Source organism: Arthrobacter sp. CMU6, assembly GCF_059090205.1.
Map to the genome: position 1 here is coordinate 55,774 of NZ_JBNHFL010000017.1, position 55,766 is coordinate 111,539.

53 protein-coding genes and 1 pseudogene (2 of these 54 only partly in view) are annotated in these 55,766 nt (G+C 67.2%); 33 read left to right on the forward strand and 21 right to left on the reverse strand.

Annotated elements, in window-relative coordinates; translation table 11 throughout:
* On the reverse strand, positions 1-1,037 hold the 5' portion of the coding sequence (locus AC5RWD_RS13365; RefSeq protein WP_494020466.1) for an MFS transporter. Its footprint begins 574 nt before the window's first position; the window shows 1,037 of its 1,611 coding nt (coding positions 1-1,037); it begins with the start codon at positions 1,035-1,037; its stop codon lies beyond the left edge, outside the window.
* 452 nt (positions 1,038-1,489) lie between these two features.
* On the opposite strand from AC5RWD_RS13365, the gene AC5RWD_RS13370 reads away from it, so the two are divergent.
* Together AC5RWD_RS13370 and AC5RWD_RS13375 are read left to right on the forward strand one after the other, a co-directional pair.
* A complete protein-coding gene (locus tag AC5RWD_RS13370) occupies positions 1,490-1,996 on the forward strand; it encodes a hypothetical protein (protein ID WP_494020467.1) in 507 nt (168 codons plus the stop codon).
* 326 nt (positions 1,997-2,322) lie between these two features.
* On the forward strand, positions 2,323-2,583 hold the full coding sequence (locus tag AC5RWD_RS13375) for a hypothetical protein (protein ID WP_494020468.1): 261 nt from the start codon (positions 2,323-2,325) through the stop codon (positions 2,581-2,583).
* Positions 2,584-2,664: 81 nt separating this feature from the next.
* Here AC5RWD_RS13375 and AC5RWD_RS13380 read toward each other — a convergent pair whose 3' ends face one another.
* On the reverse strand, positions 2,665-5,229 hold the full coding sequence (locus AC5RWD_RS13380; RefSeq protein WP_494020469.1) for an ATP-dependent DNA ligase: 2,565 nt from the start codon (positions 5,227-5,229) through the stop codon (positions 2,665-2,667).
* 40 nt (positions 5,230-5,269) lie between these two features.
* On the opposite strand from AC5RWD_RS13380, the gene ku reads away from it, so the two are divergent.
* Positions 5,270-6,457, forward strand: coding sequence for a non-homologous end joining protein Ku (ku, locus tag AC5RWD_RS13385; RefSeq protein ID WP_494020470.1), 1,188 nt, complete (start codon positions 5,270-5,272; stop codon positions 6,455-6,457).
* A gap of 40 nt (positions 6,458-6,497) precedes the next feature.
* On the opposite strand, the gene AC5RWD_RS13390 is transcribed toward ku, so the two are convergent.
* The 7 genes from AC5RWD_RS13390 to AC5RWD_RS13420 all read right to left on the reverse strand — a co-directional run bounded on the left by AC5RWD_RS13390 (position 6,498) and on the right by AC5RWD_RS13420 (position 12,243).
* Positions 6,498-6,764, reverse strand: a complete 267-nt coding sequence (locus tag AC5RWD_RS13390; protein ID WP_494020471.1) for a DUF7218 family protein — start codon at positions 6,762-6,764, stop codon at positions 6,498-6,500.
* Positions 6,765-6,816: 52 nt separating this feature from the next.
* Positions 6,817-7,296, reverse strand: coding sequence for an SRPBCC family protein (locus AC5RWD_RS13395; protein WP_494020472.1), 480 nt, complete (start codon positions 7,294-7,296; stop codon positions 6,817-6,819).
* Positions 7,297-7,551: 255 nt separating this feature from the next.
* Positions 7,552-7,830 (reverse strand): HPr family phosphocarrier protein, encoded by a 279-nt coding sequence (locus tag AC5RWD_RS13400; RefSeq protein ID WP_494020473.1) that lies wholly within the window; start codon positions 7,828-7,830, stop codon positions 7,552-7,554.
* 51 nt (positions 7,831-7,881) lie between these two features.
* On the reverse strand, positions 7,882-9,939 hold the full coding sequence (locus AC5RWD_RS13405; protein ID WP_494020474.1) for a PTS fructose transporter subunit IIABC: 2,058 nt from the start codon (positions 9,937-9,939) through the stop codon (positions 7,882-7,884).
* 2 nt (positions 9,940-9,941) lie between these two features.
* Complete coding sequence (locus AC5RWD_RS13410) at positions 9,942-10,946, reverse strand: 1-phosphofructokinase family hexose kinase (RefSeq protein ID WP_494020475.1); 1,005 nt, start codon at positions 10,944-10,946, stop codon at positions 9,942-9,944.
* Positions 10,943-11,758, reverse strand: coding sequence for a DeoR/GlpR family DNA-binding transcription regulator (locus AC5RWD_RS13415; protein ID WP_494020476.1), 816 nt, complete (start codon positions 11,756-11,758; stop codon positions 10,943-10,945). The genes AC5RWD_RS13410 and AC5RWD_RS13415 overlap by 4 nt, the downstream gene beginning before the upstream one ends.
* Before the next feature lie 227 nt (positions 11,759-11,985).
* Positions 11,986-12,243 (reverse strand): DUF6458 family protein, encoded by a 258-nt coding sequence (locus tag AC5RWD_RS13420; RefSeq protein WP_494020477.1) that lies wholly within the window; start codon positions 12,241-12,243, stop codon positions 11,986-11,988.
* A gap of 167 nt (positions 12,244-12,410) precedes the next feature.
* On the opposite strand from AC5RWD_RS13420, the gene AC5RWD_RS13425 reads away from it, so the two are divergent.
* The 3 genes from AC5RWD_RS13425 to AC5RWD_RS13435 all read left to right on the forward strand — a co-directional run bounded on the left by AC5RWD_RS13425 (position 12,411) and on the right by AC5RWD_RS13435 (position 16,814).
* On the forward strand, positions 12,411-13,028 hold the full coding sequence (locus AC5RWD_RS13425; RefSeq protein WP_494020478.1) for an alpha/beta hydrolase: 618 nt from the start codon (positions 12,411-12,413) through the stop codon (positions 13,026-13,028).
* A 587-nt stretch (positions 13,029-13,615) separates the two neighbouring features.
* Positions 13,616-14,362, forward strand: a complete 747-nt coding sequence (locus AC5RWD_RS13430; protein WP_494020479.1) for an HAD family hydrolase — start codon at positions 13,616-13,618, stop codon at positions 14,360-14,362.
* A gap of 85 nt (positions 14,363-14,447) precedes the next feature.
* Positions 14,448-16,814, forward strand: a complete 2,367-nt coding sequence (locus AC5RWD_RS13435) for a glycoside hydrolase family 65 protein (protein WP_494020480.1) — start codon at positions 14,448-14,450, stop codon at positions 16,812-16,814.
* 11 nt (positions 16,815-16,825) lie between these two features.
* Here AC5RWD_RS13435 and AC5RWD_RS13440 read toward each other — a convergent pair whose 3' ends face one another.
* On the reverse strand, positions 16,826-18,184 hold the full coding sequence (locus tag AC5RWD_RS13440) for an MFS transporter (RefSeq protein WP_494020481.1): 1,359 nt from the start codon (positions 18,182-18,184) through the stop codon (positions 16,826-16,828).
* A 61-nt stretch (positions 18,185-18,245) separates the two neighbouring features.
* On the opposite strand from AC5RWD_RS13440, the gene AC5RWD_RS13445 reads away from it, so the two are divergent.
* The 3 genes from AC5RWD_RS13445 (at position 18,246) to AC5RWD_RS13455 (ending at position 20,546) form a co-directional block, all read left to right on the forward strand.
* A complete protein-coding gene (locus AC5RWD_RS13445) occupies positions 18,246-18,836 on the forward strand; it encodes a hypothetical protein (RefSeq protein WP_494020482.1) in 591 nt (196 codons plus the stop codon).
* A gap of 131 nt (positions 18,837-18,967) precedes the next feature.
* Positions 18,968-19,813, forward strand: a complete 846-nt coding sequence (locus AC5RWD_RS13450; protein WP_494020522.1) for a hypothetical protein — start codon at positions 18,968-18,970, stop codon at positions 19,811-19,813.
* A complete protein-coding gene (locus tag AC5RWD_RS13455; RefSeq protein ID WP_494020483.1) occupies positions 19,797-20,546 on the forward strand; it encodes a LamB/YcsF family protein in 750 nt (249 codons plus the stop codon). The genes AC5RWD_RS13450 and AC5RWD_RS13455 overlap by 17 nt, the downstream gene beginning before the upstream one ends.
* Positions 20,547-20,625: 79 nt before the next feature.
* Here the strand turns inward: AC5RWD_RS13455 and AC5RWD_RS13460 are convergent, their stop codons facing one another.
* Positions 20,626-21,996 (reverse strand): DUF445 domain-containing protein, encoded by a 1,371-nt coding sequence (locus AC5RWD_RS13460; protein ID WP_494020484.1) that lies wholly within the window; start codon positions 21,994-21,996, stop codon positions 20,626-20,628.
* A 50-nt stretch (positions 21,997-22,046) separates the two neighbouring features.
* Here AC5RWD_RS13460 and AC5RWD_RS13465 point away from each other — a divergent pair, with 50 nt between their 5' ends.
* The 4 genes from AC5RWD_RS13465 to AC5RWD_RS13480 all read left to right on the forward strand — a co-directional run bounded on the left by AC5RWD_RS13465 (position 22,047) and on the right by AC5RWD_RS13480 (position 24,875).
* On the forward strand, positions 22,047-22,976 hold the full coding sequence (locus AC5RWD_RS13465; protein ID WP_494020485.1) for a glycerophosphodiester phosphodiesterase: 930 nt from the start codon (positions 22,047-22,049) through the stop codon (positions 22,974-22,976).
* Positions 22,977-22,988: 12 nt separating this feature from the next.
* Positions 22,989-23,783 carry an AzlC family ABC transporter permease gene (locus AC5RWD_RS13470; RefSeq protein WP_494020486.1) on the forward strand — a complete coding sequence of 265 codons (795 nt, stop codon included), beginning with the start codon at positions 22,989-22,991 and terminating at the stop codon, positions 23,781-23,783.
* Positions 23,780-24,091, forward strand: coding sequence for an AzlD domain-containing protein (locus AC5RWD_RS13475; RefSeq protein WP_494020487.1), 312 nt, complete (start codon positions 23,780-23,782; stop codon positions 24,089-24,091). The genes AC5RWD_RS13470 and AC5RWD_RS13475 overlap by 4 nt, the downstream gene beginning before the upstream one ends.
* A gap of 106 nt (positions 24,092-24,197) precedes the next feature.
* Positions 24,198-24,875, forward strand: a complete 678-nt coding sequence (locus AC5RWD_RS13480) for an SIS domain-containing protein (protein WP_494020488.1) — start codon at positions 24,198-24,200, stop codon at positions 24,873-24,875.
* A gap of 54 nt (positions 24,876-24,929) precedes the next feature.
* Here AC5RWD_RS13480 and AC5RWD_RS13485 read toward each other — a convergent pair whose 3' ends face one another.
* Together AC5RWD_RS13485 and AC5RWD_RS13490 are read right to left on the reverse strand one after the other, a co-directional pair.
* A complete protein-coding gene (locus AC5RWD_RS13485; protein ID WP_494020489.1) occupies positions 24,930-25,127 on the reverse strand; it encodes a hypothetical protein in 198 nt (65 codons plus the stop codon).
* Between the two features lie 204 nt (positions 25,128-25,331).
* Positions 25,332-25,952: a TetR/AcrR family transcriptional regulator gene (locus AC5RWD_RS13490; RefSeq protein ID WP_494020490.1), complete on the reverse strand. Its 621-nt coding sequence runs from the start codon at positions 25,950-25,952 to the stop codon at positions 25,332-25,334.
* Between the two features lie 112 nt (positions 25,953-26,064).
* Here AC5RWD_RS13490 and AC5RWD_RS13495 point away from each other — a divergent pair, with 112 nt between their 5' ends.
* Together AC5RWD_RS13495 and AC5RWD_RS13500 are read left to right on the forward strand one after the other, a co-directional pair.
* Complete coding sequence (locus tag AC5RWD_RS13495; RefSeq protein ID WP_494020491.1) at positions 26,065-26,397, forward strand: thiamine-binding protein; 333 nt, start codon at positions 26,065-26,067, stop codon at positions 26,395-26,397.
* A 57-nt stretch (positions 26,398-26,454) separates the two neighbouring features.
* Positions 26,455-27,132 (forward strand): O-methyltransferase, encoded by a 678-nt coding sequence (locus AC5RWD_RS13500; protein ID WP_494020492.1) that lies wholly within the window; start codon positions 26,455-26,457, stop codon positions 27,130-27,132.
* 140 nt (positions 27,133-27,272) lie between these two features.
* Here the strand turns inward: AC5RWD_RS13500 and AC5RWD_RS13505 are convergent, their stop codons facing one another.
* The gene (locus AC5RWD_RS13505; RefSeq protein WP_494020493.1) at positions 27,273-29,438 is read right to left on the reverse strand and encodes an FG-GAP-like repeat-containing protein; all 2,166 of its coding nucleotides are present in this window, start codon (positions 29,436-29,438) and stop codon (positions 27,273-27,275) included.
* 362 nt (positions 29,439-29,800) lie between these two features.
* Here AC5RWD_RS13505 and AC5RWD_RS13510 point away from each other — a divergent pair, with 362 nt between their 5' ends.
* From AC5RWD_RS13510 to AC5RWD_RS13530, 5 genes and pseudogenes are all read left to right on the forward strand, one after another.
* Positions 29,801-31,405, forward strand: coding sequence for a multicopper oxidase family protein (locus AC5RWD_RS13510; RefSeq protein WP_494020494.1), 1,605 nt, complete (start codon positions 29,801-29,803; stop codon positions 31,403-31,405).
* Positions 31,406-31,518: 113 nt separating this feature from the next.
* Positions 31,519-31,968 carry a signal peptidase I gene (gene lepB / locus AC5RWD_RS13515; RefSeq protein WP_494020495.1) on the forward strand — a complete coding sequence of 150 codons (450 nt, stop codon included), beginning with the start codon at positions 31,519-31,521 and terminating at the stop codon, positions 31,966-31,968.
* Between the two features lie 120 nt (positions 31,969-32,088).
* Positions 32,089-32,568: a Dps family protein gene (locus AC5RWD_RS13520; RefSeq protein ID WP_494020496.1), complete on the forward strand. Its 480-nt coding sequence runs from the start codon at positions 32,089-32,091 to the stop codon at positions 32,566-32,568.
* A 117-nt stretch (positions 32,569-32,685) separates the two neighbouring features.
* Positions 32,686-34,026, forward strand: a complete 1,341-nt coding sequence (locus AC5RWD_RS13525; RefSeq protein ID WP_494020497.1) for a hypothetical protein — start codon at positions 32,686-32,688, stop codon at positions 34,024-34,026.
* Positions 34,020-35,155: pseudogene (locus AC5RWD_RS13530) on the forward strand (SAM-dependent methyltransferase); the annotation flags it as partial. The gene AC5RWD_RS13525 and the pseudogene AC5RWD_RS13530, both read left to right, overlap by 7 nt.
* 517 nt (positions 35,156-35,672) lie before the next feature.
* Here the strand turns inward: AC5RWD_RS13530 and AC5RWD_RS13535 are convergent.
* Together AC5RWD_RS13535 and AC5RWD_RS13540 are read right to left on the reverse strand one after the other, a co-directional pair.
* Positions 35,673-36,848, reverse strand: a complete 1,176-nt coding sequence (locus AC5RWD_RS13535) for a YihY/virulence factor BrkB family protein (protein ID WP_494020498.1) — start codon at positions 36,846-36,848, stop codon at positions 35,673-35,675.
* 133 nt (positions 36,849-36,981) lie between these two features.
* Positions 36,982-37,275 (reverse strand): hypothetical protein, encoded by a 294-nt coding sequence (locus AC5RWD_RS13540; RefSeq protein WP_494020499.1) that lies wholly within the window; start codon positions 37,273-37,275, stop codon positions 36,982-36,984.
* 205 nt (positions 37,276-37,480) lie between these two features.
* On the opposite strand from AC5RWD_RS13540, the gene AC5RWD_RS13545 reads away from it, so the two are divergent.
* Positions 37,481-37,999: a hypothetical protein gene (locus tag AC5RWD_RS13545; RefSeq protein WP_494020500.1), complete on the forward strand. Its 519-nt coding sequence runs from the start codon at positions 37,481-37,483 to the stop codon at positions 37,997-37,999.
* 44 nt (positions 38,000-38,043) lie between these two features.
* Here the strand turns inward: AC5RWD_RS13545 and AC5RWD_RS13550 are convergent, their stop codons facing one another.
* Positions 38,044-39,108, reverse strand: coding sequence for an NAD-dependent epimerase/dehydratase family protein (locus AC5RWD_RS13550; protein WP_494020501.1), 1,065 nt, complete (start codon positions 39,106-39,108; stop codon positions 38,044-38,046).
* 182 nt (positions 39,109-39,290) lie between these two features.
* Here AC5RWD_RS13550 and AC5RWD_RS13555 point away from each other — a divergent pair, with 182 nt between their 5' ends.
* Positions 39,291-40,280, forward strand: coding sequence for a sigma-70 family RNA polymerase sigma factor (locus AC5RWD_RS13555; RefSeq protein ID WP_494020502.1), 990 nt, complete (start codon positions 39,291-39,293; stop codon positions 40,278-40,280).
* Here the strand turns inward: AC5RWD_RS13555 and AC5RWD_RS13560 are convergent.
* On the reverse strand, positions 40,175-41,119 hold the full coding sequence (locus tag AC5RWD_RS13560) for a glycosyltransferase family 9 protein (RefSeq protein WP_494020503.1): 945 nt from the start codon (positions 41,117-41,119) through the stop codon (positions 40,175-40,177). The two genes, AC5RWD_RS13555 and AC5RWD_RS13560, sit on opposite strands and share 106 nt — an antisense overlap.
* 134 nt (positions 41,120-41,253) lie before the next feature.
* Here AC5RWD_RS13560 and AC5RWD_RS13565 point away from each other — a divergent pair, with 134 nt between their 5' ends.
* Genes AC5RWD_RS13565 through AC5RWD_RS13595 form a run of 7 tightly spaced genes read left to right on the forward strand, consistent with a single transcriptional unit; the run spans position 41,254 to position 48,085 of the window.
* Complete coding sequence (locus AC5RWD_RS13565) at positions 41,254-41,835, forward strand: D-glycero-alpha-D-manno-heptose-1,7-bisphosphate 7-phosphatase (protein ID WP_494020504.1); 582 nt, start codon at positions 41,254-41,256, stop codon at positions 41,833-41,835.
* Entirely contained in the window at positions 41,832-42,908 is a 1,077-nt protein-coding gene (locus tag AC5RWD_RS13570) for a glycosyltransferase family 9 protein (RefSeq protein ID WP_494020505.1), read from the forward strand. The genes AC5RWD_RS13565 and AC5RWD_RS13570 overlap by 4 nt, the downstream gene beginning before the upstream one ends.
* Positions 42,905-44,014 (forward strand): glycosyltransferase, encoded by a 1,110-nt coding sequence (locus tag AC5RWD_RS13575; protein ID WP_494020506.1) that lies wholly within the window; start codon positions 42,905-42,907, stop codon positions 44,012-44,014. The genes AC5RWD_RS13570 and AC5RWD_RS13575 overlap by 4 nt, the downstream gene beginning before the upstream one ends.
* Positions 44,011-45,264: a glycosyltransferase gene (locus tag AC5RWD_RS13580; RefSeq protein WP_494020507.1), complete on the forward strand. Its 1,254-nt coding sequence runs from the start codon at positions 44,011-44,013 to the stop codon at positions 45,262-45,264. Before AC5RWD_RS13575 ends, AC5RWD_RS13580 begins: the two co-directional genes overlap by 4 nt.
* Positions 45,261-45,980, forward strand: a complete 720-nt coding sequence (locus tag AC5RWD_RS13585) for a D-sedoheptulose-7-phosphate isomerase (protein ID WP_494020508.1) — start codon at positions 45,261-45,263, stop codon at positions 45,978-45,980. The genes AC5RWD_RS13580 and AC5RWD_RS13585 overlap by 4 nt, the downstream gene beginning before the upstream one ends.
* A complete protein-coding gene (locus AC5RWD_RS13590) occupies positions 45,977-47,338 on the forward strand; it encodes a PfkB family carbohydrate kinase (protein ID WP_494020509.1) in 1,362 nt (453 codons plus the stop codon). The genes AC5RWD_RS13585 and AC5RWD_RS13590 overlap by 4 nt, the downstream gene beginning before the upstream one ends.
* 45 nt (positions 47,339-47,383) lie before the next feature.
* The gene (locus AC5RWD_RS13595) at positions 47,384-48,085 is read left to right on the forward strand and encodes an SDR family oxidoreductase (RefSeq protein WP_494020510.1); all 702 of its coding nucleotides are present in this window, start codon (positions 47,384-47,386) and stop codon (positions 48,083-48,085) included.
* Here AC5RWD_RS13595 and AC5RWD_RS13600 read toward each other — a convergent pair.
* Positions 48,051-49,265, reverse strand: coding sequence for a glycosyltransferase family 9 protein (locus tag AC5RWD_RS13600; protein ID WP_494020511.1), 1,215 nt, complete (start codon positions 49,263-49,265; stop codon positions 48,051-48,053). The genes AC5RWD_RS13595 and AC5RWD_RS13600 overlap by 35 nt on opposite strands.
* Positions 49,266-49,665: 400 nt before the next feature.
* Between AC5RWD_RS13600 and AC5RWD_RS13605 the strand changes: the two genes are divergently transcribed.
* From AC5RWD_RS13605 to AC5RWD_RS13615, 3 genes are all read left to right on the forward strand, one after another.
* A complete protein-coding gene (locus AC5RWD_RS13605; RefSeq protein ID WP_494020512.1) occupies positions 49,666-51,084 on the forward strand; it encodes an aldehyde dehydrogenase family protein in 1,419 nt (472 codons plus the stop codon).
* Positions 51,085-51,179: 95 nt separating this feature from the next.
* The gene (rfaE2, locus tag AC5RWD_RS13610; protein WP_494020523.1) at positions 51,180-52,712 is read left to right on the forward strand and encodes a D-glycero-beta-D-manno-heptose 1-phosphate adenylyltransferase; all 1,533 of its coding nucleotides are present in this window, start codon (positions 51,180-51,182) and stop codon (positions 52,710-52,712) included.
* A gap of 212 nt (positions 52,713-52,924) precedes the next feature.
* On the forward strand, positions 52,925-53,848 hold the full coding sequence (locus tag AC5RWD_RS13615; protein WP_494020524.1) for a spermidine synthase: 924 nt from the start codon (positions 52,925-52,927) through the stop codon (positions 53,846-53,848).
* On the opposite strand, the gene AC5RWD_RS13620 is transcribed toward AC5RWD_RS13615, so the two are convergent.
* Positions 53,834-54,751, reverse strand: a complete 918-nt coding sequence (locus AC5RWD_RS13620; protein WP_494020513.1) for a LysR family transcriptional regulator — start codon at positions 54,749-54,751, stop codon at positions 53,834-53,836. The two genes, AC5RWD_RS13615 and AC5RWD_RS13620, sit on opposite strands and share 15 nt — an antisense overlap.
* A 152-nt stretch (positions 54,752-54,903) precedes the next feature.
* On the opposite strand from AC5RWD_RS13620, the gene AC5RWD_RS13625 reads away from it, so the two are divergent.
* A complete protein-coding gene (locus tag AC5RWD_RS13625; RefSeq protein ID WP_494020514.1) occupies positions 54,904-55,653 on the forward strand; it encodes a 3-hydroxybutyrate dehydrogenase in 750 nt (249 codons plus the stop codon).
* Between the two features lie 49 nt (positions 55,654-55,702).
* Here the strand turns inward: AC5RWD_RS13625 and AC5RWD_RS13630 are convergent, their stop codons facing one another.
* A protein-coding gene (locus AC5RWD_RS13630) for a LysE family translocator (RefSeq protein ID WP_494020515.1) crosses the window boundary here: on the reverse strand, positions 55,703-55,766 show its end. Its footprint extends 572 nt past the window's final position; 64 of the gene's 636 nt are visible here — the last part of the coding sequence; its start codon lies beyond the right edge, outside the window; the stop codon is at positions 55,703-55,705.

A 55,766-nucleotide genomic window follows, 5' to 3' on the forward strand; every position in this document is an offset into this window, starting at 1 on the left:
GTCAGCGGAATGCAAAGGCTCATGACCACGAGCACCGGGATGGTGAGCAGCGTGCCGTGGACGGGGTCGTAGCCCTTGGAATCGGTGAGGTAGGTGGGCATGTAGGACGTCAGCGCGTAGCCGGCGGTGTTGGCCGCTGCCACGAGGATCATGGCCACGACGATCGAGCGCCAGTAAGCCTTAACGATCCCTACCGGGCCCTTTGCTGCAGCGTCATCACCGGCGGCAGCATCCTTGGCGAGTTCCTCCTGGGCGTCCAGGGTGGCCTGGAACTGGGGCGACTCCTCAATCTTGCTCCGGAAGTACACGGCAATCAGGCCCAGGGGACCCGCGATCAGGAACGGCAGGCGCCATCCCCAGTCCTCCATGGCAGCCTGGCCAAGCATCAGCTGCAGCACGGACACCAGCGCCGCGCCCAGGGCGAAGCCGAGGTAGCTGCCCATGTCCAGGAAGCTGGCGAAGAAGCCACGGCGCTTGTCGGGCGAGTACTCGCTCACAAACGTGGTGGCGCCGGCGTATTCGCCGCCGGTGGAGAAGCCCTGCACGAGCTTGAGCACCACCAGGAGGGCCGCTGCCCACATGCCAATCTGCGCGTAGCCGGGCAGCAGGCCCACGGCGAAGGTGCTGGCCGCCATTAGCATCAGCGTGGCCGCGAGGACCTTCTGGCGGCCGATCTTGTCACCAAGCCAGCCAAACACGACGCCGCCGAGCGGACGGGCGATGAAGGTGGCAGCGAACGTGCCCAGGAGGAACAGCGTCTGCACGCTCTTGTCTGCTTCCGGCAGGAACACGGGCCCCATCGTGGTGATGAGATAGCCGAACACGCCGACGTCGTACCACTCCATGGTGTTGCCCACGATTGTGCCGCCGAGGGCCTTCTTGAGCATGGGCTGGTCGACGACGTTTACGTCGGATACCTTGAGCCGGCGCCGCGCGAGCAGCTTTGGTTTCTTCGCACTTTGGGGTGCGGCCTGGTTGGTTCCGCTGGCGTTCCTGGCGCCTGCTGAAGAGTCGGTCGTGCTTCGGTCTGTGGGCATTTGGGCAACTCCTGTGGAGGTCATTTGCTTGCGACTTATAGCTGCCCCGCTCCGGGCAGGCCTTCAATTTTACGGGATTTCCATGGCTTTCGAGAGTTTGGTGCCGTATGATCACCCGGTTTCGGGCGCCAAACGGCGCTGAAGTCAGAGTTGTTTTGGGCGATCTGACCCCGCCATCCCGCGGATTTTCCGCGTCGCCTGCGATCGTTACCAAACCTTTTTCCGGAGCAGGGCTTTTCAGGCCCAATCTTGAGCCGATTCCGGCCTGCCGGGCGGGTGAAACTGTCTCCGACTGTTGCTGATCGAACCGTTGCTGATTGAACCGTTCAACCGCCCTGCTCGTCTGATTGGGTAGGGCCGGACGCAGGACCCGGGACTTTGGACCGGGGCAGCCGGGACTGAGCGTTCATAACTTCCAGACAGTTCAATAACTTCCAGACGGGGTGTTCGCCATGGACTACGAGATCAGCGGTCTGCCGATGCATGTGTTGCTCGTCCACGCCACGGTGGTCTTCGTTCCGCTGGCGGCGCTTTGCACCCTGCTCAGCCTTCTCTGGCCCACGGCGCGGCGGCGTTTGGGGATCGTCACGCCGCTGATTGCACTCCTGGCGCTGGTCCTGGTGCCTGTTACCGTTGCTGCCGGTGCGTGGCTCCTGGACCGTGTTGATTCCACTCCGCGGATCACTGCCCATATGCAGCTTGCCGGGACGCTCCTGCCCTGGGTGGTGGGCGTCTTCCTCGTGGCCCTGGGCCAGTGGTTGTGGTTCCGCTACGGCACAACGCAGGCAGAGGGCATGCGGCGGCGAATGGGCACCGCCGGGTCCCGCATCGCGGGGATTGTCGCCGTGGTGGTGGCGCTCGTGCTCTGCGGCGGCGCAGTAACCGCCGTGGCGCTGATCGGGGAATCAGGGTCCAGGGCGGTATGGGAAGGATCCTTCCGGACCGGGGCCGAGGACTGAAGAAGTCTCTTCCCGGACGGCGTGATTCTGCCTAAGGTGGACCCATGGGAACACTGATCTTCGAGTAATGGACGCGCCAGGGCGGCCCACAGTCGACGGTTAACCAGTTCAAGGACGGTTGACCAGTTACAGATTGCCAGTCCGCTGTTTGACCAGTCGCTTTTGGCCGCTGTGCCCGGCATTCGCCGAATAAACTCCGCCTGTTCAGGGTTTCCGGCCTCGCAGTGCTTTGTGGCTGGGGCAGGGCTTCCTTGCTATCCGGTGCCGGCGGAATCACGGATCTAATATGGGGAACACTTTCATTTCATCGCGGAAAGGAAGAACAAATGGCCGACTCCTACAACGGAAGCAGCATCAAGCCGGAGGTCGCTGCGCATCTGGCGGAATCGATGGACACGCCGCCGCTGCCCACTCCCGAGACTCTGGCCGTGACTGCGGCAATGGGCGGGGCGAAGCAGTGGCCGGACGGCAACGGCAAACGGCGCCACCCCAAGGAACACGGCGCAGTCCCCGGCCGCCTTGGACAGGGCGCTGCCGTGACGGCAATTCACCGGACCAGCCGTCCGCAGATGCCGCACTCATCCTGACCGGCTGAAATTCGTATACAGCCTGGCGATGCCCAGTTGTGGGTGTCGCCAGGCTGTTCTCTTTGGCTGGCAGGGCTGTTTTCATGCCCGTGGGGATTCCATCACTACTTCCGCCGGCTCCTTGTCCAGCCGCCAGCCGCGCCAGACCGGGTGGCGGAGCTTGCCGCTCCCGGTCCACTCACCGAAGGTCACCTCACCCACCAGTGCCGGGTCCACCCAGCGCGCGTCCGCCGCGTCTGCCGAGGGAACGTCGCCAAACGGCGAGGTCTTCCGCGCCATCCCCTCCATCTTTTTCCGCAGTTCCTCCAGTTCGCGCATGCTGAAGCCGCTTCCCACGCGGCCCACATACCGCAACGTCTTGCCCTCTGGAACGCCCACCAGGAGGGAGCCCACGGTGTTGGACCTATCACCCCTGCCGGGACGCCAGCCTCCCACCACCACTTCCTGGGTCTTCTCGATCTTGAGCTTGATCCACGTGTGGGTCCGCTGCCCGCTCACGTAGCGGCTGTCCGCCCGCTTGGCCATCACGCCTTCCAGGCCCAGCTCGCGGGCGCTTTCCAGAATGTGTTCCACCCTGTCGTCCAGTGTCTCCGACAGTTCCACCGGGCACTCGCCGGGCTCGAAGAAGCCAGCGAGGCGTTCGCGCCGTTTCCGCAGGGAAAGCCTGCGCAGGTCGTCGCCGCCGTCGGCCAGCAGGTCGAAGAGCATCATCCGGACCGGGATGGCGGCGCGGGCCCGTTTCACGTCGCCCGGTTTGGTCAGTTTCATCCTCCCCTGCAGCAGCCCGAAGTCGGGCCTGCCGGAAGGCCCGACGGCGATTATCTCGCCGTCCGCGATGAAGTCCTGTGGCGGCCAGCAGCCCCTGTCCGTGAATTCGGGATAGCTGGCCGACATGTCGTTGCCGTTGCGGCTCAGGAGCCTGATCCGGTCGCCGTCCGCCACCACGAGCGCACGGATTCCATCCCACTTGAGTTCAAATAGCCAGTCGCTGCCGTGCAGGTCCGCCGTGGTGCCCGCCGAGGCAAGCATTGGGGCCGGGTCCTCCTGGAGGGTGTCCCTTCGGGGGGCCGCTGGCCTGGAAGCCGCCTTGCGGGCCGGGCTCGCCGGTTCCTTGGGGCTGACCGGCTTCTTCCGGGCACCCGGAACCCTGTCCATCAGGTGGATGAGCCATTGTGACTCTTCGCCGTGACCCCTTCCGGTATGGATCAGGGCGAACCTCTTGCTGCCGCCAAGCCCGCCGCCTTCACGGCCTGTCAGCGTGGCAATGACTTCCTTGCCGTTGACCCATTTTTCGAGCTCGTAGACGCCTTTGTCCCAGATGCTCACACTGCCCGCACCGTACTCGCCCTTGGGGATGTCGCCTTCAAAATCGGCATAGTCCATGGGGTGGTCTTCGGTCTGTACCGCCAGATGGTTCTTGTCCCCTGACTCCGGCACGCCCTTTGGCAGCGCCCAGGAGACAAGCACGCCCTCATGCTCCAGCCGGAAGTCATAGTGGAGCCGGCTGGCGTGGTGCTCCTGGATGACGAAGATCTCCTTGCCCGCCTGCGCCGGCAGGCCGTTGGCCTTTGCCGCGTGGTGCTCCTCCGCCGTGAACGGCTCCGGCGTCTTGCCTTGGTCGCGCAGGGACCGGTACTTGTTCAGCCGGGGATCCGCGTGCCCGCCGCCGCGCGGTCCGGCTGTTTTTGGCGGCTCGGGGGATGCGTGGCTCTTGCCGGCATGGGCAGAGTCAGCGTGGCCGGCGCCGTGGTGGCCGGTGCCGGCACTGATCGGCGCGAAGGGGTCCTTGCCGGCTGCCACCCGGCGCATGACCTCCTCATAGTCCAGGTGCTTGAGCGACGGCGAGTTCAGCTCCCGCCAGGTGCGCGGAGCGGCCACGGTGGGGTGCAGGCGCCCGCGGAGCGAATATGGAACGATCGTGGTCTTCGCGGCGTTGTTCTGGCTCCAGTCCACCAGGACCTTTCCCGTCCTGAGGGTTTTCTTCATGTCACTGACGGCCAGGTCCGGGTGGTCGGACTCCAGCGCCCGGGCCAGTTCACGGGCGAAAGCCGACACCTCATCCGAGGTCTGCGTGCCGTCCAGCACCGCGTACAGGTGGATCCCCTTGCTGCCGCTGGTGACCGGAACAGGGTCAAGCCCCACGTCCTGCAGGATGGTCCGGGCCAGCTTGGCCACCTCCACGCATTCGGGCAGCCCTGCACCCTCCCCGGGATCGAGGTCCAGGACCAAACGGTCGGGAGGCAGGGCACTGCCGTGGGAGTCCACCGTCCACTGCGGCACGTGGATCTCCAGCGAGGCGATCTGCGCCAGCCAGGTGAGGGTGGCCGGATCATTGACCAGCGGATAGTAGATGGTGTTGCTCTTGTGCGTGATGGCGGCTCGGGGTACCCAACCCGGGGCCGACTCGTCCAGGTTCTTCTGGAAAAACATCTCGCCGGGCTGCGCTTCGGTTCCTACCCCGTGCACCCACCTCTTGCGGGTTGCCGGGCGGCTTCGGGCGGCGGGGATCAGCACCGGCGCCACAGCGGCGTAGTAGGCGATGACGTCCGCCTTGGTGGTCCCGGTGGCGGGATACATGACTTTGTCGAGGTTGGTCAGGGTCAGTTCGCGGCCGCCGACGCGCACGCGTTCCTTACCGCCGGCCATGGGGCTTCACCTCCGGCGTTGTGTGCTGTTGACTTGTCCCATGAGAGCCATCTGGAAAGGCGCCATTGCGTTCGGGCTGGTCAATGTCCCGGTGAAGGTCTACAGCGCCACGGAGGACCACGACATCAGCCTCCATCAAGTGCACAACGCCGACGGCGGAAGGATCCGCTACCAGCGCCGCTGTGAGGTCTGCAGCGAGATCGTCGACTACTCCGACATAGAGAAGGCCTACGAGGACGACGGCCGGACGGTGATCCTCACCAAGGAGGAACTCAAGTCCATCCCCGCGGAGAACAGCCACGAAATCGAAGTGGTGCAGTTCGTCCCCTCCGACCAGCTCGACCCCATTATGTTCGAGAAGAGCTATTACCTGGAGCCGGATTCCAAGTCGCCCAAGGCCTACATGCTGCTGCGCAGGGCCCTGGAGGACACCGAGCGCGTGGCTGTGGTGCAGTTCGCGCTGCGGGACAAGACCCGGCTGGGTGCTTTGCGGATCCGGGACGACGTCCTGATGCTGCAGGCGCTGCTGTGGGCGGATGAAGTCCGGGAAGCCTCGTTCCCTGCCCTTGACACGTCCATCCGCATCTCCGCGCAGGAGCGGGAGATGTCCGCCGCGCTGGTGGAGTCCATGGCCTCCGACTTCGAGCCCGAGCAGTTCACCGACGACTACCAGGCACAGCTCCGGCAGCTCATCGAAGCAAAGCTGGAAAAGGGCGACGCGCTGGACACGGAAGAGACGTTCGGTGCCGAGGCCGAGGGTGGCGCCGGAGAAGTGATCGACCTGATGGAGGCCCTGAAGCGCAGCCTCGACAAGAAGCGCGGGGGAGGGGCGGCCGCCCGGGAGTCCTCCGAAGACGAGTCCTCCGAAGACGGGTCGTCCGAGGACGAGCCGTCCGGGCCAGCCAAGCGCGGCGGCCGCAGCACCGGCAGGAGCCGGAGCACAACCGCCAAAAAGGACGCCGGAGATTCTGACGCCGAGACTGCCAAGAGCGGTACTGCCGGGACCCGCAGCAAGGCTGCCGGCGGCGCTAAGACGGGCACCGCGTCCAAGACCGGCACTGCTGCCAAAACCGGCACGGCGTCGAAGACAAGCACCGGTGCCAAGACCGGCGCCGGTTCCAAAACCGGCACGGCGTCGAAGACAAGCACCGCCTCGAAGACCGGTACTGCTGCCAAGTCCACGGCCAAGACCGCGTCCACGGCTAAGACCGCGCGGAAGGGCGCCTGAAGGGGTGGGCTCCCCGCGGCGCGGCTGCACCCGCACCCGCTTAGGAATTCCTGAGCGCGGAGATGAGTTCGCTCTTTTTCTTGCCTGAATACCCTTTGAGGCCGATGTCCTTGGCTTTTGCCTTCAGCTGGTCAACGGTCCAGTCCTCATAGTCGCCGGATTTGCCCCCCTTGCGGCCCACCTCGGAGCGTCCCTTCTTGGCTGCCGCGTTGGAGACACGGGCTGCCTTCTGCTTCGAGGCCCCCTCGTCGCGGAGCTTTTCGTAGAGTCCGGGATCTTTCACGCTGGGGTTTTTCTTCTCTGGCATGGCTACCTCCGTGTGGAACGATCGGCCGTAAGGAACCGATCGGTGTATCAGGTCAGTGGGCTCCTGGCGGATCCACTTCGCCACGGTCCACCGCGGCCCGCCAGGCGCCAGTCTCAATGCCCCTGGATTCGATGAACTCCTTGAACCGCACCAGGTCCGAGGACACCTGCTGCTCATCAACGTGGGCGGCGGCTCCGGCCCTCTCCAGCAGGCTCTCCGGCTCCCATTCGAGTTCCACGTTCACGCGGCACAGGTCCTCGCCCAGATCCTCGAACGTGACCCTGCCCGCGTTGCGGGGCTTGTCCTTGCTGACCCAGGCGATGCACCGGTCCGGCGTCTGCTCCAGGATCTGTGCGTCGTATTCTCGCTTGACGCCCGCCACGCTGGTGCGGAAATGGAGGGAGGTTTCGTCGATCTGCTCCACGGACTCGACGCCCTTCATGAAGCGGGGAAACGATTCGAACTGTGTCCACTGGTTGTAGGCCGTGCTGACGGGTACCTCAACGTCCACGCTTTCATGCAAGGTTTCCACTTTGTCATCCTCCTTCAGCCCGGCAGTTCCGCCGATCATTCGAATGGCTGGCCGCAGTTCCAAGCTAGTGGGGCGCAGAATCAAAAAGCAAGAAACTACTAAGTTTGCTTACTTAGTTGGAATAGCCGCTGATCAGGTGCGATACCCGCCACGGTCCTGAACCAACGTCAAACCATCCGGAAACCACAACGGCCGGCTCCGCGGCAGTGCCCTGACGGGAGCTGCTGCGGAGGCCGGCCGAAAAGCGTGGGGTGCCTACTCGGCGTCGTGATCCGTTTCCAGGATCTGGACCAGTCGCTCCAGGGCAGCGTCGGCGCCATCACCCTCGGCCCGCAGCACCACAACGTCGCCGTGGGATGCGCCAAGGCTCATGAGCGAAAGGATGCTGGCGGCGTCCAGGGCCTCGTCGGCGGGCTCCCCTTCGCGGGCGATGGTGATGTCGAGGTCAAACTCGCCGGCGGCTTCGGCGAAGATGGCGGCGGGACGGGCATGCAGGCCTACGCGGCTGGCGACTGTTGCGGTACGTTCGGACATTTCTGCTCCTTGCAATTGCGGTATGGGTTTGGATGCTGGAGGACAGCGGGATCAGACAGTTACAGGGACGGTCTCCACCGTATCAACGGCCTTGCGGGCAGCCCAGCGTTTGAGGGCCACCACGATGAGCGCCGTAACCACGGTTCCGGCCAGGATGGACACGACGAACATCAGCACGTTGCCGATGGCGAAGAATACGAAGATGCCGCCGTGGGGTGCCTGTGACGTGACGCCGAAGGCCATGGTGAGCGCGCCGGTGAGAGCGCCACCAACCATGCTGGCGGGGATGACGCGGAGGGGGTCAGCCGCCGCGAACGGAATGGCACCCTCGGAGATGAAGGAGGCGCCCAGCAACCAGGCAGCCTTGCCGTTTTCACGCTCGGCCAGGCTGAAGAGTTTCTTGTCCAGGACCGTGGCCAGGGCCATCGCCAACGGCGGCACCATGCCGGCGGCCATCACGGTGGCCATGATCTGCCAGGGGGCCTGGTTGGTGGCGCTGCCGGCACCGAGGCCTGCTACGGCGAAGGCGTAGGCCACCTTGTTGACGGGACCGCCGAGGTCGAAACACATCATGAGGCCCAGGATGATGCCCAGAACGATGGCCGAGGCGCCGGACATGCCGGAGAGCCAGCCATTCAGGCCGACAGTGATGGCGGCAATCGGTCCGCCGAGGAACAGGAACATGGCGCCGGAAGCGACGATGGAGGCCAGCAGCGGAATGATGACGACGGGCATGAGGCCACGGAGCCAGCGCGGCACTGACCATGTACCGATCAGGTGGGCGATGTAGCCGGCGAGCAGGCCGCCGACGATGCCGCCAAGGAAGCCGGCGCCCATGAAGCCGGAAACGGCACCCGCAACGAAGCCCGGTGCAATGCCGGGGCGGTCGGCGATTGCGTAGGCAATGTAGCCGGCCAGGGCGGGAACCAGGAAGCCCATGGACAGGGCGCCGATCTTGAAGAAGACCGTTCCGAGGTACAGGGCCAGGTTGCCGTCGGGAAGGTTAAGCAGGGAGTTGTTGGCCAGGATGTCGTTGGCCTTGGTGCCCAGGGCGATGTCGAAACCGGCCAGCAGGAAGCCCAGCGCGATCAGCAGGCCGCCACCTGCTACGAACGGGATCATGTAGCTCACGCCGGTGAGCAGTGCCCTCTTCAGCTTCTGGCCGATGTGCTCGCCCTTTTCGGCAGCTTCCTGCTCGGCCTGCTCCTCGGCACCAAAGTGCGGAACACGGCGGGCATGCGGGTTGTCCGCGGCCTCGAGGGCTTCCTGGACCATTTTGGCGGGCTCGTCGATGCCGCGCTTGACCGGGGCGTTGATGACGGGCTTGCCGGCAAAACGCTCCTTGCCGCGCACGTCCACGTCGACGGCGAAAATCACGGCGTCGGCAGCGGCGATGACTGCCGGGTCCAGCGGCTTGGCGCCGGAGGAGCCCTGGGTTTCGACCTGCAGGTCCACGCCCACTTCCTTGGCAGCGGCCACGAGGGAGTCCGCGGCCATGTAGGTGTGCGCGATGCCGGTGGGGCAGGCCGTGACGGCGACGAGCCGCTTCGGTCCGCCGGAAGCAGCGCCACCGGAAGCGGCACTGGAAGTAGCGGCACCGGCAGCAGTGGCGCCGGCAGCTGCCGGGACCGGGGCTTCGGGTGCGGCAGCGGCCGGCTTGTCCGCCAGGGCGTTGTCCACGAGCTCCACGATTTCTTCCCGGGACGTGGCCGCACGGAGCGAGGCGGTGAAGTCCTTCTTGATGAGCGAGCGGGCGAGCTTGGACAGCAGCTTTAGGTGCTCCTGGTCGGCGCCGGCCGGTGCAGCGATGAAGAAGATGAGGTCGGCGCGGCCGTCCTTGGCGCCGAAGTCGACGGGCTGGGACAGGCGTGCCATGGCGAGGGTAGGTTCGGTCACGGCGACCGAGCGGCAGTGCGGGATGGCGATGCCGCCGGGAACGCCGGTGGCGGTCTTCTGCTCGCGGGCGAAGGCATCGGTGAAGAGGCCTTCAACTTCGCTGGCACGTCCGTTGGCGGCAACACGGCCGGCCAGGTGCCGGATCACGTCCTCGGGCGAATTGCCCAGGTTCTGGTCAAGCTCGACCAGGTCCGCGGTGATGAGCTGAGTCACTGTCAATCCTTCCGGAGGGCCGTGATGGTTACGGCGTCGGGGGTTGTTTGGTGGACTGCCGGGACGGTGGAGCCCGGCAGGGAAGCGGCGGCGGCGCCATGCGCCACAGCCTGGCGGAGGCAGTCAGCCGGGGCGGCGCCCTGGCTGGCGGCCAGCAGATAGCCGGCCAGCGACGAGTCACCGGCGCCGACCGTACTTACTGCGGTGACCGGCGGGTGCGTGGCCAGCCACGCGCCGTCGGCCGTCACGAGGACAGCGCCCTTTGAACCGAGCGTTGCCAACACGGCCCCCACACCGGAACGCACGACGGCGGCAGCTGCCGCCGCGGCAGCATACGGATCCGCTTCGAGTTCCTCAGCCGTGCTTGCCAAGGAAAATCCTGCTGCTGCGGCCAGTTCGGCCAGCTCCTCGGCATTGGGTTTGAGCAGGTCCGGTTTTCCGGAAACTGTTGCTGTTGCCGGTGCGTCGCCGGCGACGGCCGCTGCCAGCGGAGCGCCGGAGGAATCGACGGCAATCATTGGAACGCCGGCCCCGGCGTCGGCATTGCGCAGCCGCCGGGTGACCGTGGCGTAGAAGTCAGCCGGGACGCCGGGCGGAAGCGAGCCCGCAAGGACCACCCAGCTGGCTCCGCGTGAACGTTCCAGGAGCAGGCTGATCAGCGCCTCCTGAACGTCCTCGGTGAGGGCCGGGCCGGGTTCGTTGATCTTGGTGGTCACACCGCCCGGCTCCGTTAGCGCCACGTTGGTGCGCAGCGGCTCGTGGATGGCCAGCGACGCGAATGGCACACCCTCCTCCCGCAGGCCGGCCAGCACGGGATCGGATTCCGCGCCGGGCAGCACCGCAAGTGTCTCGAGGCCGGAGGTTACGAGGGCACGGGAAACATTGACGCCCTTGCCGCCGGATTCCTGGCGGACGGAAATGGCGCGCTGCACCTCGCCCCGCTCGAGCGGGCCGGGAAGCGCCACCGTCCGGTCCAGGCTTGGGTTGGCTGTGAGGGTGACAATCATGCGACTACCACCTCCACGCCGGCCTCGGCGAGGGCCGCGGCTAGTTCCGGGTGCGGTGTGCGGTCAGTGATCACGGTATCCAGATCTTTCAACGAGGCGAACTGGACGAGCGTTTCCGCATCCAGCTTGGACGAATCGGCCAGCACCACGATGCGGCGTGCCGAATGGACGAAGGCAGCCTTGACGGCGGCCTCCTCAGAATCTGGTGTGCTGAGGCCGAAGCTCGCATGGATGCCGTTGGTCCCCACAAAAGCGATGTCCGGACGCAGCTTGCCGGCGGCCTCCACCGTGCCCTGGCCCACCGCGGCCTGCGTGAGTCCGCGGACCCGGCCGCCAAGAATCTGCAGGGCGATGCCCGGGGTGCTGGCAAGCTTGGCGGCGATGGGAATGGCGTGCGTGATGACCAGGAGTTCCTGGGCCGCATCGGCCGATTTGGCCGGTTTGGCCGGGGCTGACGCGCCGCGGCGGGCGAGGAGGTCGGCGAGGACTTCGGTGGTGGAGCCGGCGTCGAGGAGGATGCTGCTGGAGGGGCCCTTCGGAAGGAAACCGAGGGCGGCCTCGGCGATGCGAAGCTTCTGCGCCTGCCGCTGGATGGTCCGCTCGAGGATGCTCTCCTCGGTGGTGCTGAAACGGTCCGCGGATACGGCACCGCCGTGGACGCGGCGCACCGTGCCTGCCGACTCCAGGGCGGCGAGGTCCCGGCGGACGGTCTCGGTGGTGATGCGGAAGCGCTCGGCGAGGTCGGTCACGCTGGCACGGCCGCTGGCTGCAACGAGCCCTGCGATCTGCTGCTGGCGCTCCTCGGCAAACACATACCCTCCATTGCGTAGCTACTGCTGCAGCGCGTACTCGCTGCTCCGACTGGTCCCTTCGCCGATCCGTGACCGCTGTCACAAATCTGCAAGTACTTGACTTTATCTTCGTTCGTGTTGGTTTGTCAACGAAAAACAACAGAAAACCAAAATGGCCGGACCGGACCCGAAGGTCCTGTCCGGCCATGCCGCTGGCTTCACTGCCGTCCGTTCGTTATCCTGCCGGACTAGAGGCCGCCGTCGCGGCTTTCATTGCGGGTGATCCTCTCACCAGTGTTGGGGTCAACAACCGAACGGGTTTCGCTGATGCGGCGGCTCCTGCCGGGGGAGGCCATGACGAGTGAGGCGATGAGGCCGATGACGCCGACGGCCATCAGGATGTAGCCGATCAGCGTCTGATCCACGTTGGGGATGAGGCCCGGCGTGATGGCCCAGGCAAGGATGGCGCCCAGGGCGATGAGGAAGATGGCGGAACCGATTCTCATGACTTGCTCCTTGCGTTGGCGGACTTCTCGCGTCTTGGATCGTATGGTCGTGCGTCATTTGCTAAGCATGCTGTCTAGCGTCAGGCTACATCCGGGTAACCCGCGTTTCAATCAAATGCGCAGGTCAGGGCCGGGCGGCTTTTTCGGGGACTCGCTAGGCTGATCGGATGGAGACTGTTGTATGGTCCAAGCCGGAGGAGGAGCGCCCCGGTACCCCGCTGCTGGTGATGATGCACGGCTACGGCACGGATGAGTCCCGGATGGTCAACCTCTTCGACTATCTCCCCGCGGAATTCACCTGCGCTGCCCTCCGGGCGCCCATGCCCATCGCGAACGGCTACGGCTGGTTCCTGCTGGACTATTTCCTGACTAACGACTTTGCAGACGTCATTTCGGCCGCCAATTCCGTTTTTTCCTGGATCGACTCGGCCAGGACGCTCCACACCAGCGTGAGCCTGCTGGGCTATTCGCAGGGGATGGCCATGGCGAGCACGCTCCTGCGTTTGCGGCCGAAGGACTTCCCGGCGGTGGTGGGGCTTTCCGGGTTCGTCCTGGACAATGACCTGCTGGCGCTCAGCGAGTCCTTTGAGGAGCGGCCCCCCTTCTTCTGGGGGAGGGACAAGGCTGACCTTGTGATTAACGGGGAAGCGACGGCCTATACGGAGGAGTGGCTGCACACTCATACCCGGCTCACGGCGCGGACGTATCCCGGCATGGGCCACGCCATGTCCAAGGCCGAGATGGTGGACGTCAGCGCATTCCTGCGGCACTATGTCCTCGGCTAATCCAGATTCTGGCTGACGTGAGATTAACAACAGTTGCAGGGTAAATCTGCAAGCGCTTACACTCTTCTTCGGCCGGGACCCGGCCGGCAGGCGTCCGCTCGGCGGCGGGCGGCTGGCAGTGCACCACTCATGAGTGTTCGAAAGGGCAGGACCGCGCCATGCATCCTTGCGCCACCCATCCCGCGCGGACGTTCCGCTGGCTTGCCCTGAACCGCCGACCCGTTCATCATGGACGTAGGCAAAAAACAGGACGCCCGCGCATGGGCGCCTTCTGCCTGGCCCGCAGCGCCGCGGTGCAAGTGGCGGAGCGGCGCGAATTCACGCGCCGGACATAATCCGGCCGGTAGGTAACCGAACCGGCCGCGCAAGCAGTGGGATGCCGTTGTTTGCGGCCAGGGCAACGCAGCCCGGTCCGCAGGAAACGCCGGCCTGTCCCTTAAGCTGCAGAATCACCGTATCGTGCCTCCGGTCTGTGGCGCCCGGAGCGCAGATTCTGCAGGCGCACCGCATCCTCTGGTCACCGGCGACCACGTTCCAGGTAATTCCCAACACATTGCTGTCCGACCCCCCGAAAGACGGAACAAAGCATGACCAAAACCCTGAATACCAGCACTGGCAGCCGGCCGAACAGCTGGACCGGCGCCGCCGCCATCCTTTTTGATTTGGACGGCGTGCTCACGCCCACGGCCGTGGTCCACGAGCGAGCCTGGCAGGAGCTGTTCGACGGCTACCTCGAAACCGTTCCCGAAAAGGACGGGTACCGGGAGAGCGACTACTTCGACCACATCGACGGCAAGCCCAGGTTTGACGGCGTCCGGGACTTCCTGACGTCCCGCGGCATCACACTGCCGGAGGGCCCCGCCGACGATGATCCGGACAACGTCACGGTCCAAGGCCTGGGCAACCGGAAGAACCGGATCTTCAACGACATCGTTAGCTCCGGGGTGGAGCCCTTCGCGGGATCGGTGCGTTTCCTGGAGGCCGTGCTGGACCGCGGACTGAAGGTCGCCGTCGTCTCCTCCTCCCGGAACGCGCCGTCGGTGCTGCGCGCGGCGGGGCTGGCGGACCGTTTCCCGGTGGTCGTGGACGGCATCGTGGCCGCTGAGGAGGGTCTGCCCGGCAAACCCGACCCGGCGACCTACGAGTACGCCGCCCGGCTCCTGGACCTGCCCAGCGAGCAGTGCGTGGTCGTGGAGGATGCCGTTTCCGGCGTGCAGGCGGGCAACGCCGGCAGTTTCCACTCCGTCATCGGCGTGGACCGCGGCGCCGGGCGGCAAACGCTGCTCGACGCCGGCGCCACCCTTGTGGTCAACGACCTCGAGGAACTCCTCTAGTACCGCGGCTCCCGTACACCGGCCGGGCCCGGCAGGCCCGACAGATCTTCCAGCAACACATTCAACCGCCTAAGGAACGCCAATCATGGCACTCATCAACGCTGACCGCGTCCGCTTCCCCAATGATCCCTGGAAGCTCGTGGAGACGAGCCACGCCCCCGGCGACGCCGGTACGCTCGAGACGCTCTTTGCCCTCGGCAACGGACACCTGGGTCTCCGCGGCGCCCACTGGGCGTCAGCCGATGCCGAACTGCCCGGCAGCTTTATCAACGGCTTCCACGAGATCTGGGACATCAAGCATGCCGAGAATGCCTACGGCTTCGCGCGCACGGGCCAGCGCATCCTCTACATTCCGGACGCCAACAACTTCTCGGTCATCATCGACGGGGAAATGCTCAGCCTTGCCGAATCGACAGTGCTGGACTACCGCCGGTCCGTTGATTTCGCCACCGGCATCTACGAGTGCACTATCACGTGGCAGTGCCGTTCCGGCGCCACGGTGACCACGGTGGAGCGCCGGGCCGTTGGCTTCGAGACCCGCGGCAGCCTTGGCATCTCGCTGGAGGTTTCGGCCGACCGGGCAATCTCGGCGGACGTCACATCGTCCGTTATCAACCGGCAGGACCAGCCGGTTGAGGACCATTCGGCCCACGACCCGCGCCGGGCAGGCCGGCACGCCGGGCGTGTCCTGCTGCCCCTCAGGATGGAGGGCGGCGACGGGTCGCTGCGCCTGTCCTGGGAAGCGGCGGAGTCGAAGCAGCGGGTGGGAATCGCCGTCGACCACTGGACGTCAGCAGGCCACCAGCCGTTCGATACCCTCGTGGACCAGGACGACAGCAGCGTCCGCTATGTTTTGGCGATTCCCGCCGGGGAGCCGTTCCGGCTCGAAAAGAGCGTCAGCTACGCCGTGGCCCGCGGTACCCGGGCCGGCCTGCCCGGCGTCGCGGATGCCGAGCTCGGAGAGGACCCGGCCGAGGCAGCAGAAGCGGGACTGAAGCCGGTGGGTGACGTCTTCGCCGAAAGCGAGGCGCACTACCGCGACTACTGGGCCACCGCTGACATCGTGGTGGGCGGGCAACCGGAGCTTCAGCAGGCCATCCGCTGGAACCTGTTCCAGCTTGCCCAGGCCACGGCCAGGGCCGGCGTCGCCGGAATCCCGGCAAAGGGTGTCACCGGTTCCGGTTACGACGGGCACTACTTCTGGGACCAGGAGGTCTACCTCCTGCCGTACATGACATACTCAAACCCCGACGGCGCGCGCCAGGTTTTGGAGTTCCGTCACGAGATGCTCCCCGACGCCAAGATCAGGGCCAAGGAACTCAGCGTAGACGGTGCGCTGTTCCCCTGGCGGACCATCAACGGCCTCGAAGCGAGCGCCTACTATGCTGCCGGCACGGCGCAGTTCCACATTGCCGCCGCCATTGCCTTCGCCACCAACAGGTACGTCTGGGCCAGCGGGGACTCCGACTTCCGGGCCGGCATGGGTGCCGATCTGCTGATCGAAACCGCCCGCATGTGGGCATCCTTGGGCTTCTTCGGCAAGGACGGCCAGTTCCACATCCACGGCGTGACGGGGCCGGACGAGTACACCGCGGTGGTGAATGACAATCTCTACACGAACGTCATGGCCCGGTTTAACCTGCGGGCCGCCGCCGCGCTGGACCACCCGGCGGTCGAGGACGCCGAGCGGGAGCTGTGGGAAGCCGCGGCGGAGCGGATCCAGCTGCCCTTCGACGAGCACTTCCAGGTGTACTCGCAGGACAACGACTTCATGACGCTTGAGCCGTGGGACTGGACAACGCCGCGCTCCAAGTACCCGCTGCTGCTGAACTTCCACCCGCTGGTTATCTACCGCCACCAGGTGCTCAAGCAGGCTGACACGGTGCTGGCCATGTTCCTGCAGTGGGAGGAGTTCAGCGCCGAGGAAAAGCGCCGGGCCTTCGATTTCTACGACCCCATCACCACGGGTGACTCCACGCTCTCGGCGTGCGTTCAGGGGATCATGGCCGCCGAGGTGGGCTACCCCAGGGCCGCCCTGGAACACTTCACGAATGCGGTTTTCATCGACCTGGACAACTCCCATGGCAACACGATCGACGGCGTGCACATCGCCTCGACCGGTGGCGTGTGGAGCTCACTGGTGTGCGGCTTCGCCGGGCTTCGGGACCAGGGCCCCGTGCCGTTCTTTGATCCGCGGCTGCCCGGGGAATGGGAGACGCTGCGCTTCCACCTGAAGCTCCAGGCTCGGCTGCTGCTGGTGGAACTGGACCAGGCCGGCATTACGCTGACCGTTCTCGACGGGGCAGCGATGGACGTCGACGTGCGGGATGCCCGGTATTCCGTGGCTGACCAGCCGGTGCGGGTGCCGCTGGAACCGGTGCACGTTCCCGAGCCGTCGGTGTTCCCGAGCGGGCCGCCGACGGCGAGCATCCCGGTGGTGCGCGCCCGCTAGGAGACACGGGCTTAGGTGGTGGCCTCGGCTCCGGCGGGCAGGGGGCCCCGGCGGTCCAGCGGATGGGCGATTTCGTCCGTGGACATCCGGGCGGCCAGCAGGGCCACCACCGCCATGACCGGGCACACCCCGCCCGCCACCAGGAAGATCAGCCAGATCGGGAGCACGGAGGCGGCGGGCCCGGCCAGCGCCATCGACACCGGCATCAGCGCCAGGGACACAAAGAAGTCAAGGCTGGAAACCCGCCCCAGCAGGTGCGGGGGCACGCGCCGCTGCAGCAGGGTTCCCCAGATGACCATGCCCACACTGCCCGTGGCACCGAAAATGAACAGCGCCAGGCCCAGCAGCCAGAAGCTGTCCATGAGCCCCACCGCGGCAAGCGGCAGGGTGCCTGCTCCCCAGCACACCATCATGACGGTCAGGTAGCGGCGGGGGAGCCGGACGGACGCGGTGACAAGCGAGGCCACGGCGCTGCCCACTCCCATGACGGCCAACAGAAAACCGAACATGCGGCTGTCGCCGCCCAACTGGTCCCGGGTCACGAAGGGCAGGAGCACCTCGATGGGCCCGATGAGGAACAGCACTGAAATGCAGGCCCACAGCAGCGTCCAGAGCAGCCACGGAGTCCGGACCGTGTAGCTGACGCCCTCACGGAGGTCGGCGAAGAAGGAGGTCTTTGCTCGTGGGCTGGCGGCAGCATCCTCCTGCACGGCGCCATCCGCCCGCCCGGCGCCCTCTGCCCGCGCGGTAGCCTCCTCCCGCCAGCCCGGGGCCTCGAGGGCGTGCTGGCCGAGGAAATTCAGGATGATGAACGCGAGCAGGTGGCACACGGCAACGCCGGTTACGGCGTGTGAAGGCGAGAGGGCAGCCACGACGACGCCGGCCACCGCAGGACCCGCCGCCTGCTGAAGTGTGGGGCGCAGGGTTCCTTCCATGCCGTTGGCCGCGAGCAGGTCCTCCGGCGGCAGGATCCGCGGCAGAATCGCCGAGTACGCCGGGAAGAAGAACGCCGCCCCGACACCAAGGACGAAGGAACCGGCCACCAGGTGCCAGAGTTGGAGCCAGCCTGCCATCGCCAAGCCGCTGACGGCCGCGATGACGGCGAGGTTGGTTCCCTCGACGGCGATAATCAGCAGGCGCTGCGGAACGCGGTCCGCTGCGATGCCGCCGGCAAGGACGAACGCCACCAGCCCCACGCTGCCTGCCGCGGCCACGAGGGACAGTTCCAGCGGGCCGCCGCCGATGTGGATGACCTGGTAGACCATGGCCACGGCCCACATGCCCGAGCCGAAGATGGAGATGGCCAGGGCACCGATCAGCACGCGGTATTCGCGGTGGGAAAAGGGTCGAAGGGCGCTGGGGAGGGGCACACGGCAATCTTAGGCCGAGCCTCTGGCAGGTGGAACGTGCCCGGCGGGATAGGCTCTAGCCATGGGGAACACACCGGCCCGGCCGGGGCGGCGCAATGTGGCGCTGATCGGCGCAAACTTTGGCCTTGCCCTCCACCCGGTGGACCGGAACGGCGTTCATATTCCCGGCGAGCCCGCCAGCTGCTTTGCTTCGTTCTGGATGGCTGACTGGTCCCGCTGGGGAACCGGAACGGTCCTCATGGTGGCAACGCTCCAGGGCTGGCGCAGCTACGGCTCCAACGAATTCTTCGCGTCCTCCCTGGCGACAGAACTGACGCGCTTCTTTCCGGAAGCCGCGCGCTTTCCGCACGGCGCGGTCAGCCATACCCAGGACGAGTTCGACGTCGAACTGGACCTTGAGCGCGGGTTCCGTGCGACGGGGCGGCGGGCGGCCCTCGAGATCTCCGGGGTGCTGGACCGGCGGCAGTTCTCCGCGCCGGAGTTTCAGCTGGGACCCGCCAGCGCCGCCATGAGCAACGTCTACCACCCCTGCAGCGGAGGCAAGCTCTCCGAATTCGGCGTCGAATGGCCCGGCGCCCCCACTGTTTATCCCGGCCCGCGCGGGCCTTCCTCCTCCGCGTACATGGCCGTGGCCGAGTCCTGGTCGCTGTGAGGGGCCTGGATGGTGTGACAAGCCGGCGCGGCACCCCCAGTGATCAGCATGCTTGGTATGTTTGGGTGTGGCCTAGTGTTAAGGCTAGACGGCGGTCTCCGGCCGCCGGGTGTTCCGAGGTAGAGGTGATGATGGCCAAGCGACGCAATCCCGCGATGAAAATCGCGCAGGAAACAGCCCACAACGCCGTGTTCGACGCCCACGGCAATCCCAAGCCCGGCGTCCACAATTTGCTGCTGCGGGCAGTGGAGATCCAGCGCCCGCTGGTGGTGGCGAACATCCGCCGGCTCCAGCGCCGCAACCCGCGGGCATCCGCAGCCCAGCTCGCGGACATCCTTGAGCGCGACTATCTTCGGGCAGTGACAGGCGGAGGAGCGCTGGTTGGTGCCACCGCCGTTGTTCCGGGTGTTGGCACGGTGGCCTCCCTGGGCCTCTCTGCTGCCGCCACCGTTGGCTTCCTCGAGGCGACAGCCCTTTACGCCACCGCGCTGGCCGAACTGCACGGGATCCGGATGACGGACCCGGAGAAGGCCAGCACCCTGGTGATGGCCGTGATGCTCGGCGAGGAGGGGACCGCGCTGCTTGGCTCACTCAGCGGCCAGGCCATGGGCCGCGGCAAGGGTGCCAGCCAGGCCTGGGGAAATGTGCTGGCGGGCAGGATGTCGTCATCCGGGTACGGCTTCATCCGTGAGCGGATCCAGAAGGCCTTTCTGCGGAACCTTCTCAGGCGGCAGGGAACCGCCCTGTTCGGACGCGCTTTGCCGTTCGGCATTGGAGCAGTGGTGGGCGGCGCCGGTAACCTCATGATGGGCCGCGCCGTCGTGGCCAATGCAAAAGAGGCCTTCGGGCCGATGCCGGACACAATGCCGGGGGAGCTTAGGGCTGCGGATTCAGCAGGCCAGGATGCCGGTTCGCCGGCCGGCCGGCCGCTGGGAAGCGGCACAACGGAAGGTGGTACGGGTGGATCTGAACGCTGACCTCGGGGAGTCCTTCGGCTCCTGGACCATGGGTGATGATCCCGCCATGTTCGAGCTCATCACCAGCGCCAACGTAGCCTGCGGGTTCCACGCCGGCGACCCCGTGACCATGCTCGACAGTTGCCGCGCCGCCTATGAACTGGACGTCACGGTCGGCGCCCACGTTGGCTACCGGGACCTCGCCGGCTTCGGCCGGCGTTCCCTGGACATGTCCTTCGACGAGCTGTTCGGCGACGTCCTCTACCAGCTCGGGGCGCTCGACGGAGTGGCGCACGCGGTGGGGGCCACCGTTGACTACGTCAAGCCGCACGGTGCCCTCTACAACCGGGCATTCCACGATGCCGAGCAGGCTTCCGCGCTGGTGGCAGCCATCCAGGCCTACGATCCCGGCCTGCCTATCCTGGGGCTTCCGGGTTCCGAGCTGCTGAAGCAGGCCCAGGACGCCGGACATCCCGTATTCCGTGAGGCCTTCGTGGACCGCGCCTACCTGCCGGACGGCACCCTGGTGCCGCGCTCGCAGGAGGGTGCCGTGCTGCATGACATCGAGCCGATCGTCGAGCGGGCAGTACGCCTGGCGCTCAAGGGCGAGGTGCTGGCGGTGGACGGGACCGTGGTCCGGGTGGACCCGGATTCCCTGTGCATCCACGGCGACACCCCGGGCGCTGTGGACATGGCTGCCGCCGTCCGCGCAGGCCTCGAGGAAGCCGGCGTGGAACTGGCCCCGTTCGCCTAAGACCGGGTCCGTTCGCCTAAAACGGCCCCGTTCGCCTTAGGCCGGGTCAGCTAAACCAAGCCGTCAGGGGCGCAGCACGTCAGCCGAACGTCAGGTGGGCCACCGTGAAGATGGCGAGCCCGGCGAGCGAGCCCACCACCGTGCCATTGATCCGGATGAACTGCAGGTCCTTGCCCACCTGGAGCTCGATCTTCTGCGACGTTTCCTCGGCATCCCAGCGGGCCACCGTATCCGTGATCACCCCGGCAATGTCTGACCGATAGGTGCGGACCAGGTAGCCTGCGGCATCGCCGATCCAGGCGTTGACCTTGCCTGCCAGCTCGTCGTCGTTGACCAGCCGGGTGCCGAAATCGCGGACGGCCGCCTTGAACTTCACCGTCAGCTCGCTGTCCGGATCATCGACGGCGGTGAGCAGCGCGCCCTTGATGGTGGCCCAGGTGCGGGACGCCAGTTCCCGGACCTCCGGGTCGCCGAGCACCTGCGCCTTGATGCCCTCCGCGCGGGCGATCATGGCGGGATCGTGCTGCAAATCCTGGGCCAGATCCGTCAGGTACTTGTCGATGGAGAGCCGGACCTGGTGTTGCTGGTCGTCCTGGACGGCGCGGGTGAATTTCAGCAGCTCGATGTAGACCTTGTCCCCCACCAGGCCATCCACAAAGCTGGGCACCCACTGCGGGGAGCGCTCCGTGACGAGCCGGCTTACGGTCTGGTGGTTGGCCGCCATCCAGTCCGCGGCCCGGTCCACGAGGAGGTCCACGAGCTTGTGGTGGTGCCCGTCGGCGAAGATCCGCTCGGCCATCCGTCCCACGGGCGGTCCCCACGGGGGAGCCAGGAGGTGCTTGCGGACCATGCCCTCGATAACGGCCTGGACGTCGTCGTCGTTCAGCACTTTGAACGTACCGCGGATAACGGCGGCACCTTCTTTGGCCACCCGCTCCGCGCCGCCCGGCCCCGCCAGCCAGCTGCCCACCTTGCCGGAGATGTTGATGCTGGCCAGCTTGTCCTGGACCACCTGTTCGGAGAGAAAGTTGGTCTCCACAAACTCGCCCAGAGACGCGCCGATCTGGTCCTTGCGCCGCGGAATGATGGCGGTGTGCGGGATCTTAAGCCCCATGGGATAGCGGAACAGGGCCGTCACTGCGAACCAGTCGGCCAGGGCGCCCACCATGCCGCCTTCCGCCGCGGCCCGGACGTATTCCAGCCACGGGTACTGCTTCTGCAGCGCGAAGGCCACGACGAACACCACAGCCATGGCAATGAGCAGGCAGAGTGCCAGCAGCTTCATCTTCCGGAGCGCGGCCGCCTTTTCGGCGTCGCCCTCCGTGAAGTGGCGTACGACGGCGGGACGCGCCGGAGTGCGTCCGCCCTGTCCGTCGTTCCGCTCGGGGCTTTCCGGGGAAAGCTTCTCCGCCGGATCTTGCTGGGTGGTTGGTTCAGAGTTCACCTGCATGTGCCAAGCCTAGCCCCGCTTTGGCAGCCACGGTCGGCTAACGTGTGACCATGACAGCCGACGAGTCAGCCCTAACCCGTCCCCTGGTCTATGCCCACCGGGGTGCCAGCGCGGATTTCGCCGAGCACACCCGTGCCGCCTATCTCCGGGCGCTCGCCGATGGCGCGGACGGTGTGGAGTGCGATGTGCACCTCACCCGTGACCAACACGTTGTCCTGCTGCACGACTCCAACCTGGACCGGACCTCGGACGGCACGGGACCCGTGGCCGAACGGACCCTCGACCAGCTGCGGCTGCTGGATTTTTCATCCTGGAAGGGCGTCCGGATCCCGGAGGCCTACGGGCCCAGGTCCGAACAGTTCCTGACTCTGCCGGACCTGCTGGACCTGCTGCGTGCTGCGGGGCGTGAGATCGGGCTGGCCATCGAGCTGAAGCATCCCAGCCCCTACCAGCTGAAGCTGGAGGACAGGGTGCTGGAGGTGCTGCGGGCCGAAGGCTGGGACGCCGGGACGTCCCGGTTGGGCAACGTCCGCGTGACCTTCATGAGCTTCAGCCCGGACGCGGTCAGGCACCTGCGCAAAGCCGTCCCCGGCGAGTTCATCTGCCAGCTCGTGGATGACGTGAACGTCACCGGAATCCGTGAGGAACTGGGGTTGGGGCCGTTCACGGGCAGCGCCGTGGCCAACGTGATGAAGGCCGCGCAGCTGGAGGGCGAACGGATCATCAACGACGGCGCAGTCGGCATGGCCGGACCGGGCATTGACTACGTGCGCCAGCACCCCGGAACAGTGCGGCGCTGGCTGGATTCGGGCCGCCGATTCCGGGTCTGGACGGTGGACCGGGAGGACGACGTGGAGCTGTGCCGGGGGCTGGGCATCCACGAGATCACCACCAACCGGCCGGCGCAGGTGCTGGCCCGGCTCCGGCAGCGGGCCCTGGCGGCAAGCTCGGCCACGACTCAGTCGCAGCCGCCGCTGTGATTGAGTGGTGGCATGCCCATCACCTGGCCCCCGAAACTCCTGCGTTCCCCCGCTGTCCGCGTTGGCCTATCCATTAGCGTCGCCACCGGCCTGTACGGGGTGTCCTTCGGGGCGCTGTCCGTGACCTCAGGCCTGGACTTCTGGCAGACCATGGCACTGAGCTTCCTGCTCTTCAGCGGCGGCTCCCAGTTTGCCTTCATCGGGGTGGTGGCCGGCGGCGGCTCGGGCCTCGCCGCCATGGGGGCCGCCACCCTGCTGGGAATGCGCAACGGGATCTACGGAATGCAGCTCAACGTGCTGCTCCGGCCGAGGGGGTGGCGCCGGTACGCCGCCGCGCAGCTGACCATCGACGAATCCACGGCCACAAGTACAGGGCAGTCCGATCCTGACGAGCAGCACCGGGGCTTTTGGGCCGCCGGCATCGGGATCTTTGTCCTCTGGAATGTCTTCACCGCGGTGGGCGCACTGGCCGGAGGTGCGCTGGGAGACCCGAAACAGTGGGGGCTCGACGGCGCGGCCGTCGCGGCGTTCCTCGGTCTGTTGTGGCCGCGGCTCAAGGGCCGGGAACCGGTGGCGATCGCCGTCGTCTGTGCCCTGGCAACCGTGCTGGCTGTGCCGTTCGTGCCGGCGGGCGTCCCCATCCTGATCGCCGCCGTGGTGGCCGCCATCATCGGCTGGCTCAGCCATGGCCGCCAGGACGAGGGGCTCGAACCGGACATCGACCCGTACACCGAGCGGCACCCCGGCCATCACGCTGGCACCGGACACTACAAGGGCAACGGGACCAACCCCGGAGGTGCCGAGTGAGTCTGTGGGTGTGGTTGCTGCTCGCCTGCCTCTTCGCCTATGCATGGAAGCTGGTGGGCTACCTGCTCCCGGCCAGCCTGCTGCAGAACCCCAGAATGTCCCGGATGGCGGGAACCATGACCATCGGGCTGCTGGCATCCCTGACGATTGTTAACGCCCTGGCCACGGGGCAGGCCCTGGTGCTCGATGCCCGGCTGGGCGCGTTGGCAGCCGCCGCCGCGGCCCTGTTCCTCCGGGCGCCCTTCCTGGTGGTTGTGCTGGCAGGGGCGGGAGCCGCGGCCTTGCTCCGGCTGGCCGGGTGGAGCTGAGCCGGCTTTCCACCCAGCCAGGCCGTGGCGCCAATTCGGGTGATGTGGGTCACGGCGGTTGTATGCTCTAAGTAGCTAAGAAGTCAGCTGCCAAACCACTCAAGCGGTGAATGCAACAATGAAGGCCGTCAGCAGGCTGTCCCGTACCCGCGCCACCGACGCGCCGTTCGAAATGAAAGCCCCGGTGGACATAGTCCTTGAGCACCTTCGCCAGGTGGGGCCCGCACTGGCCTCCCTGCGGAACGAGTCCTCGCGACTGGCCGGCTGGGGAGAGGAACTTGCCCGCCGCCTCCTTTCCGGGAACCGCCTGCTCACGGCCGGAAGTGCCGGTTCGGCGGCGGAAGTACAGCAGTTCACCGCCGAGCTGCTGGGGCGCCACGCCGGTGAGCGCCAGCCGTTTTCCATCATTGCCCTGCGGCCGGATGTGTCAGCAGGGGCTGCGCCCGTCAGCGCCATCGAAATTGCGCAGGGGCACGCGGAAGAGGTGGCCAGCCAGGTGCGGGCGCACATCCCTTCTCACGACGTCCTCCTGGTGGTCTCCGCCAGCGGGCACCGGCATGCCCTGCTGGAGGCAACGGCGGCAGCGCGGGCAGCCGGAGCGACAGTCTGGGCAGTGACGGGTGCGGCGCCCAACCCGCTGGCCCAGGCTGCGGATGAATCGATCTGCATCAACGCTCCCAAGCCGCAGGTGCGGGAGGCGCAATTGATCGCGCTTCAGGCGATGAGCGAATGCCTGGCTGCGGCGCTGCACGCGTTGGCCAGCCAGCACGAGCAGCTCCGGTGAGCCTGGACTGAGCCGTCCGAGCCTGGATTGAGCCGCCCCGAAGCGCGGCCGGACTTAGGCGGCTCCGAAGGCGTCAGGGGAAGCTGGCTCGGACCGCCTCGCCAGTTCTTCGGTGGCGAGGTCATACCAGTCCTGGGCGCCAAATACAGGCGTTGGGGTATCGAGGTTCCGGTAAAGTGCGTCCACGATGATGGCGAGCTCATCCGTAGATGCTGCCATCAGGGTGATTTCAGGGTCCGGCGCGTGTTTCATGAACTGAGCAAGCTGCGAGCGGTTCATGGTGCCACCGGTTTCATATGAACACACGGAAAAAATGACATGATGTGCTCCGTATTTGGAATGCCGAGGCTAACTGCCTAACCCACCGGTGTGCCTAGCTTACTGTGCACGCGCTGTGTGCGGAATACGCGGGCCAGTCTTCCACGGGCCGGCCGCGCCCCCGGTTTACTCGACTGTCTACTCGAACTGTGATTCCGGCAGCGGCACCTGGGGAGGAAGTGTCCTGGCAGGACGCTCGGCGCGAATGGCGTCTTCCACCAGGGCGGCCGGGCGCCGCCAAGCGTCCGAACCCGGCTCCATTGTGTCGACCACTCCAATCAGCATCGCCAGGAGCCGCACCATGTCCGTCAATGAAATATCTACGCGCAGGGCGCCCTGGTCCTGGCCGCGGTCGAGGAGTACGCCGACGGACTCAATCAGGCTTCCGGTGATGCCGGTGAGCAGGTCCCGCCGGCCAGCCACGGCGCCGAGAAGGTTGGCATTGTCACTGGCCGCGGTCATCACGGCGTCGATGACCCGGAACAGGCCCTCGGCCGCATCAGTACCGGCAAGGGCAACATCGATGACCGGGTCCACGTTGAGCCGGAGCTGGCGGTTGAGCGCGGCCAGGACCAGTTGTTCCTTGTCCGAGAAATTCCGGAACAGGGTGGCCGGGCCGACTCCCGCGGTGGCTGCGATGGTCTGCAACGGCACGTCCGGTCCGTACTGCCGGAAACACTCGCGGGCGGCGTTGATGATCTTGTCAACATTGCGTGCAGCGTCGGCACGAAGTGGCTTGCGCTCTACTGCGAGGTTCATGAAACCAAGGTTAGCAACGCTGTGTCAGCCTGACTCCGTTACCGGTTGGTAGCGCCGAATATGACACAGCACACGTTCCGGGTGGCAGATTCCGCCGTGTCAGACTGGACCCATGTTGCTTGCATTTTCAGTCGCCCCTTCCGGAATTCCCGCTGATCCTGCCTACGCCGCGGCGGGGGCCGGGGATGCCTCGGTGCACGACGCCGTAGCCGCCGCCGTCAGGATCGTCCGGGAATCCGGGCTGCCTAACAAGACGGACTCCATGTTCACCACCATCGAGGGTGAATGGGACGAGGTGTTCGACGTCGTCAAACGCGCCACCGAGGCGGTGGGCAAATTCGGCAGCAGGGTTTCCCTGGTGATCAAGGCCGACATCCGGCCGGGCTATTCCGGAGAACTCACCGCAAAGGTCGAGCGACTGGAGGGTGCACTGGACGGTGCCTGAACGGAGGCGACTGACGGGAGCCTAGCCTGGCCCGGCGCTTGCTGTAAGACTGTGCGCATGTTTGAGCACAAGCCGCGGCCCGAGTGGGAGGCCGTAGAAGAGTACCTGTCCGACGTCGTTGTCCACCCGGACGACGCCGTCCAGCGCGCCGTCCGATCCGCCGAAGAGGCCGGGATGCCGCCTATCGAAGTGACCCCGAACGCCGGAAAGCTTCTGAAGCTCTTGGTGGCGGCGTCCGGTGCCCGAAGGGTGCTGGAGATCGGTACCCTGGCCGGGTTCAGCACCATCTGGATGGCCCAGGGGATGCCCGACGACGGGCGCCTGGTGACGTGCGAATACCTCCAGAAGCACGCCGATGTTGCCCGGGCAAACGTGGATGCGGCCGGTGTGGGCCACAAGGTGGAGATCCGGACTGGTGCGGCGCTGGATACACTCGCGGCCCTTGAGGCCGAGGGAGCCGGTCCCTTCGACTTTGTGTTCATCGATGCGGACAAGGAAAACAACCCGCAGTACCTGAAGTGGGCGGTGCGGCTGGGCAGGGCCGGAACCAGCATTGTGATGGACAACGTCGTGTGGGAGGGTGTGGTGCTGGACCCTTCCATGGATGAAGCCAACGCCCCGGGAATCATCGGCGCGCTGAAGATGATGGGGGAGGACAGCCGGCTGGACGCCACTGTCATCCAAACCGTGGGGTCCAAGGGCTGGGACGGCTTCGCGCTGGCCGTTGTCCGCTAACGGCGCCGCCAGTTACGCCGCCAGTTAACACCGCCCGGTCGCAGCAGCCAGCCTCGGGGGTACCCGCAGCGAAGCACCGCCCGCGTACTGGCTGTACGCGGGCGGTGCTCTTTTTGCTGGGTGCTTTTACCTCCAGGGAATTACTGGATTGAGCTCATGGAGTTCCAGCCGGTACCGACGACCGCCTTGCTGACGAGCGTGGTGCCGTTGCCGCGGTAAAGGAGGAGGGTTCCCCTCGAGTCACGGGCGGTGATGTCAGCCCTGCCATCACCGGTCAGGTCGCCGGGGGCCACCAGGGAGGTGAAACCGCCCCAGCCGGAGCCGATCTGGACCCGGGGGACGAACCCGCCGGCGCCGTCGCCACGGTAGAGCCAGAGGCTGCCCGCTGCGTCCCGGGAGACGATATCGGGCTTGGCATCACCGTTGAAGTCGGTGCCCAGAATGGTGTTCTGGCTGTTCCAGCCGCTGCCGATAAGGATCCGCGCGGAGAAGCCGCCGTTGCCAACGCCGGGGTAGGCGAAGAGCCGTCCGGAAGTGTCGCGGGCAATAAGGTCGGCCTTGCGGTCGCCGTTGACGTCTCCGCCGGCCGTGATGGCGGTGAACGAGTTCCAGCCGCTGCCGATCGAAGCACGTCCGTTGAAGCCTCCGAGACCGTTGCCGGGGTAAAGGTACAGCAGGCCGGTGGAGGACCTGGCGATGATGTCCGCCTTGCGGTCGCCGTTGAAGTCGCCGGCGCTGATGATCGACGTCATCGAGTTCCAGCCGGTGCCGACCTTGGTGCGGGCGAGGAATCCGCCCGTTCCGTTGCCGCGGTAGAGCCAGAGCGTTCCCGTGGAATCACGGGACACGACATCGGCCCGTCCGTCACTATTGAAGTCCTGCACCTTCCGGTACGGGGCGGTAACAGTGGTTCCGATCTGGACGGTCCGGCTGGCCAGGGCACTGACGTTGCCTGCCACATCGGTGGCGCGGACGTTGAACGTGTAGGTGCCGCTGACCTGCTGGTCCCACGTCTTCGGGGAGGCGCAGGCCGTATCCCACTCCACGTTGGTGGGCTGGAGCTGGCATTCGAACCGGGCACCCGTGTCACTGCTCGTGAAGCTCAGGCTCGGGGTGGTGTCCAGGCTGGGCGAGGACGGGAACGGAGCCACGATCGACACCGTCGGCGCGACTGTGTCCACGGTGAACCTCAGGGTCCCGGAATTCTGTCCGCCGGCTACAGCCTGCACGGAGTGGGAGCCATTGGCCAGCGCCGGCAGCGTCAGTGAGTAGGTGGAGCCGGTAAGCGTGGCAGTCCGGGGAGTGCCGCCGTCGACAATGAGCTGAACGGGCCCAGCGGTTCCCGCGGGCAGCGTGCCCGTGATGGTTGGCGTGGTCACCCTGGTGATGTTGTCGGAGTTGGAACGTCCGCTGTCGCTGGCTGCCGGCAGGTCAGGCGTATTGGGTCCCCCAACGGAATCCGTCGCGATCAGGCCCTGGACCGTGAAGGTGTTCACGGTGAGGGTGTTGACCCCCGGTCCGCCGGCGTTCGGTCCCACGACCCGCACGAAGTTGTTCCCTGAGGGGGCACCGGTGACGGTCCGCGCGGTGTTGATGTCGCCCAGCGTGCCGGGTGCAGCGCCATCCTGGCGGAGGAAGGTTGCCGTGGTTCCCCTGCCAAAGTCCCCCAGGAAGGCAGCGCCGACTCCTGCCCAGTTGCAGGCAGCATCCGGGGTGGGAGCGCAGGCGCCCTGGTCCAGGGTCACGTTTATCTCACCGAGTCCGTCTCGGTCGGCGGCGGCCGTGAAGGTATGGACGCCATAAGGGTGGGTGATGGTATACGAGGCGTTGGCCTGGAGACCGTTGAGGCGGAACCGGAGCCTGGCGAAGCCCATCTGGTCACCATCAACTACGGCCTCGTTGGCGTGCGCTGCTTCAAGGGCGGCTTCATAGAGACCGAGGTTGCCCCCGGAAGCTTCAGCGGCAAACCAGAATGCCTCGTCAGGGAAGTTGTCCGGGTAGGACGCCGGCTGGTCCGGGTTTGGCGGTTCAACAAGGCAACCCTGGCCTGCCTGGTAGCAGAGCTGGAGACGGACTGTGCCGTCGGAGTACCAGGTGGGGAACCCGTTTGCGGGGTCAACTGGGCCCATCCCGGCCGTTTCCGCATTGGCGGGAACAGCGCCGAGGGGCGACAGGGCAGCGGCGAGCAGGGCGCCTGCAACCGCAGGAGCAAGGCGGCCGGCAGTGGTGGAGGGCTTGCGGTGTGCCGGTCCGGAGCGCTTGGCTCCATCGGGCATCATCGGCCTCATCGCAGATTGCGAGAACATTGGTAACTCCTTATTGGACACTCGATTTATGGCCCCCAGTACCTTCAAGGCCAAGCCGGGAGGTGCGTTCCCAACTGCGTCAACAGTGGACGCCGGACCTTGGACAAAGGTCGTATAAAACCGGTGGCAAGCGGTGTGCGCACCGACCAAAGGACGGGCACATCCTGCGGCTGCAGCCGGGAATATCCAGAATCCGGCCGGTGAAGCCGAATTAGACCATCGATTTGAGGGGGCCCAATTGGGGGTGCTGCCGTCCAACCCCCACGGTCCCCAGCCCGCTCCGGCTTTTTCCAAGTACGCCGCGACATCCTCGAAGCATCCCAACCGGTCTCGAACCATCCCAATCGAAAGGAGGCCCGGTGATGACGGTGTCTAGACGAAACGTCCTGCTGCTGGGTGGCCTCGGTGTTGTTGGAGCGGGCGTGGTTTCGCTCCCGCGGGGCGAGGTGGAGGCCAAATCCGCCAGCCGGCTGAGCAGCGCAGAGATGCCCAAACCGTTCCACTCGGCGTTCGTGAAGCCGCCGGTGCTGGCCCCGGACATGGAGGGGGTGGACCCCGCCGACGGCAAGCCGGTCAACTACTACACCGTGACCGAGAAGGCGGCCATGGCGTCCATCCTGCCGCGGCTCCAGACACCCATCCTGGGCTACAACGGGATTTTTCCCGGCCCCACAATCAGCCTGGACCAGGGCACCAAGGCGGTGGTCCGGGTCCGGAACCGGCTTCCCGCAACGCACCCCAACGACGGCCACGTGCTTTCCACGTCCACGCACCTGCACGGTTCGGCCTCGCTGCCCCAGTTCGACGGGTACGCCAGTGACGTCACGCATACCGGGTTTTTCAAGGACTACCACTACCCGAACTTCCAGCCCGCACGCACGCTTTGGTACCACGACCACGGGGTGCACTTCACGGCCCAAAACGCCTACTCCGGCCTGGCCGCCCAGTACCACATGCATGATCCGCTGGAACGTGAGCTGCTTCCGCAAGGCGACTTCGACGTGCCGCTCATCATCTCCGACGCCATGTTCGCCGCGAATGGCGCCCTGGGCTATGACGACAACACCCACTCCGGACTTTGGGGGGATGTCATCCTGGTCAACGGCAAGCCGTGGCCGGTCATGAAGGTGCAGAAGCGCATCTACCGCTTCCGGGTCCTGAACTGCAGCATTTCCCGGTCCGTCAGGCTGACGCTGAGCACCGGGGATCCGCTGATCATCGTTGGTACCGACGGCGGACTGATCCCCACACCGCAAAAGGTGGCCAATTACCGCCATGCCGGGGCAGAACGCTATGAGGTGCTCATCGACTTCCGGAAGTACAAGACCGGCCAGAGGATCGAGCTGCGCAACCTGTCCAACCCGAACAACGTTGACTACGACTTCACGAACAAGGTGATGGCCTTCGACGTCACGGACGAGCCGGTCAACATCAGTGACCCGACCTGGAACACGGTCCCGGTGCAGCTGGCGCCCGCGAACGAAGTCATGGCGCTGACCGAGAAGCAGGCCACGAAGGTCCGGAAGTTCCGGGTGAAGCGGAACGACGTCACCAACATCTGGACCATCGACGACGACAGCTGGCAGGACGTCATTGCCAGCGGCTACAAGAAGGTCGCCGCAGAGGTGGACCTTGACGCCGTCGAGGTGTGGGAAATCGAGAACAGGTCCGGCGGCTGGTTCCACCCCGTGCACATTCACCTCGTGGACTTCAAGATTTTGAGCCGCAACGGGCGCGCACCGTTTCCGCAGGAACTCGGACCCAAGGATGTTGTCTACGTGGGCGAGGGCGAGACGGTCCGCCTGCTCATGAAGTTCGGCCCGCACCGGGGCCGCTACATGGTGCACTGCCACAACCTCCCGCACGAGGACCACGACATTATGGTCCAGTTCCGGGTGGGGCTGAAGGAAGATGACAACGATCCCAACGACCCCATGACGGCGGCGCTGCCCCAATGGGACGGCTAGCGGCGCACAGGGCCGATCCCAAGTCCAGGGCGGCCCCTGACAGCAGAGCCGTCACTGAGAACCCTGCCGGATCCGCCCGGCAGGGTTTTCGGGGGAGAACCATAACGACGGCGGTGCTGCTGGCCGCCGGTCTGCTCGCCTCCCGTCTGTGGCTGGTGGAGCCGGTGACAGTCAGCTCGGAAAGCATGGAACCGGCACTGCCCAAGGGCAGCACTGTGCTGATGTTCAAACCTGGGCCGGCGCTGGGTTCCCTCAGAACCGGGGACCTGGTGGTGTTCACGAGCCCGGAGGACGGGAACCCTGCTGTGAAGCGGGCCATTGCCTTCGCCGGCCAGACCGTTGCCATCGAGGACTCGGTGCTGGTGGTGGACGGAGTTCCGCAGGCCGAGCCGGGGGTCGACCACAGCCGCATCGATGGCACTTACTTTGGCCCGGTCACGGTCCCTGCCGGGCATGTCTTTGTCCTGGGCGACAACCGGGCAGGTTCCATCGATTCACGCACTTACGGGAGCGTGCCGTTGGAGTCCCTGCAGGCAACGGTGCTGTGGCCCTTCGGGCGCTGATGCAGATGCCCCTGCCAAAAAAGACCCGCGCCCAAAAGATAAGTATGCTGGGAATCATCCTGGTCGGCTGACCGGCCGGCCAGGCATGCAAACGTATCGGTGACGGCAGCGGAGGAAGACATGAAAGCATCCGAGACCCTGGCCAGCAATTTGCAGAAGGTCCTTACCGACCTGATCGAGCTGCATGTCCAAGGCAAGCAGGCGCACTGGAACCTGGTGGGCACCAACTTCCGCGACCTGCATCTGCAGCTGGACGAGATCGTGGACAGTGCCCGGTTGCTCGCCGACCAGACCGCTGAGCGCATGCGGTCGCTCCACGCGCTTCCGGACGGCAGGAGTGCCACCATTTCTTCCGGCACCCGGCTGGATCAGTATCCTGCCGGCCTGACCCTCACCAAGGACACCGTCAAGCTCATTACCGCGAGGCTGGACCAAACGGTCAAGACCATCCGCGGTGTCCACGAAGAAGTGGATGAAGAAGATCCCACGAGCGCGGATCTCCTGAACGAGGCCATCACCCGGCTGGAGCAGCTGGCCTGGATGGTGAACGCGGAAGTGATGCCGGCCTCGGCGTCGGTGACTGCACCGGAACAGAAATAGCAGCGCCGTGACCGGGCCCGGCCGCATGTCAGTGGACGACCTGCCGATGGACTACCTCGCAGTGGACGACTTCTCAGTGCACGACTTTTCCGGGCACGACGTTTCAACGGACGCTGCATGAACGCTCCGCACCGGCAGTGGCAGCCCGTCCGCCTCAGCCCGGCGCTGGCCCGGAAGGCCGGCGCCGAACCTGTGCTGGAGACAGGGGCTGGGCTGGACAGCGAACCATCGCTGGACATCGACCGGCTACTGAACAGGGTTGCTTCGGCCGTGGGGGACGTGCCTGCCCTGCTGGCCATCGCCCAGCAGGCCGGCCGTGCCGCGCCGAAGCCGGGTGACGGGCGGACAGCCCAGCTCTGGGAGTTGCTGGCATCCGTGGCAGCAGTGGACGTGGCCGCCGCACGAATTCTGGAACCACATCTCGATGCCGGCGCCATCCTGTCCCAGGCCGGAGCGCCCGAATCCTTTACCGGATCGTGGGGCGTATACGCAGCCGAGGCCCCCGGCACCCGCCTGATGGCCGCCCCGGCGTCCGCCGCTGACAGGCGGTCCTCCGGCGGGGCAGCACCCGACGGGGCAGAACCAAGCGGGGCAGAACCGGATGGGACAGAGCCCGGGGGGAAAGCCACCCGACTGCAGCTGAACGGCTCCAAGCCCTGGTGCTCGCTGGCGCAGTTCGTCGACCACGCCGTGGTGACCGCACATACCGAGACCGGTGGCCGGGCAGCCTTTGCGGTCGATCTCAGGGCTGCCGGCGTCACGTGCGACGTACCGGAATGGACCAGCCGCGGGCTGCGCGAAATCCCCAGCGGAACGGTCCACTTCGACCGGGTACCTGCCGTCCCGCTCGGCGGTGACGGCTGGTACTTCGAGCGTCCCGGTTTTGCGTGGGGCGGCATGGGCGTTGCCGCGTGCTGGCTGGGCGGCGCCGTGGCGCTCGGACGGCACTTTGAAGCCGCGCTCCTGCGGGGCACCCGGTCCCAACGTGAGCCTGACCAGGTGGCGCTCGCCGCCCTGGGCGAAGTGGACCGGATCCTGACCTCCACCATCCAGTACCTTGCGCGGGCAGCCGAGGCGGTGGACGCTGCCGCGGACACCGCCCGTGCCGGCACCGATCGGGTGGGCCAGGCCGGCGCCGCCGGGGCGGGCCAGGAATCGGGTCAGGGATCCGGGCAGGCAGCGGACGGCAGCCAGGTCAACGCCGGGGGCGCGGTTGAACTCAATAGCGGGGCCGTAGGTGCGTGGAGCGAGGCGCTCCGGGTCCGGGGAACTGTTGCTGCCGCCGTCGAACGCGTCCAGCTCCTGGTGAGCCAGAACCTGGGGCCCGGCCCCCTTGCCTTCGACGAACGGTACGGCAAGTGTATGGCTGACCTGTCCCTCTACGTGCGACAGCACCACGCCACGCGTGACGACGCCCAGCTGGGCGAGCTCACGCTCAAAGGGGAACACGCCTGGTGACGTTCTCGCACGCGGACGCCGGCACGGACGAGGCTACCTGGGTAGCCGGCGGCCTGGACACGATCGGCGAACTCCCGCTGGATACGGCTGAGCTGGCCGGGATGGAGTTCGTCGTCCTGGTCGCCCATCCGGACGACGAATCCCTCGGTGCCGGCGGGCTGCTTGCCCGGCTCACCTCCGCCGGTGCGCATGTTGAAGTGCACCTGTGTTCGGCGGGGGAGGGGTCCCATCCGGATTCGCCCACCACGACACCCTGGGATCCGTGGCTGCGGAGACCGCCGAAGCCGGAGGCCACGGGCTTCTGGAATACCCCATCTGGTACTGGCTGTGGGCCACGCCCGAGGACACCAAGTGGCGGAACTGGGTGCGGCTGCCCCTGAGCCCAGGTGAACAGCAGGCAAAATGCGAGGCCCTGCTCACCCATGCATCCCAGCTGCGGCCGCTTTCCGACCATCCGGGCGACGAGGTGCTGCTGCCCGAGCAGTTTCTTGCGCACTTCTCCCGCTCCTTTGAGGTTTTCGCGTGGCAGCCGCCGGTCACCGGAAGGCGCAGCGCCCGTGACGCCGAGGCCGTCTTTGAGGCCCTCCACCGCAGCGCCGGGGATCCCTGGCGGTACCAGGACAGCTGGTATGAGCAGCGCAAGCGCAGCCTGACGCTCGCCGCGCTCCCTGAACAGAAGTACGACGCCGGACTGGAGCTCGGCTGCTCGATCGGCACCCTGAGCGCGGAGCTGGCAGGGCGGTGCGGAAGGTTCGTGGCCGTCGATGCCAACGGCACCGCGGTGGCGCGGGCAGGCGAACGGCTCGCCCGGTAACCCGGCGCCGAAGCGCGGCAGCTGACCCTGCCGCAGCATTGGCCGGCGGGGAGCTTTGACCTGATCGTGGTCTCCGAGGTGGGCTACTACCTGGCGGCCGCCGAACTGGAGGAGCTGTTCGCCCGGATCTCCGCGTCCCTGGCCCCCGGCGGAACGCTGCTGCTCTGCCACTGGAGGCATCTGGTTTCCGGCTGGGAGCTCGACGGCGACGCTGTCCACGCGCTGGCACGGTGCCTGCTGCGGTGGCCGTCAGCGGGCACTTACAAGGAGCGGGAGTTCGTGCTCGAAACCTTCATCGCGCCGCAGGCTGCAAATGGCTCGCCGCCGGCCGTACGGGTGCTGCACCGGCGGTTCCGGAACGCGGGCGCCAGCAGGGCGTACTGCGCCGCTGGCGCCTCCGGCATCCGCTGGAGGAAAGGCACGGCAATGTCTACGGCGCCAACCTCGGCGTGCGCGCCTCGGCATACCATCAGGCTGGCGGATTTCCACCGCTGCGCACCTCCGAGGACCGCGCCCTGGTGGAACAGCTGCGGCGGAGCGGCTTCGCCGTCATGGCCATGGACAGCACGCGTGTGCTGACTTCCGGACGGACGGCCGCCCGGGCGCCGCACGGTTTTGGAGCCTACCTCCGTGCGCTGGGCGTTGAGACAGCGGCCGCCCTCCGGAGCAGCTGAGCGAAAGGCAACGCGGGCATAAAATAAACGGGCAAAAAATGAACGGGCAAAACTGAAGCGGCAAAACTGAACCGGACAAAACTGAAGCGGCAAAACTCAACCGGACAAAACTGAACCGGGCAGCCGACTGGTTGCGGCTGCCCGGTTCACCTTAGTTGTTACTTGCTATCGCCCTTGTCCTGGCGGGCGGAGGCATCACTGCTGCCTTTACGGCCGCCGTCGTGGCTGCCCTCGCGGATGCCGCCGGAGTCATTGCCGTCCTGGCCGTTGCCCTGCGCGCTGTACTTCTCGCGCAGCTCGCGTCCCAGGCGGATGTCTTCCTCTTCCTTTTCCTGGAGCTTGTCGCTCTTCTTTGTGTCGCGGGGCGGAAGCTGGAGCGTGTCCTCAGCCTCAATGCCGGCCTGCAGCTGCCGGCCACGTTCCATCTCGGCGTCGAACTCCGCGCCAAAAAGCAGGGACATGTTCAGGATCCAGAGCCACAGCAACATGACGATTACACCACCGATGGCGCCGTACGTCTTGTTGTAGTTGCTGAAGTTGCCCACGTAGAACCCAAAGCCCACAGAGGCCAGCACGAAAATGAGCAGGGCGATGAGGGAACCCAGGCTCATCCAGCGGATCTTTGGCTGCCGGACGTTGGGAGTGGCGTAATAGAGGATGGCGATGACGACGATCACCAGTGCCACAATGACCGGCCACTTCGCGATGTTCCACACGGTCAGGAAGACGCCGCCCAGTCCCATGACATTGCCGACGGCCTCCGCCACCGGGCCGCTGATGACCAGCATGGCTGCGAGTACCGCAACAATGATCAGGGAGATCAGGGTCACCGCCAGCATGGTGCCGCGAAGCTTGACGAAACCCCGGCCTTCATCAATTTCGTAAATCCGGTTCATGGCCCGGCCAAACGCGGTCACATACCCTGAAGCGGACCAGAGGGCCGTCACGAGGCCGATAACCAGTGTAAAGCCGGCTGCGGGTGAGGTGGTCAGCTCCTGGATCGGCTCGCGGATCATCTCCACTGCCTGCCCGGGCGCGACACCCTGGACGATTTCCAGGAGTGCCGCCGTCGTCTTCTCCGCTTGCCCAAAGATGCCGAGCAGCGAAACGAGGGCGAGCAGGGCCGGGAAGAGCGAGAAGATCGCGTAATAGGTAAGCCCGGCGGCGAGGTCGGGGCATTGGTCCGCGGTGAATTCACGGAGGGTCTTGCGGGCAATGTATTTCCACGAAGGCTTCTCCACATCCGTGGGACTGTCCGGCTTTCGCGCGTCATCCGGGGCAGGTGCGCTGCCCGCCTTTGCGGTGCTGGTTTCCGGGGCTTCTTTCGTCGCCATGAGGCTTCCTTTCGTTCGCGGGCAGGACGTGTCCGGAGTCGCGGATCGTTCCCTGCCCGCTGTCAGGCGTTCGGGCTCGCGGGTCGTGCGTGAGGTCGCATCAGGTTCGTGGTCGCTGCCGGGGTTCGGGCCGCTACGCTCCGGGCGCCCGGGGCGGATTGCGGCGGTCCAGTGTGAGCGGGTCGCTCCCCAGAGGGTCGTCGGCGGGCTGCTTCCCACCCAGCGGATCATCCGCCATCCGGGTCTCCGACTGCGGAGTCTCGACCAGCTGGGCTGAAGCCAGCGGGTTGGGGTCCTGGTCACCGCTGCTGGTGCCGGCGCGGGCCTCTTCGGGGTTGGTCCTGTCAGCACCAGCACTGCCGGCGCCGGTCCCGTCCGAGCCCGGCGGGGGAGCGCTGGCGCCCTTCGGCCGTTGGTTATCCGTCATGGTTGCTCCCTCTCCAGCATGCCGGGTTGCCGAGTGCACCCGGCAATCTCTCGCCATAAAATAGTAAGCATGGTTACTATTAGATAGTAAGTACCCTGATTGCCGCTAGTTCAATCGGCCGCCCCTCCGGCAGCGTTACGCCGGGTGCCAGCGGCCAGGTTCTCCCCGGAAGTGACGTGCTGGAAAAGAGAGAGGTGGATCCACGGTGGACCCAACTGCCTGGATTTGGATCGTCGTCGTAATCGTCGTCATCGCGCTCATCGCGGTGCTTCTGATGTCCAGCCGCAAGCGCCGGGAGGCGTTCCGGCAGAAGCGGGATGAGCAGAACCGCCAGCACGCTGCCGAGATCCGCAGGGAAGCGGAGAACGCCGACCTTGAGGCGCGCGAAAACGAAGCCCGGGCCATGCATGCCAAGGCCGACGCCGAGAAGGCGCAGGTCGAGGCCGCGCGGCTTCGCCAGGAGGCGGAGCAGCGGCAGTCGGCTGCGCAGGATTTCCGCACGGATGCCGAGAAGCACCAGCACAAAGCCAATGCTCTGGACCCGGATGTGGATGAGAACGGCAATCGCCGTGACGATGCAAGGGTGGATGCCGGGCGCGACGATGTTCGGGCTGCGGATTCGCGCGACACCGGTGCGCGGGACGTTGATGCGCGGGCAGATGATGCCCGCCAGGATGCCGACGCCACCACAGACACTACCCGGCGGAACACTGCGCGCGAGTAGCCGTCCGTAGCGGTTGACCCCACTGTAACGGGCGACAGGGGGAGTCAGTTCCGGCGCAGGAATGCCAACAGGCTGCGCCGCGGTTTGAGCGGGGGAGACGCCGGCACGCCGGCGCCTTTACCCATGCCGTCGATTACTTCGCGGATGGCTTTCAACGACGGCGTTTGCGGCTCCCAGCCGAGCTCGTTCCGGATCCGGCTGGTGTCCATGATCGGCGCGCCCGCCGCCATCTCCACCCATCCCGAGTCTGTCTGCTGCAGCCGCAGCCGCCAGGTGGCGCCCACGAAGGCGTGCAGCGCCCGGACCGGGACAGGGAGGATCCTCTTGGCGGAAAAGAGCCGGGCCAGGTTTTGCGGCGTGACCACCGGCTCGGCCGCCACATTGAAGGCGCCGCTGGCCCTGCCCTCCAGCACGCGCCAGTATGCGTCCGCGACATCGTCGGCATGCACCGCCTGAAAGATCAGTTCCCCGGGAATCGGCAGTATTGGCAATGCCGGCCGGCGCGGCACGAATCTCGGGTGGACCCATCCCAGGAAGTACCTTCCGATTTCGCTGCCCGCCTGGCTTTGGAAGATGAGCCCGGGGCGCAGCCTGGCCACGGCGACCGACGGGTTCTCCGCCGCGAACGTGTCGAGCAGCTTTTCCTGCTCGGCCTTGTGCCGGCTGTAATGCGAGCCCGCAATGCCCTCGGCCGGCCAGGATTCGTCCACCCGGCGGTCCTTCGGTGATTTGCTATACGCGCCGACCGAGGATGCGCACACCACGTGACTCACTCCTGCTTCCCGGGCGGCCGCCAGGGTGTTGGCTGTGCCGGTGACATTGGTGCGGTGCAGTTGCGGGAGGTCACGGTTCGGCTGGATCTGCCAGGCAAGATGCACCACCGCGTCGGCTCCGGCAAAGGCAGCGGCCAGGTTCTGTACCGCACCCTCCCCGCCCACGTCCATCGTGTGCCACTCGACGCCGGTGTAGGGCGGCCGTGACAGGTCCGGCGCGCGGCGGCTGATGCCCACGAGTTCCAGTCCGCCCGGATGTTGCTGCCTGGCCTTTTGAAGCCTGCGCAGGAGCGCCGTCCCCGCATTGCCGCTGGCACCCGTGATCGCGATACGCATGAAATGCCCTTCGTCCGTAGCTGTGGAACGTTCCGGCCGGGCCGCCCGACGGCGGGCGGCGTCCGTAGTGCTTCTTTCGAGCCTAGCCCCTCGGGCCATTGTGTAATAAGCACGCTTATGATTTCCTTCTTCTAAGTCTTGCCGCAGGCTTTCTCGACCGCCCGATCGAAGGAACCACGACAATGCCTGAATCGCCGCCTTCCTCGTCCGTGACCCGCCCTGCCCGCGCTGCGTCCCCGCCGGCGCCTGCGGCAGTGACCCAGCCAGTGACCCGGCCAGCGGCCCAATCGGGGCGGCTGCATGATGCCTTCCAGAACCAGCTGGTGCTCAATTACCTGGACCTGGCGGAGTCGCTCGCCTCGCGGTATGCCGCCCGCGGACGAGAGCGCTCCGACCTGGTCCAGGTGGCCTACCTGGGACTAATCAAGGCTGCCCGCGGCTTCGACGCGGAGAAGGGCGAAAGCTTCCCCGCCTATGCCGCGCCCACCATCAACGGCGAACTCAAGCGCTTCCTGCGGGACCGGTGCTGGACCGTCCGGCCGCCGCGGCACATCCAGGACGTCCGGACGCAGCTCCTGCATGCCGCCCCGGACCTGGCGCAGTCGCTGGGGCGTGTTCCCTCGGCGCAGGAGCTGGCTGGTGAACTGGGAGTCACCCCGGCTGACGTCCGGGAGGCCCAGGCAGCCGGCAGCAGCATGCATCCCGATTCGCTGGACAGCCCCGACCCGTGGGGCGGACCGACCATGGGCGAGGGGCTTGTCTCACCGGACCGGCCGATCGAGCACCTCGAAGAACTTGTGTGCCTCAACGAGGCGATCCAGGAGCTGGACCCTGACGACCGGGAAATGCTGTACCGGCGGTATTACCGCGAGGAGACCCAGGTGGAGCTGGGCAAACGGTTCGGCATCTCCCAGATGCAGGTGTCCCGGCGACTCTCCCGGATCCTGGTCTGGTTGCAGCGCCGGCTGCTCGATGAGGAGGGCCGGACCGGGACCACGGACACCAGCCGGGCAGGCAATGCCAGGGCTGGCAGTGCCAGGGCAGGCAGTGACAGGGCCAGCACGGATCAGGCGAGCCGGAGCTGCCCGACAGCCGACAGGACGTCGTCCACTGAAACCGCCAGCAGGGCCGGATCAGGAGTGGCAGCGAAGGTGTCGCCGCGGCGCGCCTGAGCGTCCGTCAGGACGATGTGCGGTCCCGGCGGCGGACCCCAGACCTCGGCCGGGGCCGGACCGAAAAGCACCACCGAAGGCCGCGAATACGCAGAGGCGAGGTGGGCTGCACCGGTGTCCGCTGACACCACGAGCCGGGCCTCCGCGACGGCTGCCATGAATTCGGCCAGCCGCAACCGGCCCGCCAGGACGTGCTCTTCGGGGAGCCCGGCGAGGCGGGCGACGTCCAGTGCCCGTGGCCGTTCCGCCGAGCTGCCGGTAAACACCACCTGGTGACCATCCTCAGCAAGTGTGCGGGCCACCTCCGCGAAGCGGTCCTCCGGCCACAGCCGGCTGCCGTAGGCGGCCCCCACATGCAGCACTGTGGCACCGGGGCAGGGGCTCGGCACGGCCGGCGGGAGGAGGCGGAGATCGTCCGGTTCGGCCTCGATGCCATGCCATTGCAGCAGCCTGGTCCACCGCTCGCGCTCATGGATTTCCTCCAGCCAGGCGGGGCCCGGGCGCCCGGGGGTCCGGTGGCCCACTATGGTCCTGGGTCGGACGGCAGCGAGCCGGTCCTCGCTTTCGGGCCCGCTGCCGTGCAGGTTCACGGCGATGTCCACTTTGCCCGCCTCGATGGGAATTGGAACGTCCAGGCCATGGGTCGGGAGCAGTTCGTAGCCGCCTACCAGCTCCAGCGCATCCTCCAGCCAGTCCTGGGCCGCATAGAGCAGGCGGTGCCCGGGATAGGCGCGGCGCAGGGCCCGCAGCGCGGGCACAGCAACCAGCAGGTCGCCCAGCTTCAATGCCCTCAGCACTAGCAGGACCGGTTGTTCGTGCTTGCCGTTCGGTGCTTCCACTGCCGTCCTTCTGCTCGTCGGTTTGGCTCTTGCTCCTCAGTTTGGCTCTGTCACGCCGCTTGTCGAGGAGTCTAGCCGAGAAGAAGTGGGCGGCCGGTTGTTTAGGTCTCTCCCCGTCGGGGAACGGAGGGGGTATGGCAACTAACGCTTTGACGCTCAAGGCTGTGCTGTTCGACCGTGATGGAACGCTTGTGGTTGACGTGCCCTACAACGGTGATCCGCAGCTGGTCGAGCCGTACCCCGGCGCGCGAAAGGTGCTTGACGAATTGCGCAGCCTGGGGCTGGCGACCGGCGTCCTAAGCAACCAGTCGGGCATTGCCCGCGGCCTCCTGTCAGCGGAGGAAGTGGACAGCGTGAACGCGCGGGTTGAGGATCTGCTGGGCCCCTTTGACGTCTGGGAAGTCTGCCCTCACGGAGCCGGCGACGGCTGCCTGTGCCGGAAGCCCGCGCCGGGCATGATCCACAGCGCGTGCCGGCGCCTTGGCATCGATGCGTCGGAGGCGGCGTTCATCGGCGATATCGGCAGTGACGTTGAGGCGGCCGCGGCCGCCGGTGCGCGGGGCATCCTGGTTCCCACTCCGCAGACCCGAACGGAAGAGGTCGAGGCCGCCGCCGAGGTAGCCGCGGACCTCGAGCAGGCCGTTGCCCTCCTGCTTCAGGGACCGTCGCTTATGGGACCGCTGCCTCAGAAACCGCTGCTTCGAGGACCGGCATGAGCAGGGTCCTGGTGGCGCGGCTGGACAGCGTCGGCGACGTCCTCCTGGCGGGCCCGGCGGTTCGGGCCGTCGCGAACGGGCGGCGGGCTGACGGCGGCAGCCCCAACGACGTCGTCGTGCTTTGTGGCCCGCAGGGTCAGTCGGCAGCCTCGTTGCTGCCCAACGTCGCCGACGTTTTCGCCTGGGACACACCGTGGATCAGCAATCCGGCGCCGCAGGTGACCGGCCCGCACCTGGACTCCTTGGTGAACTTTGTCCGGAACTCGCGCATCACCGAGGCGGTTATCCTCACCTCCTTCCACCAGTCCCCGCTTCCCCTGGCGCTGCTCCTGAGGCTGGCCGGCGTGGAACGGATCACCGGCGCCTCCACCGACTACGCGGGTTCCCTGCTCGATGTCCGGCTGAAACCCGGGGAGGACTTTCCGGAGGAACAACCGGAGTCCGTGCGGGCACTCGGCATCGCCAAGGCGGCGGGCTTCCAGCTCAAAACGGGTGACGACGGCAAACTCATGGTCAAGGACCCACCCGCCATCCGCCATCTGGTGGGTGACGGCCCCTACGTGGTGGTCCACCCCGGGGCGACCGTGCCCGCCCGGGCCTGGCCGCCGCTCCACCATGCGGCGGCGGTGGAACTGCTGGAGGGCGCCGGCCACAGGGTGGTGGTGACCGGCGGTCCGGGTGAAACCGCCCTCACCGCAACGGTGGCCGGACCCTCCGCTATCGACCTGGGCGGAAAGACGGACCTGTCCACCCTTTCCGGTGTCCTTGCCAACGCGGATGTCGTGGTCACCGGAAACACGGGACCCGCCCATCTGGCCGCCGCCGTCGGAACCCCGGTAGTGAGCCTGTTTTCCCCCGTGGTGCCCGCCATCCGCTGGGCGCCGTACGGCGTTCCGTTGGAACTGCTGGGCGACCAGAACGCGCCGTGCCGGCTTAGCCGCGCGCGCATCTGTCCAGTACCGGGACATCCCTGCCTCAGCTCGGTTTCACCGGAACAGGTGGTGGAAGCGGTGGAACGACTGCTGAGCGGGGTCTCCTCGCTCAGCACACGCAGAAAGGTCCGCAAACAATGAGAATTCTGCTTTGGCACGTGCACGGGTCCTGGACGGATGCGTTCGTCCGCGGCCGGCACGAGTACCTGCTGCCGGTCCTGCCCGGTGGCGGGCCCTGGGGACTGGGCCGGGCGGGCCGGGACTGGCCCGCTTCCGTGCGGGAGGTTGCGCTGGCTGAACTGGACGCCGGCAGCATTGACGCCGTCGTGCTCCAGCGGACGGAGGAAGCCGCAGAGGTGACACGCGTGCTTGGCCGCCGGCCCGGCGTCGATCTTCCCGCCGTGTACGTGGAACACAACACGCCCAAGGGCGATGTTCCCTTCACCGTCCATCCGCTCGGGGAGCAGCGCCGCATCCCAATCGTCCACGTGACCCACTTCAACGAGCTGTTCTGGGACAGCGGCCGCGCCCCCACCAAGATCATCGAGCACGGCATCGCCGACCCCGGGTACCTCTACACGGGTGAGGTCCCCGAGCTGGGCGTGGTGGTCAACGAACCGGTGCGCCGCGGCCGCGTGACCGGCACGGACCTGCTGCCCCGCTTCGCCACCGCGGCCCCGCTCCAGGTCTTTGGCATGGGCGGCGACGGGCTCGCGGAGGCCACGGGGATTCCGCCGCAGCGGCTCACCGTCCGGGGTGATCTGAAAACCGCGGAGCTCCACCGTGAACTGTCACGCTGCCGGGTGTACCTGCACCCGCTGCGCTGGACGTCCCTGGGACTGGCCCTGCTTGAAGCGATGCATCTCGGAATGCCGGTCCTGGCGCTGGCCACCACCGAGGCGGCGCGGGCCGTCCCGCCTGAGGCGGGCTGCATCTCCACTGATGTGGAGGAGCTGCGCCGGTGTGCCCGGTTGCTGGTCAACGACCCGGAGGAGGCCCGACGGCGGGGCAAAACGGCGAGGGAGGCGGCGCTGGAGCGCTACGGGCTTGAGCGGTTCCTGACGGACTGGGACGAGGTGCTGGCGGATCTGGTGCCGGCGGGACGTGCGCCATCAGGTCAGGTCCCTTCGCATCTGGACGCCGGGCCGGGCCGGGGGTCTAAAGAGGGGGTGGCATCGGAGGATGCAGGTTCAGAGGGGTCCGGACCGGATGCCCTGTCCGCGGCGCGAGAAGGGAATACCCATTGAAGATCTCGATGATTTCGGAACACGCCAGTCCTTTGGCAGCGCTTGGCGGAGTGGACGCGGGCGGCCAGAACGTCCATGTTGCCGCCCTGTCCTCGGCCCTGGCCCGGCGGGGCCACCGGGTGACCGTGTATACGAGGCGTGACGCGCCGGATCTGCCTGCAAGGGTGCAGGTGCATCCCCGGCTCGAGGTGGTTCACGTGGACGCCGGCCCGGCCCAGCATGTGCCCAAGGACGAGCTGCTCCCTTTCATGGGTGCCCTGGCGGACGGTGTGGTCCAGGACTGGGGTGACTCGCCCCCGCACGTCGTGCACGGCCACTTCTGGATGTCCGGCGTCGCGGCTCTGGACGCCGCACGCCGCGACCCGGGCGGTTACCGGGTTCCGGTGGTGCAGACCTTCCATGCGCTGGGCACGGTCAAGCGCCGACACCAAGGTGCCGCCGACACGAGCCCCGCCGAGAGGCGCTTCCTCGAACCGTCCGTAGGCAGGTCGGCCGACCGCATCGTGGCCACCTGCTCGGACGAGGTCTTCGAGCTGCGGGCCATGGGGATCGATACCCGCCGGGTGTCCATCGCTCCCTGTGGGGTGGACCTGGAGCTCTTCTCCAGCGACGGCCCGGCGGACGCCCCCTCCCGTTCCCACCGGATCCTTTCCGTGGGCCGGCTGGTTCCGCGAAAGGGCGTGGACCTGGTGATTCGCGCGCTGCCCCACCTGCTGCAGGCGGGGTTCGACGACGTCGAACTGCTGATCGTAGGCGGCGGGGCGGACGAGGGCGGCCAGGATCCGGAGGCCCGCCGGCTGCTGGACCTTGCCCGGGACCTCGGGGTGGTGAACCATGTGGAGCTCCGGGGACAGGTGCCCAGGGAAGCCATGCCCGGCCTTTTCCGAAGCGCCGATGCCGTGGTCTGCACACCCTGGTATGAACCCTTCGGCATTGTTCCCCTCGAGGCGATGGCCTGCGGAGTTCCGGTGGTTGCCGCTGCAGTGGGAGGCCTGACGGACAGTGTGGTGGACCGCGGAACGGGCCTCCACGTGCCACCGAAGGACCCCGAAGCCATCGCGGAAGCCCTCGGCACCCTGCTGGCGAGCCCGGACCTTCGCGCGAAACTCGGGCGGGCCGGCGAGCGGCGGGCGAAGGCCCGCTACTCATGGGGCAGGGTTGCCGCGGAAACCGAAAAGGCCTACCAGCTGGCCATCGCCGGCACCGCGGATGCCGGGCGCCTGGAACCGATGGAAGGAGCGGCACTGTGACAGCGGAATCCCTGCGGGAGGCTGAGCTTCCTGCCATGCACCGGATCGGCGCCCCCTCAACGGACGCGCTGTCGTCGCCAGACGCAGCCCGTCCCGACGAAGCCGCGTTGGGGTCGCAGCAGGCAGTGCGGACCCACCTCGAAAACGTCCTGCCCGCCCTGCGGTCCCTGGAAAGCCAGGCTGACAGGTTGGCTGCCTGGGGCGTGGAGCTGGCCCAGCGCCTGCTCAGCGGGCAGAAGCTGCTCGCCGCCGGGAACGGGGGTTCCGCCGCGGAGGCGCAGCACCTGACCGCCGAACTCGTGGGCAGGTTCGACGGCGAGCGGATGCCCTTTTCCGCGATCTCCCTGCACGCGGAAAGCTCCGCCGTCACGGCCATTGCCAATGACTACGGCTACGCAGAACTCTTCGCCCGGCAGGTCCGCGCCCACGGCAGGTCCGGGGACATCCTCGTGTTGCTGTCAACGAGCGGCCAGAGCCCCAACCTGCTCCGGGCAGCCGAGGCGGCGGCCAGGCTGAACGTGACCACATGGGCCCTGACGGGGCCGGCGCCCAACCCGTTGGCGTCATGCTGCGATGACGCCGTGGCCATCGATGCCATTTCTGCCAATGCGCAGGAGGGGCACCTGATTGCGCTGCACGCCATTTGCCGGGCTTTCGAAGCCGAGGTGGCCCGCAGGGGCCAGGGCGTTCCCGGACCGGAGGCTGACCGCGGATGAGGATCACAGTAGTTGGCGACGTTTTGCTGGACGTGGACCTCTCCGGCGAAGCAACCCGGCTGTGCCCCGATGCGCCAGTGCCGGTGGTGGACGTCTCCGACGTCCGGCGGCGGGCGGGCGGCGCGGGGCTCGTGGCCCGGATGCTGGCCCACGACGGCCATCGGGTCACCCTGGTAACAGTGCTTTCCGACGACGACGCCTCCGTGGCACTGGAAGGCGCGCTCGCCGGCGTGCGGGTGGTTTCCGGGCCGTCCGGCGCGAGAACCCCGGTTAAGACCCGGGTGCGGGCGGGCCGCCAGCCGGTGGTGCGGGTGGACGAGGGATGCGAGCGGCCGGAAGTTCCGGCGGCCACCGCGGCCATGCTCGGGGCACTGGACCAGGCCGAGGTGATCGTCGTGGCCGATTACGGCAGGGGCGTTGCCGCGAACCAGAAGATCCGCGAGGTGCTCGAGGCCCGCTCCGGCGACATTCCGATCGTGTGGGATCCGCATCCCTCCGGCGCAGTTCCGGTGCCCGGGGTGTCAGTCGTGACACCCAACCTGTCCGAGGCGGTCAAGGCGGCCGGTTCCGGCACCGGATTGACCGAGGCGGTTGCCGCCGTCGGCACCACGCTGCTGGACCGCTGGCAAAGCCAGTCGGTCCTGGTCACCATGGGCGGGCAAGGCGGCATGCTGTCCCGGCCCGGCACCCCGCCGCTGATCATTCCGGCCCCTCCCACTGAGGTCGCCGATCCCTGCGGCGCCGGCGACCGGCTTGCGGCCAGCCTGGCCGTGCACTTGGCGGAGGGCCGCAGCCTGAACGACGCCGCGGAACTGGCCATCCACGAGGCGGCAGCCTTCCTCGGCGCCGGCGGGGTGGCCTCCCTGCCGGACCGCCACCGGCCGGTCTGGCACCACAAAGGCGAGGAAGACGCCATCGGCCTGGCCCGGCGGATGCGCGCCAACGGAGGAACCGTCGTGGCCACCGGAGGCTGCTTCGACCTGCTGCACGCCGGCCACGCCCGCACGCTGTCGGCGGCCAGGGACCTCGGCGACTGCCTCATCGTCTGCCTGAACTCGGACGAGTCGGTGCGACGGATCAAGGGCGAGCAGCGGCCGATTGTCGGCCAGCAGGACCGGGCCGAGCTCCTGCTGGCACTCGAGTGCGTGGACGCTGTCCTGGTTTTCGGGGAGGACACGCCGGAGGCCTGCCTGGCGACGCTGCGCCCGGACGTCTGGGTGAAGGGCGGCGACTACCGCGCCTCGGAGCTGCCCGAAGCGGGGCTGGTCGAGAGCTGGGGAGGGCGCTGCGTGACCGTGCCGTTCCACCGGGCCCGGTCAACCTCTGTCCTCGCGGACGCCCTGGCAAAGGTCAGCTGAACCGCACCACGAACCTGATAAGTAGACCCGACTGAAAGGAACACCATGACTGAATCGACTTTCCGGCCCGGCCGGGTCCTGGTAACCGGCGGTGCATCCGGGCTGGGGGCCGCCGTCGTCGACGCTGTGCTCAAAGCCGGGGGAACCCCTGTGGTGCTGGACCGGGACATCCGGAACGTGGCCGCGGCGAAGGCCTTCGAGGTGGACGTCTCGGACCGCGTTGCCGTGTCTGAGGCCGTCCGGCAGGCCGCCGAGACCCTTGACGGGCTGGACGCCGTGGTCACTGCGGCCGGCATCGACCGCTGCGGCAAGCTGGAGGACGTGGCCGCGGACGAATGGGAGCGGGTCATCGGGGTCAACCTGATGGGCACGGTTTCCGTCGTTCGGGCGGCCCTTCCGTACCTCAAGGAGTCGCGCGGCCGGGTGGTCACCATTGCCTCCACGCTGGGCAAGCGGGCACTGCCGGAGGCCACCGCCTACTGCGCCTCAAAATTCGGCGTAGTGGGCTTCAGCCATTCCCTGGCGGCTGAGACGGGCGGTGAGATCGGCGTGACCACCATGATCCCCGGCGGCATGAAGACCCGCTTCTTCGACGACCGCGCGGAGCAATACAAGCCGCAGGACGACTCACGCCTGAATGATCCAGGCAACGTGGCGCAGGCGATTCTGTTCGTCCTCTCCCAACCCACGGGCTGCGAGGTCCGCGAAATGCTTATCTGCCATGAGGAAGAGGGCTCATGGCCGTGAGCTGGAGAACATCCTCGTAAACCTCTGAGGGTTCGACGGCCTTCACGGTGGACTCGTCATGCGGGCACCGTGGGGCCGTCCACCCCACCTGGGTGACGTCCACACCGCACACCGGGCAACGCGTGACCCAGCCCAGGCGGAGCCGGTGACTGCTGCGGCCCAGCGGGGCTGCGTTGATGGCGTTGCCCACCCAGTAGATGCCCACGGTGGAGGTGCCCAGAGCCTGGGCGAGGTGCCGCGGTCCGCTGTCGTTCGCCACCACGACGGCGCAGTGCTCCAGCAGTGCCGCCAGCTCGCCAAGGCTGAGTTTGCCGGCGAGTGACTCTACGGCGGGCCGGGCTTCCGGGGAGTGCTCGACGGCGAGTTCCACCACCGTCTCGGCCAGTTCCTTTTCGTTGGTGTCGCCCACCACAAAAACCCGGAAGCCGTCGTCGGCGGCCCTTCGGGCCACAGCGGCGAAACGTTCGGCAGGCCAGCGCCGGCGCGGATCCGTTGCCCCCGGATGGATCACCAGCACGCGGCCGTGCCCTGAACCGTTGTTGGCCTGCCCGTCGTCGTCGAGCCCCGATACGCCGTTCCCCAAGGGCAGGTCCTGTGTGATTTGCTGGCAAAACTCCGGCAGCGCCTGGAGCCGCGCCTCCAGCTCACGTGGAGGAGCCCCAGCGAATCCAGCCACCTCGAGGGCCCGGAGCGGCTCGTGCTGGTAGTACACGTAGGGCACGGTCCGCTCGAGTGGGGCTGCATCCGGGGTTCTGGTGCCCACGGTGTGGCGTGCGCCGAGGCGGAGCAGGAACGGATTTGAGTACCGGCCGCCGCCGTGCAACTGGACGGCCAGGTCAAAGTTCCGGGCACGCATCTCGGCAAAGAAGCGTTCGAGTTCGTGGGGGTCTTCCGGCCCGGGGCGAACCCCTTCGGCAAACGGCAGGATCACCGTTTCGTCCACCGGTCCCACGGTCTGGGACACCAGTTCAGCCTGGACCGGCGTGCACAGCAGGGTGAGGCTGGCCTCCGGATAGGCGGCCTTCAGCGCCGCCACCGCCGGAAGGGCAAACATCAGGTCACCCAGCCCGCCGCCGCGGAGAACCGCGATGCGGGAAACACCGCTGAATTCTTCCAAGACCGGGCCGATGCCATGCCCTGTGATGCGCGCTCCGCCGAAGTCGGCGTTGAAGAATTCCATGGTGTCAGCCCTCTCGGTTCCGGATCTTCCAGGTCGGGATGCGTTCAGGTCGGGTGGGTAGTGGGGCCCACCCTACGGTGCATCGGCCCTGTATTGCCAGCCCGGAATAACCGGGCCGTCGGCTCAATATGGCCGTGCCCGCCGGGGCGATAGGGCCCTGCCCGCCGGGGCGATAGGACGGCGACTGGACACTGCCCGCCGGCTTTGAAAACTCCTGCCGCCCGCGCGTGTAAACCCTTCGGCGGCGGGGTACGGATCACCTCAGAGAGGGCGGGGAACGGATGCCCGGAACCGCCGGAACGGAACCGCCCGGAACACTGAGCAGAATGCCAAAGGACCAGCGCCTTGAGGCCCAGCGCCTGCAGCCCCGCGGCTCAGGCCCACCCCAGTGAGGAGCCACATGCAATCGACCATCACCAGCGAGCTGGCCAATGCGGAAGACACGCTCACCATCCTGAACCCGCGGACCGGGGAAACCGTCGGCAGCCTTTCCGTCGCCGGCGCAGATGATGTGGTGGGAGCCGTGGCGGCTGCCCGCGCAGCCCAGCCCGGCTGGGCGGCAACGCCTCCGGGCGAGCGTGGCAAGCTGCTGCGCGAGGCCGCCCGGGCGCTGGAGGCGGCCGCTGCCGGGCTTGCCGAACTGAATGCGCAGGAGACCGGCCGTCCGCTGGATGAAGCCCTTGCCGGCATTGCCGCCGGCGTTTCCACGCTGGAGCAGTACGCGGAACTTGGTCCCGTACACCGCGGGCATAGCCTGCGCGGCAACGCGCTGGCCGCTGATTACACCGTCGCCGAGCCCCGCGGCGTGGCCGTCTTGCTGACCCCGTGGAACGATCCCGTCGCCGTGGCCTGCGGACTCATCGGGGCGGCCCTGGTCGCCGGGAACACCGCCATCCATAAGGCGAGCGAGCGATGCCCCCACCTGGGGAAGCTGTTGGGGGAGGCCCTGGCGCCGGTATTTCCGCCCAATGTGCTGGTCACCCTCACCGGCGGGGCCGACGTCGGGACCCTCCTCACACAGCAGCCGGACGTGGATATGTTCGCCCACGTCGGATCCAGCGCCACCGGTGACCGGATTGCGCGGACGGCAGTGCTGACGGGTGCCTATGTCATCAGGGAAAACGGCGGGAACGATCCGCTGCTGGTGGATGCGGACGTTGATCCCCGCTGGGCAGCGGAGCAGGCGGCGATCGGGGCCTTCAGCAACAGCGGGCAGATCTGCACGTCAGTGGAGCGGATCTACGTCCACCGGTCCATCGCCGAACCGTTCTGCGAGGCGCTGGCCGGGCAGGCCCGGGACCGGAACACGGAACATCCGCTCGCGCCGCTCGTGGACACCCGGATGCGGGATGCGGTCCACCGGCACGTTGCCGAGGCGCTGCAGTTGGGCGCGCGTGCCCTGGAGGGCGGCACGGTCCCGGACGGCCCCGGAGCCTTTTACCCGGCCACGGTTCTCGTGGACTGCACCGACACCATGGACGTGATGGCCGAGGAGACGTTCGGCCCTGTTGCACCCGTGCGCGTGGTGGACAGCTTCGAGGAGGGGCTCGCCCTCGCCTCGGCCGGCCGGTACGGACTGGCCGCCACCGTCCTGACTGCCAGCATCTCCCATGCCCAGCAGGCCGTTGCCGCGCTGCCGGTGGGCACTGTCAAGATTAACGAGGTGTTCGGCGGCGCCCCGGGCGGGGCCGCCCAACCCCGGGGTGAAAGCGGGCAGGGGTTCGGCTACGGCCCCGAACTCCTGGACGAGTTCAGCCGGGTCAAGGTGGTGCACATCGCTGCACCGCCTGCTCTTGAAACCGACGGGGCAGCGCTGTGACCGCCGCAGCACCCGGCATCGGGGGACACCCCGGGGACGACGGCGGCCCGGAGGTTTCCTTACCGCACCATTCCGAAGCGGTGCTTCCCGAACCAGTGCTTTCCGCTTCAGAGCATTCCGAACCGGTGCTTTCCGAACAGCGTGGCCTGGCGGCATGGCTTCCGCGGAGGCTGGCCCAGGAGCAGCCGGCCGTCACCGTCGTGGGCGACTTCATGCTCGACGGCTGGTGGACCGGCTCGATCGACAGGATGTGCCGCGAGGCTCCCGCTCCCGTGGTGGACATCGCCCGGCGTGATTTTGCCCCTGGCGGCGCCGCCAACACCGCCATGAACCTGGCTGCCCTCGGTGCCCGGGTAAGCGTCGCCGGAATCATCGGAGCGGACGACGCCGGAGCGGAACTTCGGCGGCAACTGCTCGCCGCCGGGGTGGACACCGCACTGCTTACCGAGCACCCGGACATGGTCACCACCACCAAGATCCGGATCAGCAGCGGCGGCCAGGTCCTGCTGCGCTTCGACGACTCCGCGGCAACCGTCCCGGCCGACGCCCTGGCGGCATTCGAGGCGGCGGTGCCCGCCGCCGTCGGACACCGGAATGCCGTGGTGATCTGCGACTACGGAACGGGAGTCCTGGCGGAACCGGTTCGCTGCAGGCTCATCGAATCGCTGGCGGGGCGCGGGCCGGACACGCTTGTGGTGGTGGACGCGCACGATCCCCGGCCGTGGGCAGGACTCGAGCCCGACCTGGTCACGCCCAACGCGCAGGAGGCGGCCAGGATGCTGGACCTTCGGCTGGGCAGCGGACCCGAGCGCGCAGAGGTGGTGACCGCGCACGGCGGCGAGCTGCTGCAGGCGACGGGAGCACGCGCCGTCGTGGTCACGCTGGACCGGGACGGGACCGTCCTCATTCCGGGGGCCGGAAACCCGCACCGGACGTGGGCGCGTCCTGCCAAAGAGAAGCAGGCCTCCGGCGCGGGCGACACCTTCGTGGCAGCGCTGACCCTGGCCCGTGCCGCGTCGCTGCCGCTGACGGCCAGCCTCGACCTGGCTCAGGCGGCGGCGGACGTGGTGGTCCACCATCCCGGGACATCGGTATGCGGCACGGACGAGCTGGGCCGCTACCTGGAGAGCTTCGCGGACACCGCGCTGGCGGCCGACGAACTGGAGCGGCACATCCGAGCCCACCGCAGCGACGGGCAGCGTGTGGTGCTGACCAACGGCTGCTTCGACGTCCTGCACCGCGGGCACACGCGCTACCTGAACCAGGCCAAGCAGCTCGGCGACATCCTGGTGGTGGCGCTCAACAGTGACGACTCTGTGCGGAAGCTCAAAGGACCGGACCGCCCCATCAACAGCGTGGCCGACAGGGCGGCCGTGATCGCGGCCCTGAGCTGCGTGGACTACGTGACCGTCTTCGACACCCCCACCCCGATTCCCCTCATTGAGCAGCTGCGGCCGGAGATCTATGCCAAGGGCGGGGACTACACGCCGGAGATGCTGGCCGAAACCCAAGCCGTAGAGGCCTACGGCGGCTCGGTGACCATCCTTGACTACGTGGCCGAACGCTCCACAACGGCCATGGTCCAGCGCATCCGGAATGGCGAGGGGGCGCCCGTGCCGGAGTCATAGGGCTGGGCGCTGGGCGCTGGGCGCCCGGGGAGCGGAGGCCGGGGGCTGCGGCAGCCTGGGGTCAACTAGGCTTGAAGCATGACGGAAGCGGCGGAGAACTGATGGCACGGCGCACCAAGTCAGGCGGAAAATCGGGGCCCAAAGCGGGCAACAAATCCGGCGGCAGACGAGGCGGTGCAGCGGCCTCGGACGTCCTGGAAGTTCCTCGGCAAATGCGTCCCGGGGCAGTTCGTGCAGACGGCCCCGTTGAGGGCGTCTATTACATCGACACCGGTGACTGCGAGCTCATCGCCGACCAGGACAACTCCACCGGCTGGCTGCTGCGCATCAACGGCGTGATGAGTTCCCACATCGACCTTGCCGATCCGCTGTTCCTCGACTTCGAGTACATGCGCTGGATGTCCGGCCTGATCGAATCCCGCTGGCCGACGGAGACCAAGCCCAAGCTGCGGGGCCTGCATCTGGGCGGCGGAGCCTGCTCCATGGCCCGCTACTTCCATGCTGCCTACCCGGACGCCCGGCAGGTGGTGGTGGAACTGGACGGGAAGCTGGCCGAATACGTCCGCGGCTGGTTCGACCTGCCCAAGGCTCCGCTGCTGCGGCTGCGCGTCGGCGAGGCCCGCGCTGTGACCGAAACCCTCACCCCGGACACGCGCGACTTCATCATCCGGGACGTGTTCGCCGGCGCGGTGACCCCCTTTCCGCTGACCACCGCGGAGTTCATCGTGCAGGTGCGGCGGGTGCTGGCGCCCGGCGGCATCTACGTGGTGAATTCCGGCGACGGCCCGGACCTGAAAAAAGCCCGTGAGGATGCCGCCACCATCGCGGCCGCGTTCGAGCACACCATCATCATCGCGGACCCGGCCATGCTGAAGGGACGCCGGTACGGCAACATGGTGATGGCCGGCAGCGACCAGCCGTTCGAGGACGATCCGCAGCTCGCCCGGCGGCTCCTGGGCGGAGCGGTGCCCGCCCACATCTGGAACGACGCCAAGGTCCGGTCCTTCGTCGCCGGAGCCCAGGTGCGCCACGACCCCACGCCTGGCACGGATACCCAAGCCAGCGGCGACGTCCCGCCGCCCGCCACTCCGGAACCCAGCGCCGACACTGCGCGGCAGCCTTCAGTCAGCGGCTGAGGACCCGCGTCCCTGCCCGAGCAGCCACTGCCGGTGCACGGTGGTCTGTTCACGCAGCGCCGTCACTACCGCGGCGACGGCCGGCCGGCGCATCGAATCGGGCCGCAGGACCATCCAGTAGGGCAGCCGTTCGGCGATGTTTCCGGGCAGCAGCCGGACCAGGTCCTCGTGCCGGTCGGCCATGAAACAGGGGAGGAACCCCACACCGGCGCCGGCCCGGGTGGCCTCCACGTGCACGAACACGTTGGTGGAGCTGACGCCGTCGCGCATGGCCGGCACCAGCCGTCGCGGTGCATCGAGGTCGTCCACCTGCAGCATCGAATCCACGAAGTACACGAGCGGGTGGGCGGTCAGGGCCTCCACCGAGTCCGGCATTCCGTTGGCCTCGATGTACGAGCGGGACGCGTACATCCCGAGTTCGTACTCGCCCAGCCGGAACGCTTCGGCCCGGTGCACCTGAGGCTCTCCCACCACCACCTCGATGTCCAGTCCCGAGCGTTGCTGGAGCGCCCGGCGCGTGACGGTGACGATCTCCACGCTGAGCCCCGGGTGATCCCTCCTTAGCCGCGCCACCGCCGGAGCGGCGATGTAGGCGCTGAAACCGTCGGTCGCCGTCATGCGTACGACGCCGGTAATCGGGTCAGGTGCCTGGCCCGACGGTCCCAGCGCACGCACCGCCGTTTCCACCTGCTCGGCAACCAGCACGGCCTGGGCGCCGAGTTCGGTCAGCTCCCAACCACCGGACGCCCGGGCCAGGACACGGCCGCCCAGGGCCTTTTCCAGCGCGGCGATCCGGCGTGAAACGGTGGTGTGGTTCAGGCCCAGGACCTGGGCCGCCGTCGTGAATTTCGCCGAGCGTGAGACGGCGAGCAGTACCAGCAGGTCGTCCGGGTTGGCATCCATATCTGCAATTTTGCACGAATCCAGTGCCCGATTAGTCATTGAACCGCGTTCCTTCTGCAGGAATACTCGGGTGAATCGGAAGTGCTGCACGTGGCGGCACGTGTCAACGTGGACACTTTGAGGAGCAGACTGTGGACGCACAAGGTCCGGACGTGGAAAAGAATCTGAACGGCCGCAAGGCCCTGGTTACCGGCGGTGCCAGCGGCATCGGCGCGGCGTGCGTACGGGAGCTCGCCGCCAGGGGAGCCAAGGTGGTGGTGGCTGACGTCGACGAAGCGGGCGCCGCGGTCCTCGCCGACGAGGTGGGCGGCACGTCCTGGGCAGTTGACCTCCTGGACGTCGAGGCACTTGCCGCGCTGAGCCTGGATTGCGACATCCTGGTGAACAACGCCGGCATTCAGCGCATCAGCCCCATCGAGGATTTCGATCCCGTGGCGTTCCGGCGGATCCTGGCGCTCATGCTCGAAGCGCCCTTCCTGCTGATCCGTGCCGCGCTGCCGCATATGTACGCCAACGGATTCGGGCGCATCATCAACCTGTCGTCGGTCCACGGTCTCCGGGCCTCCCCGTTTAAGAGCGCCTACGTCTCGGCCAAGCACGGTCTTGAGGGGCTGAGCAAGGTGACAGCCCTCGAAGGCGGCGAGCACGGGGTGACGTCCAACTGCATCAACCCCGGCTACGTGAGAACCCCGCTGGTGGAGAAGCAGATCGCGGACCAGGCACGTGTCCATGGGATTCCGGAGTCGGAGGTCCTGGCGAAAGTGATGCTCACCGAGTCCGCGGTGAAACGGCTCGTGGAACCCGAAGAGGTGGCGTCGCTGGTTGCATGGCTGTCCTCCGACGCCGCGGGAATGGTCACGGGTGCCAGCTACACGATGGACGGGGGCTGGTCCGCCCGGTAATTTCCACCGGACGCCGTGGGCCCACCGCCGCCTACTTTGGCCAGCCAACCTAGCTCTTTGAGCCCGTCAGGGCGAGGGTGCCGCCGAGCCCGATCATCATCACCCCGCCAGTG

Coding starts and splice junctions, on each gene's coding strand:
- AC5RWD_RS13370 (WP_494020467.1), top strand. CDS start 1,490: ATGGACTACGAGATCAGCGGTCTGCCGATGCATGTGTTGCTCGTCCAC.
- AC5RWD_RS13375 (WP_494020468.1), top strand. CDS start 2,323: ATGGCCGACTCCTACAACGGAAGCAGCATCAAGCCGGAGGTCGCTGCG.
- AC5RWD_RS13380 (WP_494020469.1), bottom strand. CDS start 5,229: ATGGCCGGCGGTAAGGAACGCGTGCGCGTCGGCGGCCGCGAACTGACC.
- ku (WP_494020470.1), top strand. CDS start 5,270: ATGAGAGCCATCTGGAAAGGCGCCATTGCGTTCGGGCTGGTCAATGTC.
- AC5RWD_RS13390 (WP_494020471.1), bottom strand. CDS start 6,764: ATGCCAGAGAAGAAAAACCCCAGCGTGAAAGATCCCGGACTCTACGAA.
- AC5RWD_RS13400 (WP_494020473.1), bottom strand. CDS start 7,830: ATGTCCGAACGTACCGCAACAGTCGCCAGCCGCGTAGGCCTGCATGCC.
- AC5RWD_RS13410 (WP_494020475.1), bottom strand. CDS start 10,946: ATGATTGTCACCCTCACAGCCAACCCAAGCCTGGACCGGACGGTGGCG.
- AC5RWD_RS13420 (WP_494020477.1), bottom strand. CDS start 12,243: ATGAGAATCGGTTCCGCCATCTTCCTCATCGCCCTGGGCGCCATCCTT.
- AC5RWD_RS13425 (WP_494020478.1), top strand. CDS start 12,411: ATGGAGACTGTTGTATGGTCCAAGCCGGAGGAGGAGCGCCCCGGTACC.
- AC5RWD_RS13430 (WP_494020479.1), top strand. CDS start 13,616: ATGACCAAAACCCTGAATACCAGCACTGGCAGCCGGCCGAACAGCTGG.
- AC5RWD_RS13435 (WP_494020480.1), top strand. CDS start 14,448: ATGGCACTCATCAACGCTGACCGCGTCCGCTTCCCCAATGATCCCTGG.
- AC5RWD_RS13445 (WP_494020482.1), top strand. CDS start 18,246: ATGGGGAACACACCGGCCCGGCCGGGGCGGCGCAATGTGGCGCTGATC.
- AC5RWD_RS13450 (WP_494020522.1), top strand. CDS start 18,968: ATGGCCAAGCGACGCAATCCCGCGATGAAAATCGCGCAGGAAACAGCC.
- AC5RWD_RS13460 (WP_494020484.1), bottom strand. CDS start 21,996: ATGCAGGTGAACTCTGAACCAACCACCCAGCAAGATCCGGCGGAGAAG.
- AC5RWD_RS13465 (WP_494020485.1), top strand. CDS start 22,047: ATGACAGCCGACGAGTCAGCCCTAACCCGTCCCCTGGTCTATGCCCAC.
- AC5RWD_RS13470 (WP_494020486.1), top strand. CDS start 22,989: ATGCCCATCACCTGGCCCCCGAAACTCCTGCGTTCCCCCGCTGTCCGC.
- AC5RWD_RS13485 (WP_494020489.1), bottom strand. CDS start 25,127: ATGAAACACGCGCCGGACCCTGAAATCACCCTGATGGCAGCATCTACG.
- AC5RWD_RS13490 (WP_494020490.1), bottom strand. CDS start 25,952: ATGAACCTCGCAGTAGAGCGCAAGCCACTTCGTGCCGACGCTGCACGC.
- AC5RWD_RS13495 (WP_494020491.1), top strand. CDS start 26,065: ATGTTGCTTGCATTTTCAGTCGCCCCTTCCGGAATTCCCGCTGATCCT.
- AC5RWD_RS13500 (WP_494020492.1), top strand. CDS start 26,455: ATGTTTGAGCACAAGCCGCGGCCCGAGTGGGAGGCCGTAGAAGAGTAC.
- AC5RWD_RS13505 (WP_494020493.1), bottom strand. CDS start 29,438: ATGTTCTCGCAATCTGCGATGAGGCCGATGATGCCCGATGGAGCCAAG.
- AC5RWD_RS13510 (WP_494020494.1), top strand. CDS start 29,801: ATGACGGTGTCTAGACGAAACGTCCTGCTGCTGGGTGGCCTCGGTGTT.
- AC5RWD_RS13520 (WP_494020496.1), top strand. CDS start 32,089: ATGAAAGCATCCGAGACCCTGGCCAGCAATTTGCAGAAGGTCCTTACC.
- AC5RWD_RS13525 (WP_494020497.1), top strand. CDS start 32,686: ATGAACGCTCCGCACCGGCAGTGGCAGCCCGTCCGCCTCAGCCCGGCG.
- AC5RWD_RS13535 (WP_494020498.1), bottom strand. CDS start 36,848: ATGGCGACGAAAGAAGCCCCGGAAACCAGCACCGCAAAGGCGGGCAGC.
- AC5RWD_RS13540 (WP_494020499.1), bottom strand. CDS start 37,275: ATGACGGATAACCAACGGCCGAAGGGCGCCAGCGCTCCCCCGCCGGGC.
- AC5RWD_RS13550 (WP_494020501.1), bottom strand. CDS start 39,108: ATGCGTATCGCGATCACGGGTGCCAGCGGCAATGCGGGGACGGCGCTC.
- AC5RWD_RS13555 (WP_494020502.1), top strand. CDS start 39,291: ATGCCTGAATCGCCGCCTTCCTCGTCCGTGACCCGCCCTGCCCGCGCT.
- AC5RWD_RS13565 (WP_494020504.1), top strand. CDS start 41,254: ATGGCAACTAACGCTTTGACGCTCAAGGCTGTGCTGTTCGACCGTGAT.
- AC5RWD_RS13570 (WP_494020505.1), top strand. CDS start 41,832: ATGAGCAGGGTCCTGGTGGCGCGGCTGGACAGCGTCGGCGACGTCCTC.
- AC5RWD_RS13575 (WP_494020506.1), top strand. CDS start 42,905: ATGAGAATTCTGCTTTGGCACGTGCACGGGTCCTGGACGGATGCGTTC.
- AC5RWD_RS13590 (WP_494020509.1), top strand. CDS start 45,977: ATGAGGATCACAGTAGTTGGCGACGTTTTGCTGGACGTGGACCTCTCC.
- AC5RWD_RS13595 (WP_494020510.1), top strand. CDS start 47,384: ATGACTGAATCGACTTTCCGGCCCGGCCGGGTCCTGGTAACCGGCGGT.
- AC5RWD_RS13600 (WP_494020511.1), bottom strand. CDS start 49,265: ATGGAATTCTTCAACGCCGACTTCGGCGGAGCGCGCATCACAGGGCAT.
- AC5RWD_RS13605 (WP_494020512.1), top strand. CDS start 49,666: ATGCAATCGACCATCACCAGCGAGCTGGCCAATGCGGAAGACACGCTC.
- AC5RWD_RS13615 (WP_494020524.1), top strand. CDS start 52,925: ATGCGTCCCGGGGCAGTTCGTGCAGACGGCCCCGTTGAGGGCGTCTAT.
- AC5RWD_RS13620 (WP_494020513.1), bottom strand. CDS start 54,751: ATGGATGCCAACCCGGACGACCTGCTGGTACTGCTCGCCGTCTCACGC.